Origin of the sequence: Achromobacter sp. ACM05 (assembly GCF_019218915.1) — a bacterium.
Classification (GTDB): Bacteria; Pseudomonadota; Gammaproteobacteria; order Burkholderiales; family Burkholderiaceae_B; genus Achromobacter; species Achromobacter animicus.
The window spans coordinates 1475187-1530145 of the sequence record NZ_JAHUWQ010000002.1 but is presented as its reverse complement, the minus strand read 5'-3'; the positions used below and the strand labels follow the sequence as shown (position 1 = coordinate 1530145).

Below are 54959 nucleotides of genomic sequence, written 5' to 3'. Positions count from 1 at the left end.
TCGCACGTGATGCACGGCGTGGTCAGCGCCGGCGCGCCGGGCACCGGCCGCGATGCCCAGGTCTGGACCCGGCATGGCGAGCCCTTGCCGCACCTGTGGCAAGACAACGCCACGGCCGACTGGAACGCCGCCTATGCCTCCGAGCCGCCGTATCGCCAGACCCTGGCATTCCTGAGCGCCACGCGCGATGCTTCGGCCTTCGGGCGCGCGCGCATTCCCGTCGAAAACTATCCCGGACCGGTCATGCTGGTCAGCGCGTCCGACGACGGCTTCTGGCCCAGCACCGCGTATTCCGAAATGGTGGTGCGCCAGCGTCAGGCGTTTGATCTGCCCACGAATCACTACGTCTGCGCCGGGGCGGGCCACCATGTCCACTATCCCTGCCTGCCGGCCACGCTGATCAACAAGCCACACGCGATGTCCGGACTGCTGCTGGATGCAGGCGGCACGCCGTCGGCCAACGCGGCTGGGAACGAAGGGTCGTATCGCGCGGTGCTGGACTTTCTGGTGCAGGCGCGAGGTGGGCAAGGGTAGGGCGCGAGCCTTATTGCCGGCGAATGGCCTCGACCTGGATCTTCAGCTTGACCTCGGGCTTGAAGCCCATGTCCAGGCCGAAGTTCATGCCGAAATCCTTGCGGCTGAACTCGGTGGAAGCATCGGCGCCGCAGACCTCGCGCTTGACCATCGGATGATCGATGCATTTGAAGTCGTCGATATCGAGCTTCACCTGGCGCGTGACGCCGCGCAGCGTCAGGTCGCCCGTGGCTTCCTCGGGCTTGTCGCCGTCGAACTTGGTGAACTTGCCCTTGAACGTGGCGGTGGGGTACTTGGCTGCATCAAAGATATCCGGCGCGATCGCGTGCTGGTTCATTTCGTCGTGGCCGAAGTCCACCGACTTGATGTCCACGGTGACTTCCAGGGTGCCGGTGCGCGCCGCGCGGTCCAGCACGACCACGCCGCTGGACTGGTTGAACTTGCCCCGCCAGGTCGACAGGCCGCCAAAGTGATCGGCCTCGAAGCTGGGGTACGTGTGCGAGGGATCAAGGTCATACGTGACCGGCGCGGCGGTCGCGGCGAAGGTCATCGACAGCGCACTTGCGCCCAGCAACAGGGACGGGATCAACTTCATTGCGGCTCCTTGTGGATGGCGTTCAAGCACGCCGGCGACGGGTCGCCTGCGTGCCGGAAAGACAAGACAATAACATTCAGTTCTGTGTCGGCAGTGTGGCGTAAATCAAAAATCCGGGGCGCCGCGCGGCGCACCGTCCGATGGCATCAATCCACTTTGCCCAGCCATGCCGAAAGATCCTGCAAGGTCTCACGCAGCGCGTTGAAGCGCTGTTCACCCAGGTGCGCTTTCCATTCCAGTTCAACGGCCGCCACGCAACTGCGCATCAGCACGTACATTTCCTGGCCGCGGGCGGTGAGCTGCAATTCGGTGGAATTCGATGTGGCGCCGGGCCGGCGCAGCAGATAGCCGCGCCGCTCCAGTTCGGCCAGCACGTAGTTCATCGCCTGGCGCGACATGTTGCATTGGCGGGCCAGCTCGATTGGCCGCCGGCCGTGCGGGCCGGGGTACATGAAGACGCCCAGTTCGGTCAATGACACGTCGAATCCCTGCTCGTTGACGGCAGACAACATGCGCGCGACCACGTGCTCGCGCGGCAGCCGCAGCAAGGAACCGATCATCGGCAGGCCGGTTTGCGGTTCGGATGCGGCGCTATTTTTTCTGCTGGACATGGCGTAAAAAATTTGTACACTGGAACGTAAAGTAACTTTACACGGGAGTATGCCATGAACGTAGCGCAAGCATTCGATGAAGAAGAAGTGATCCGCGTGGGCCAACTGGAAATCCGCTATCTCCAGCCAAGCGGGCGGGGCAACCGCATGGGGGCGTTTGAATTGTGTGTGCCGCCGGGCTCGAACGTGCCGCCGCCGCACAGCCACGACAACGAGGAATTGATCTACGTGCTTGAAGGCACGCTGCGCTTTACCGTCGGCGCAGAAACGCGCGACCTTCGTCCCGGCGATTCGATGACCACGCCGACCGGTGTGGCCCATGCGTTCAGCAACCCGCACGCGGTCATGGCCAAGGCGCTGGTGATCAACACGCCGGAAATCAGCGCCGATTACTTCCGCGAGATGGCGGCCCTGATCAACGGCGGCGGGCCGCCGGACAAGGCCCGGATGATGGAGACGATGAAGCGGTTCGGCCTGACGCCGATCGCGCCGGCGCCGGCATCGGCGCCTGCTGTGGCGGCGGCGGCAGGTTGACCGCGCGCGTGATCGGCGCAGCGTTCCGGGCAGCATCGCCGGCATCCGAGGCGGCCGGTGATCGCGCAAAAAGGGCGTCGCCAGGACGCCCTTATTTCGGTTGATTCGACTTCGATCGCTTCAGCTTCGATTGCTTCAGTTTCGGTCGCTATCGCCTCAGTCGATTCAGCTTCGGCTGATGAATCCTCGGCCTACTCGTCGTTCGCCCACTCGACCTGCACGCCCAGGCTGCGCAGGTTCTCGACAAAGCTCGGATGGGCGCGTCGGATCGGCGTGGCGTTGCGAATCTCCGAACGTCCCTTGATGCTGCTGGCCACCATGAACAGCGCGATCGCCACGCGGATGATGTAGGGGCTTTCGACCACGCCCGGCGTCAGCGGATTGCCGCCAAACGTCACCACGCGATGCGGGTCCGACGAGAACACGTGCGCACCAAATTTGGACAGTTCGCCCGTCCAGCCCAGCGCACCGTCGTAGACCTTGTTCCAGAACATCGCATTGCCCTCGGCGCACACGCCCAGCGCAATGAAGATCGGCAGCAGATCCACCGGAAAGTAAGGCCAGGGCGCCGCCTCGACCTTGGTCAGCACGTTGCTGGTGAACGGCGTCTGCACCTTCAAAGGCCCGTCGCGCAGCGCGCGGGACCAGCCGTCCTTGTGCTCGATTCGCACGCCGAACTTGGCGAACGTGCGGTCGATCAGCGGAAAATTGCCCGGCGTGCGATTGCGCACCACCACGTCGCCACCCGTGATCGCGCCCAGCGCGAGGAAGGTCGTGATCTCGTGGAAATCTTCTTCAAACGTGAACTCGCCGCCGCCCAGACGCTTGCCGCCGCGCACCACCAGCCGCGAGGTGCCGATGCCGTCGATATCGGCGCCCATCATTGCCATGAACCGGCAGAACTCCTGCACGTGCGGCTCGGACGCTGCATTGGTCAACGACGACTCGCCTTCTGCCGCGGCCGCGCACAACACGAAGTTCTCGGTCGTGGTCACGGACGCATAGTCCAGCCAATGATGCGTGGGCTTGAGCGGACCGCTCGCGCGCACCAGCAGTGACCCGCTGGCGCGTTCCACCTGGCCGCCGAATGATCGGAAGATGTCCACGTGGGGATCGATCTCGCGCACCCCCAGCGTGCATCCCTTGACGTTGTCCTCCAGCCGCGCCACGCCAAAGCGCGCCAGCAGCGGCGGCACCAGCATGATCGACGAACGCATCTCCTCGGGCAGCCGGTGGTTTGCCGCATCGAAGACGGTGTTCTTGTGATGCAGCGCCAGCGTGCGCGTCGCATCGTCCAGCCGGACGTCACTGCCCAGCGTGCGGAAGATGTCCAGGATCTTGCGCACATCGGTGATGTCCGGCACCCCATGCAATGTCAACGGCTGATCGGTCAGCAGCGTGGCGCACAGGATCGGCAGCACCGCGTTCTTGTTGGCCGAAGGGACGACGCGGCCGCGCAAAGGCGTGCCGCCGTGGACGATGAGGTTGGACATGGGGATGGGGACTGCCGGGAAAGAAATAGGGGAGAGCGCGGGGATTGTACTGGCGAACGTCCAGACCGCTCGGGGTCGGCTGGGCCGTGCCGGTTGAGGATACGCACCCCCCCGTGCTTCCGAGCGTCGCCCCGATACGAGGGTTTTCACATATATGGACAAATACGATAATTGAAAATATGATTCCTGCACATAAAGCGGAAGTGCGTTCGCACGGCGAATCCGCTCCGCAATAAAGGTGAATCCTCAGCATTAACAGATGAAGGCCTTCACACAGGAGGAGGGGAAATGGAAGCTACCGCAACTGCACCGCGTTCATCGTCCATGTCAAAAAGGGACAAGCGCGTCATCGTCGCTGCATCCCTGGGCACGGTGTTCGAGTTCTACGATTTCTTTTTGATCGGGCTGCTGGCGGCAGAGATCGCCCGCGTGTTCTTTTCTGGCGTGAATCCCACGGCGGGATTCATCTTCACGCTGCTGGGGTTCGCGGCGGGATTCATGCTTCGTCCGTTCGGCGCCATCGTCTTTGGCCGGTTGGGCGACTTGGTGGGACGCAAGTACACGTTTCTGGTCACCATCGTACTGATGGGTGGTTCGACGTTCCTGATCGGCGTGCTGCCCTCGTATGAGACCGCCGGCCTCATCGCTCCCATAGGCTTTGTCGTGATGCGCATGATCCAGGGTCTGGCACTGGGGGGGGAATTCGGCGGTGCGATGATTTATGTGGCCGAACATGCCCCAGCGAACAAACGCGCAACCTGGACGGCATGGGTGATCCTGACGGCGGCGGTTGGCTTCCTGCTTGCCGTGGCCGTCATCATTCCGCTTCGGCTCACGATGGGGCAGGAAGCGTTCGGCGCGTGGGGCTGGCGGATTCCGTTCATCATTTCCATCGCGCTGCTTCTGATCTCGTTGTGGATCCGCCTGAAGTTGGACGAGTCCCCCGAATTCAAGAAGATGAAGGCCGAAGGCCGGGCGTCGAAGTCTCCCCTTGCCGAAACGTTCGGCACCTGGAAAAACGTGCGCCTCATTCTGATCGGTGCATTGTGCATCCTGCCCGCGCAAGCAGTGCTTTGGTACACGGGGCAGTTTTATTCGCTGTTCTTCCTGACCAAGGTGCTCAAGGTCGAAACGCTGACGGCGAACTTCATGTTGATCGTTGCGACGCTGCTCACGGCGCCGCTCTACATCGTCTTTGCCAATCTTTCGGACCGTATTGGCAGACGCCCGGTCTACATCGGCGGCTACGTGCTCGCGGCGGTATTGACCATTCCGATCTTTCAAGGGCTGACGCACTTTGCCAACCCCGCGCTGGAACGCGCCCAACGCGCCGCGCCCATCTCTGTCGCGTCCAACCCCGCGGATTGCTCCGTCCAGTTCAACCTGCTGGGCACGAAAAAATTCACATCGTCCTGCGACGTAGCAACCAACGCCATGACGGGGCTCGGGCTGAACTACACGAGCCTTGCCAGTGCGAACACGGCCCTTGCCGAGATTCGGGTGGGCGATAAGGTGATCGTGTCGTATCAGGCGGATGCGCCGAACGCGGCGCAAGAGAAGCAGCGGTTCGATGCCGAGTTGCGCGCAGCGTTGGTCGACAAAGGTTATCCGCTTGGCACGGCCAACCCGCAGGACGTCAATGCGCCGGTCATTGTTTTGCTGCTGATGGTGCTCCTCAGCTTCGGCACCATCACCTTTGCACCGTCCACGACGTCGCTACTGGAGATGTTCCCGTCGCGCATCCGCTACACCGCCATGTCGTTTCCGTATCACCTGAGCGCAGCGTGGTTCGGCGGCTTTCTGCCGGCGACCGCATTCGCGATCGTGGCGGCCACCGGAAACATCTACGCGGGTTTGTATTACCCGGTCGGCATTGCGGTGGCCTGCACAGTGCTCAGCCTGATCTTTGCGCGCGAAACCAAAGGGACCGACATCTCACGCGGGTGATATAGGTGGCCGCGCGCGCCTGGCTTTTGGCGCACGCATGAAAAGACATACGACAGGAGACAACCATGAAGGCAGGGGAATACAGCCCGGCGATAAGACAACGGCTTGCGAGCCTTATCGACGCCTACGGAGGCGAGAACGCGTGCGCGAGTTATCTGCTTTGCGACCGCCACGATCCGAAGGCCATCGCCTATCGCATCGTCACAAGCAATGGCGAAGCAGTGATCCTCACCTATGGCCAACTGCGCGAGCGCTCCGAAAGGCTCGCGTCGGGCTTGAAAAAGCGTGGTTACGGCGTCGGCGATCGCATTGCGTCGCTGATGTCCAAGGGAGAGGATTATCTCGTCACGCTGCTTGCCATCTGGCGGCTGGGCGCGGTGTATGTGCCGCTCTTCACGGCGTTTGCCAAGCCGGCCATTGAGATGCGGCTGGCAAGCAGCGGGACAAAGCTGGTGGTTTGCGACGCGGCTCAGAAGCCTAAGCTCGATGCGTTGGTTGGCGAGCTTCCCGGGCTGTCGCTGGCCGTGGCGGGGGGCGCGACGGATAGTAAGCTGACCCTTGCCGACATCGAGATGAGCGGCGAAGCCGACTTCCCCGCCCACGTCACGTCGGGCGGTGGGGCCGTCATTGAGGTCTACACGTCCGGTACCACGGGCAAGCCCAAGGGCGTCGTGGTGCCGCTGCGGGCAGTCGCGGGCTTTCAGGCCTATGGGGAATTTGGTCTTGGACTCGTTTCGGACGATATCTTCTGGAATGCAGCCGATCCGGGCTGGGCTTATGGCCTTTATTTTGGCGTGTTGGTTTCGCTGTCGACGGGCGTGGAGTCCATCATGCACGTCGAGAAGTTCACGCCCGAGGGGACCTTGGCTGTCCTCACGCGCCAAGGCGTCACCAACTTCACCGCGGCGCCCACGGTGTACCGCAGCCTGAAGGCGCATGGCGTGCCGGATGGACATGTCGCTTTGCGCTGCGCATCCAGCGCGGGTGAGCCGCTTACGCCGGACGTGAATCTGTGGGCGCCCGCTGGTCTGGGCGCGCAGGTGCATGATCACTTCGGGCAGACCGAAGCCGGGATGCTGCTTAACAATCATCATCATCCCGACCTGGCAATGCCGATCAAGCCGGGCTCCATGGGTCGCGCGCTGCCGGGCTGGGACATGACGGTCATCGACCCGGCGACGCATGAAGAGTTGGGTCCAAACCAGTCCGGGCTGCTGGCCGCGCGGCTCTCCGACAGTCCGTTGGCGTGGTTTGACGGCTATGCCCGCACTCCTGAAAAGAACGCTGACCGGCTGACGCCCTGCGGGCGATGGTATTTGACGGGAGATTTAGCCTCGTATGACGGCGAGGGCTACTTCCGCTTTTCGTCACGGGATGATGACGTGATCATCATGGCGGGCTATCGCATCGGCCCCTTCGATGTGGAGTCTGTCATCGCCTCGCATCCGGCGGTGCGGGACGTGGCGGTCGTTGCGGTTCCCGACGCGATCAGGGGCGAGGTCCTCGAAGCCGTCGTGGTGCTGAATCACGGCTACGCCGCCACCGAAGAACTGTCCGAGGCCCTCAGGCAGAAGGTGCGCGCCGATTACGCGGCGCACGCTTATCCGCGCCGCATTCACTACCGCGACGAACTGCCCAAGACCCCGTCCGGAAAAACCCAACGATTCGTGCTGCGCAACGAGCTGCGCGGCAGTGTGGAGGTAAAGGCATGAACATTGCTGGCGCGGCTGGAATTGTGACCGGCGCGGCCTCCGGACTGGGGCGGGCGACCGCGGAGTTGTTGGCCAGGCAGGGCGCCAGGCTTGTCCTGCTCGATATGAACGACGACGGGCTGGAACGCACCCGATCGGAATTACCCGGCAAGCATGTGGCCCTTCACGCCGACGTGTGCGATGCGCAGGAGGTGAAAGCCTGCGTGGACGCCGGCGCGGCAGCTTTCGGAGACCTTCGGTTCGTTGTCAATTGCGCGGGCGTGCCATCGGCCGCCAAAACGGTCTCGCGCGGCGTGGCACACGACCTGGACGTCTGGAACCGGGTCCTGGCCATCAACCTGACGGGATCATTCAACGTTTTGCGACTGGCGGCTGAAAGGATGATCCATAACCCCCCTGACGCCGACGGGCAGCGCGGCGTGATCGTCAACACCAGTTCGATCGCCGCTTTCGACGGACTGAAAGGACAAGCCGCCTACAGCGCCAGCAAGGCCGCGATCGCCGGAATGACGCTGCCGATCGCGCGTGACCTGGCCGAGTATGGGATCCGCTGCATGGCTATCGCACCAGGCGTTTTCGGGACCGAGCTCACGATGAACGTGCCGCAAAAGGGGATGGAGGCCATGGAGAAAGGCTTTCTCTTTCCGAAGCGCTGCGGCCTGCCGGCAGAGTTTGCTGCCATGGTGCAGTCCATTCTCGCCAATCCGTACGTCAATGGGACGTGCTATCGGCTTGACGGCGGAACCCGGTTTGCGCCATGACGAGCCGACCCGAGCGCGGGGCGCAGAGCCGCCGCAATGTGAATGCCGATGAAAAACCAAGGTGATGTGATGAGCGACGCAGGATTGAATGGCACGGGGCAGAGGCTGACGCCCATTTGCATCGTGCAGGCTGGCATGGCGTGGATCACGCTGAACCGGCCCGAAAAGGCAAATGCTGTCAGTTCCGGTCTGCTGGATGAGGTGCTGGCGGCAATCGATGCGGCAGAGTCGGCGCCGGACGTAAAGGCGATCATTTTCTCCGGAGCCGGCCGCAATTTCTGCGCGGGCGCCGATCTCGGTGAGCTGCTGGAAGGCGGACGCACGGCTGTCCGTACCCTGCTGGACCGGTTTCGCGAGGTATGCCGGCGATTCGAGACCTCCCGGCTGCCTGTCGTGGGCATGGCTCACGGCGCCGTGCGGGCGGGGGGACTGGAGTTGTTGCTGTGCTGCGACGCAGTGATCGCGTCGAAAGACGCCACCATTGGCGATGCGCACGCCTTGCGCGAGTTGCTGCCGGGCGGGGGAAGCAGCGTCCGTCTGCCGAGGACCATCGGTGTGCAAAGAGCCAAGTGGATGATCCTGTCGGGCCAATCCATCACGGCAACGCAGGCGGTGGACTGGGGCATTCTGCATTCCGTCGTATCCGCAGAGGATTTGACGCATTCCGCCCTCGCGCTTGCGCAAGAGATGTCCGTCGCGCATAGGGACACCCTTGCGAGGGCCAAGTCGTTGCTCGTCGCGTCTTACACGCTTGGCAAGGCGGACGCGTTGGAAAACGAAATCAGGACACTTGAGCTGCACGCCGGTACGCCGGTCATGCAGACGGGACTGGCGCAGTTCGTCGGCCGCACGCACTCGTCATCGCCGCGAAACGCCCCGCACGCAAAAATCCGCAATGTCCCTGACGCGATCTAGGCGCAGCCGGTCATGAACGTCGTTGTTACGCGCAAGCGGACCCACCAGCGCTTCAAACAGCGATCCGACAATGCACGCCGACGAGACTTCCGGGTTCTGGTCGGCAAACTCCCCGCCACGGATGCCGCGCTCGATGATCGTTTCGAACACGCGCATCAGTTTGCTGCGGTACTTGAGCCGCTCGATCTCGATGGCCGAATCGACAGGCTCCGCGACCAAGGCATAGCCGAGCTGCTTGGCGCGGATGGCGCGGCTGCCGAAGGTGTACGCGCACTCCTTCAACAGATTTGCCGGTGTGTCGTCGCCCATCGCAACGCCGGCCACGACATTGACCTCGTGCTGCGAAACGTGCGCGACGACCTCGACCAGCAGGCTTTCGCGCGACTTGAAGTATCGGTATAGCGTTGCCGGCGACATACCCGCGCGCTCAGCGATGGCGTTGACCTGTGTTTCGCGAAACCCCACGCTTGCGACCAGATCAATGGCGGCCGCCAGAAATCGCGCACGCTTGTCGTGCTGTGGCAAGTTGTAGGTCGGCCGGTCGGCGCGGGGATTCGTGCGCGAGGCCGTGGTTTGTCCCACCGCAATGGATGCGTCGTCTGTCTTGGCCAGATACCAGTTCTCCGCAAAATGCCGGGCCTGGGTTAGATCGTCAGTCTTGGTGCTGACGCGCTGGCTCTTGCCGTCAAACGTGCCTTGGCATTGCCAGAATCTGCTGTTCGGCCGGCGATAGATACTGATCCGACCTCCAACAGCGGAATGCCGCTCATCAGCCATTGGTTACGCGCTCCCTGTGTAAATCACAAAAAAAGGATTCCAATTCTTGCACAATTTATGCGCCGATAGGGAGTCCGGGGGGCGCGTTGTAGCGCTGTTCCGAGTGTCGCGGGGCGATCCACTCATGGATCACGCCGACCAGTTGGACGTCATCGTGGCCGAGGACGCTGCGCGACCCGGGATCTGGAACGGACCGACGGGACGTGGTCGACCAAAACAGCCTGGATCGGGCTGCACTGGCAAGCATGGACGAAACGTTCGTGGATGAGTTAACGCAGGCGCAGGTGGTTGAAGCTGCCGGTGCTTTAAGCGGTGTCGGGCGCGTTCAGGCGGCCGGCTTGTCCCGATTCTTCCGAATCAGCACCGCGCCGCCGATCGTCAGCACCAGACCGCCGCCGATGTACGGCAGGCCAAAGATCAACAGGGTGAAGAACAGCGCCGTATTGGCATCCCGCGCGCCGGGGCCGCCGCCGGTGTGCATGGCGGGATCGATCTGCAGCATGGCAATCGCGGCGGTCAGCAGCAACATCACGCCCAGCGTTGCGCATCCCCAGCCGAACAGACGGCGCAGGTTGGCAATGCGCGCCAACGCCACGGCCGAGACGACGGCGACCAGGACATAAAGAACCACGCTGGCCATTGCGACCCGATCCAGCAAAGCCGAATCCAGTGGGTCAGCGCCTGCCCCCGCGCTCGGATACACGCCGAACACCGCCAACAACAGTGGATTGGTGATGCCAAAGCTGGCGCTACCGATCAACAATCCGAAGACGATGCTGACGAGCCATTTGATCGCGGCAGGAGGCATGGGGCGGGTCGCTTCTGAAAGGTCAGTAGTAGATGTCGACGTAATCGGTCAGGCCGCCGCACGCTTCCATCTGCTGCAGGCGCCAGTACTTGCGCTTGCCGGTCGCCTTGAACTCGTAGTCGCCGGTGCGTTCGCAGCGGCGGCCCTTGTCCGGCGCGTCCAGGATCAGGATCGTGCCGCGCAGCACGAAGCTGTCGCGGCCAATGGAGACGACCTCGCCTTTGACCTTCAAGGTGCCTTCATGGTTGGCCTGCGTGCCTTCCAGGCGCACCACGTCGTTGTCGTCGACCGCGTTCATCTTGCCGCGCTTGGCGGACCACAGCCATTGCAGCGTGACGCCGCTGTTGTTCAGGAGCCGTTCGTAGGCGGCCTGGTCGTTGATCTGGGTTTTTTGCACTGGCGCCAGGGCGCCGCCGGCCGGCGCCTGCTGTGCGGGCGCTTGTTGAGCGGGCGTGCGTTGCGCGGGCGCCTGCTGCATCGGGGCCTGTTGAGCCGGAGCCTGCTGCGGGGCCGGCGCCTGGTTGCCCGAATTGGCGCGCGGGGGGAGGATGGCTGCGCCAGGATCCTTCTGCGCGAAGGCGGCGGCAGAGACGAAGGCCAGGCCCAGCGCGAGAAGCAGCGTTCCGGACTTGCGTTTGATTCCCGAGGCGCGGGCAACGTGAGTTTGCATGGTCTGTATCAAGAGAGGAGAGGGATGCGCCGTCTTTCGTCTTGATGGGGCCCGGTCATCGACCCTGACCCCGATTACGGCACGGGCGCCAACTTATCACGCCCGTGCGCGCAAATAATTGCGGGGTTTACCGTAGCTGTATCCATTCGTTAGGCGGAAAACAGAATGCTTCACCCTACCGTGATCTGAAGGTGTTCACGCCCTGCGCCGCACATTCTCTTCATGCAGTGCGCGCACCTGTTCGACGAACTCCGGCACGGGCCCTTCAGCCTGGATGCCGTCGACGACTTCGGAGATGGGCAGAGGCCGCACGGCCGACGGTGGCACGCCCCAACCGCGCATCCATTCGGCGTACTGGGCCGACGACACGGCGTAGACGATCCGGCCAAGTCCCACCCAGCCGTGCGCCGCGGAACACATCGAACAGTGCTCGCCGGACGTGTACACCGTGCAGGCCGCACGCTCGGCTTGCGGCACATTGTTGGCGGCCCAGCGGGCAATCTCGAATTCCGGATGCCGCGTACGGTCGCCGCTGGAGACGTGGTTGTGGTCTTCAAACAGCACCCGCCCGTCGCCCGACACCAGCACCGATCCAAACGGCTGGTCGCCCGCATCGAGCGCCTGTCGGGCCAGCTCGACGCAGCGTGCCAGGTGCTTCTTGTCCTCTTCGGTAATCACGCGTGATCTCCTTGTCAAAATCGAGGCCGGCGCGGACCTCCCGCGCCGGCGCAGTTACTACAGCAGCAGCGGCGAAATCTTGCTGCCATCCACCGACACGCCCGCCATCAGGCCGCCGTTGTTCATCACGAAGCCGACGATGGGTTGCTGCGCGGTGTTGGAATCGATGCTGCCGTTGACGCCCACGTTGGCCACGGCAACGGTGGCGTCCGCGCCAATCGTCCAGCCGCTGCTGGCGCGGAACTTGGCCAGCGCGTCGTCCGTCATGAAAAGCAGCACCATCGCCTTGGACTGCGCGCCCGCCTGAAAGCCGATGGATCCGCCCGTAATGCTGTAGTAGCCCTTGTCCTGACCGCTGACCTGCAGCACGCCTGTCCCATGCTGGGCGCCCACGATGAAGCTGGCGCTCAGCACCGCCGGAAACACCAGGACGCCCCGGGCGCGTTCCACCAGTTGCCGTGATTGCGGCGAGGATTCATACAGCTTGGACAGCGTGGCCGCCGTGGCGGCATCCAGTTCCTGACGCTTTTCGGCGGCGGTGGCCGTAGCGCGCGAATCCGTCGTGGTGCAGCCCGCAAAAAGAAAACCTGCCATGCCCAACGTGACGGCGGCGACAGCAGTCCTGCGGAATTTCGAAGTGATATCAAGCATTTGCGCTTCCTTTTTGTGGGTGACCAACGAGGTACATCAAATCATCTCCTGGCTGGAGATTACCCCGGCTCGCGCGAGGAGGCGACGGGTGTAGGTCGTTCGGGGTGAAAAAGTGTTTGCTTCCGGGTCGGTCGCGCGCGCTTACGGTGCCCGGTTCTGCCGGCGTCGAATCCACTCAGCGCAAGACCGAATCCCCTCGGTTTAACATCGCGCCATGCTTCTCATCATCTTTCTCTGGATCGCACTTGCGATCGTGGTCGGCTTCATGGCCAAGCGTCGCGGGCGCAATGGCATTGGGTGGGCCTTGCTTGCCGGCTTGATCAGTGCGCCGGTCGCGGGCATTTTCCTCAAGCGCATTCCCAACCGGTCGCCGCTCGCCAGCCAGCCGCTTCTTTCCACGCATATCGAATGCCTGCATTGCGGCGAGCGCATTCTGCGTGAGGCGCGCGTGTGCCGGCATTGCGGCGGCGACGTGACCGACGCGGGTCTGACGGCCGTACGGCAAGCGATGCCTGTCGGGTACTGGTTCGACCTGCCCGACCCCGCATTCAAGCTGATGCGGACTGCGGACCGCGTGGCGTTGATAAAGCCTGTTCCGCCGTGGATCGTGGTGGACCAGTCGCTCGACTCCATCGTCATTGGCAGCCGCTGGCCCGGAAAGCTCTGGCGCGTGCGCGTCGAAAAGCAGGGCGATATGTCCGATCTGGTTGCGCAGCCGGGTTATTGGCGCGCCAGCGCCATCGAATTGCTGGAAGCGTTGCCGTTGTCGGTGCTGTTCGGCCCGAAGGGCGAGGCGGTGCTGGAGATCATCGCGCAGATCAATACGCTGTCGCGCAGCGAGGCGCAGGCGCTGGCCGACCACCTGCCGGAGAACGCCTGGATGGCGTACAGCCGCGCGTGGATGCGCTGGTCGCAAGAGGACGGCGAGCCGGCTGCGGATGAAGAAAGCAATTGGCGCGGCGCGTTGGCCGCCACGCGGCGGGGCGACAAAGCCCGGTCGCCGATTCACTCCGGTTTTCTGCTGATCCACAGCCAACTGCGGCAGCGCGCCGAGCAACTGGACGGCGGCAACGCGTTTACCTTGATCGAGGAAGACGGCGAGACCGAACAGGTGTTGAACCCGATGTGGCAAGCGGCTTGCGATGCGCTGCTGTTTGCCGCAATGGCGCGCGCCGCGCCGCAGTATGTGTCCGACGAGGACGCGGTCATGTTGCTGCAGGCCTGGACCCGCGTGCTCAGTCGTGAAAGCGAGCGCGCTTGAGATTCACCACATCGATTCGTTCAGGATCTTCCAGGCCCGCTTGAACGTGATGACCGCCGCGCCGGCCGCTAGAATCAGCGCGATCCACCCGTTCATGTTGAACTTCATCTTGCGCGCGTAGTTCGCGTCGTGCACCAGCTTTGCATCGACCAGCGTTTCACCGTTCTTGCGCACGCCATAAACCCGGACGGGAATGGCCATGTTGTACTGAAGCGCAATCGTGCTGTCGGCAAGCTGCGCATCGTTTTCCTGCACCGCAAACTCTACGTGCTCACCCTCGGTATAAGGAACCCTGTAGGTCGCTTCATAGAACTTGAACACCATGTAGGGATAGTTGCCTGAATACACGCAGAGCGCGCCATAGTGCTCCCACCGCCCGCGAATCTTCGCCCTGGTGTCGCAGCTTGCCACCTTGTCCACCCGCAGGCTGATCGTGTTCAGCTTCGCGGGGTCATAGGGCAGACGGACGTCTTTTGCCGCGTTGAAGCAGTAGATGGCGATACCGACGAGCACCAGCGCGGCAATTGCGGGAAGTCGGCAAGGCAGGAGGGCGCGTTTCCAGTCAGCCAGCTCACTGCTCATGCTGGCTGACTCGGGAACGCGGACGGAGGTTGTTGGGGCCTTGGTCGATTTTCATGACGCGCGCTGCAGAATTTGCGAGCGCTGATTTTAAACAGGCGCTGAAGCAAGCGTTGAATCACGCGCGCTGCTGCGACGCCTTCCTACTTCGGATCGCAGTGATTCCGGAACGCCTTCTCGCCCGCGTCGGACACCTCGACCCACTTCTGATCCGGCGGCGCATCCTGCACATAGCTGTCGTGCCAGTTCCACCACTTGTACGGCTGCGTCTGCGGATAGCCCGCGGGGGAATCTTCCCAGGTCTCCTGCCGTCCCAGCGGCGTGATGTCCAAGTAGTTCCACGTGCCGCCCATCTGCTCGTCGCCACGGTTGTTCAGGAAGTAAGTGCGATAAATGCGGTCGCCGTCGCGAAAGAACACGTTGGTGCCGTGCCATTCGTCCACGCCGAAGTCCGCATCGAAGCTGTCGGTCAGCGTGAACCACGGCATCGTCCAGCCCATGCGCGCCTTCAGCCGTTCAATGTCCGCCTGCGGCGCGCGGGACACGAAGACCAGCGTCGTGTCGCGGGCGTTCAGGTGTGCCAGATGCGCAACCTGGTCCGCGACCATCGAACAGCCTCGGCACGCGTGGTCCGGCCAGCCGAATACGCCCGGCTCGTGAAACGCGCGGTAGACGATGAGTTGCCGGCGGCCGTCGAACAGGTCGCGCAGCGTGACCTTGCCGGACGGGCCATCAAAGACGTATTCCTTGTCCACCGCCGTCCAGGGCATGCGGCGGCGCTCGGCAGCCAGCGCGTCGCGGGCGCGGGTGTGGGCCTTTTCCTTGATGAGCAGTTGTTGGCGGGCGGCTTCCCAGTCTTCAGCGGATACGACCGGGGGCGTCTGCATGGCGGCGTGGGCGCCGTTGCCTGCGGATGCTGGGGGTGTGGTCATGGGGTGATCCTCCTGGTGTCTGTAGTTCCCGTGCGCCCTGTTCGGGCGGGGGGAATGGGAACAGTGTGGCACCGGGAGGGGCGGGACAGGAGTAACAAATCTGGCGCGAAACTGCGCCAGACGCGTGGCGCCCGATGTGCGCGATCCGTTCGTTCTGCGTCAGGCGGTGATGAGCGCCGCCTCCCGCGGCATGGCCTGTGCGGTCCACCCCCGCAGGCTTTCGCGCAACAGCGACACGGCGGCCTGGCCGCTTTCGTTCAGACGATGCGCCGCGTACAGGCCAAATTGCGCGCTCAGCGGCAACGCGCCTTCATCGCCGATGGAAATCACGCGCATGGTGTCGGGCCGCAGACACTCGGTCGTCAACAAGGCCACGCCCAGGCCGTTCTCGACAGCCGCGATCGTGGCGCCCACGTTGTGACTGGTCAGCGACACCCGAAAATCCCGCCCCGACGCCGTCAGCGCATCAAACGCCAGCCGGCGCCAGGAGCACGGTTCGGCATAGACGATCACGTCCAGCGGCTGGTCCGGGTCCAGGGTTTCGTCGATGCCGCAAACCCAATGCAGATCCACGGTCCAGGACTCGATGGGTTCATCGACAAAGCCGACGCAAGCGCCCACGGCCACGTCCAGCGTGCCGTCCTGCCAACGCGCGGCAAGCCGCTCGCCGTCGTCGATGACAACGTCCAGATGCAGATTGGGACACGCGCGCCGCAGGCGGCCCAGCGCCGCCGGCAAGGCGGCCACCGCCACGTCCTCGGACAGCCCGATGCGAACGCTGCCGGCCACCGCGCGCTCGCGCAGCCGCGCTGCGGCCGCCTCGCCCAGCGCGAGAATGCGGTTGGCGTAACTGAGCAGCACCTCGCCCTCGGTGGTGGGCGCCATGCCGCGGCCGGTGCGATGCAGCAGCCGCTTGCCCACCATTTCCTCCAGACGGCGGATCTGCGTACTGAGCGCCGATTGCGCGCGGCCGGATTGGTCCGCTGCGCGGCTCAGGCTGCCGTAGCGGCAGACGGCGACAAAGGTGCGGAGCAGGGCAGGGTCGAAATCGGCTGACATTATCAATACCTGAAATCTGGTTTACGAGATATCAGTCTAGCTGTAACCCTGGCGCGTGCCTAGGATGACCCTTGTCGCGAAATGTCCGACTCAACTCAAGGAACCATCCACCATGACACACCCCCAAAACCTGCGCGTCGTCCTCGCCTCCCGGCCCGTCGGCCGCCCCAAAGCCACCGATTTCCGCGTCGAACGTGTGCCTGTTCCGGAACCGGCCGACGGTCAGGTGCTGCTGGAAGTTCAGACCCTGTCGCTGGATCCCTACATGCGCTGGCGCGTCAGCGACGAAAAATCCTACGCTACGCCCATGGAAATCGGCGATGTGATGGTCGGCGGCACGGTTGCCCGTGTTCATACGTCGCGCCATCCCGACTGGCGCGAAGGCGACATCGTCCTGTCGTCTGCCGGTTGGCAACGCTACGCGCTGTCCGACGGTACCGGCCTGCGCCGGCTCGATCCCGCGAACGCGCCGCCCTCGACCGCGCTCGGCGTGCTGGGCATGCCGGGTCTGACGGCCTATGTCGGGCTGCTGAACATCGGCCAGCCCAAGCCAGGTGAAACCGTCGTCGTCGCAGCCGCGAGCGGCGCGGTGGGTTCCGTCGTCGGCCAGATTGCACGCATCAAGGGCGCGCGCGTCGTGGGCATCGCGGGCGGGCCGGAGAAGTGCGCCTTTGTGAAGGAAGAGCTGGGCTTTGACGTGGTCGTGGACCACCATGCGCCGGACTTTGCGCAGAAGCTGGCCGAAGCCTGCCCCGACGGCATCGACGTGTACTTTGAGAACGTCAGCGGCCATGTGTGGGACGCCGTGCTGCCGCTGCTGAACGACTTTGCCCGCGTGCCGGTGTGCGGCCTGATCGCCAACTACAACGACGGCCCCGCCGACCGGAGCGGTCCCGACCGCCTGCCCGCCACCATGCGCGAGATCCTTTCACGGCGTATCACCATGAAGGGGTTCATCGTGTTCGATTTCCCGAAGGAACAGGAAGACGAGTTCCTGAACGTGGCCGGGCAGTGGATCCGCGAGGGCAAGCTGCGGTGGCGCGAGGATGTGGTCGAGGGCCTTGAGAATGCGCCCGAAGCGCTGATCGGTCTGCTCGAAGGCAAGAACTTCGGGAAGCTGGTGGTGCGGGTGGGGGACTGACGCACCGGCGGTCTGGCGTTCAGGCGGCCTATTGGCCGATCGTGCGCGCCTTGCTGCGCCGCGCCTTCGGCTTGGGCGCCACCCCCAGGCGCGGATCGCGCGCCACGGCCAATGCCGCCAGCGTTGCCGCAGTCGATTCGAAGGACTCGCTCGACTGCGGCAAGTACAGCCACTTTCCCAGCACGGGATGCGGCAAGAGGTCGGGAATGTCCGCCAGCAGCGCCGCATGACGTTCCTGCGACGTGCAGACCATAACCCCGTTCCATGGGTCGTCCCGATCGGCCACGATCAGATACAGCAAGCCGTCCAGGTACGCGGCGTCGGCGCCGAACATCTTGCGATGCGTGTAGTTTGCGTCGCGTTCCAGCGGCTCAAGTATCCACAGCAGCGAATTGGATTTTGCAGCACGCTGTTTGCGAGGTGGGGCGAAGGGATCGGGCGAGTTGCGCATGGATCAGAAGCGGTCGGACAGGGCACAGCGACTATGCCACAGCGGCTACTGCTCGAACAACGGCGCCAGTGGCAAAAGCGGCCCATACTTCTTCAGCTTTTCCCACTCCTTGGCCGCCTGGCGCAGTTCCTCGTTCTTGCGCGCCTCCTCCAGGATTTCGTCGATTCGCGGCGCCAGTGCGACGGACAGGTCGATGATGTCGTTGGCGGTGTAGCCACGCTCCCAGCGTGCGCGTAACGTCACGTCATCACCCTTGGCCCGCATGGCACGCGTCCCTTCTTTCAGTAGGGCCTTGCGCTGATCCGCATTGAGCCGCTCGGCAAACGAGATGCCCGCCACCAGGCCCTGGACCACGCCTTTTTCCCGATACCCGGTGGTAGCCGCCACCTCGCTCGCGACGCTGCGGCTGATGACCCTGGGCGCCAGGTTGTCGCGGATCCAGCTTCGGCTTAACCGCAGCAATCCAGCGCTAAGGCCGTGGCCGAAGCCCGTGCGCATCCCTTCCGCGCGCGCCGCTTCCTGCGCCTCGGCGTAGGTCATCGCAAATTGCACCATCAGCATGATCGCGTCCTGCGGGCCGGGCATCAGGAAGTCGGCCACCCAGCCGGCGGCGCTGCCGATCTTGCTCAACGCTGAGGCCGCGCGGCCTTGGACTTTCAGGACCGATCCGGCTTCTTCGGCCAGGGCGGCGGTGGTGGCGGCGGGCGCGGACGCAGCTTTCTTGCCGAAGCGTTGTTCAAATTCCTCCATCCGAGGCGGGCCGGCGGGGACCTTGGGCTGTTCGCCGGGCACCCGGGGTTTGGTGGCGGGTTGTTCGACGGGGAGTTGGGGCAGGGACCCTCTTGGCCGGGGGCGTCCCACGTTATCCGGGTGCTGAACGAACTTTTCGTCGGGTAGCCCGGCTCGCACGGCGGGGTCGCGCATGGTCGATAAGGATCGATAGTGACCCGTACCATCGTTCCAGGTCTTGACCTTGCCGCTCTCGAAATCCACTTGGCCCGCCCAGTTGACGCGTTCGCCGCGCGCCGCTTCGGTGTGACCATATCCGCCGCCGACCGTCCTCTTCGATTTGACGGCGAAGATCTCGCCGTCTTTCACTACAAAGTCATAGTTGCCGCGCGCCGTGCGGACGTACTTTGGGCCGACCTCCTTCCATGTGCCGTTGACGTTCCTGAGGCGGACGACTTCGCCTGACGATCCCGGCGCCGGCAGATCCCTGGGCAGATTGCCATAGGTCGGACCGCTTGCGTCGCGCTGAAGAAGACGGGCGTCGTGCGTGCTCATCGACGATTGCTGAACCACGTGCGCCAGCTCATGCGCCAGCAGCGCTCGGCCTGCGGTCGTGCCCGGCGCGTACTGACCCGCGTTCAGAACGATGTGATGGCCGACTGTATAGGCGCGGGCTTCAACGGCCCTTGCAGAATCAGTCGCCAGCGCATCGGAATGCAGCTGGACGTGGCTGAAGTCGCGCTGGAAACGAAACTCCATGAAGGCGCGGGTATGGGCGTCGAGGGGACGGCCTTGCATGGATAGCACGTCGCGCAGGCCGGGAACGTCATCGAGCGATGCGGCGTTGTGCGGGTCAGCCGGCCGCAAAAGCGGAGGCGGTGGAACCGGTGTGGGTTGCAAGGTGGACGGCACGGCGCCGTGCGCCTGATCGTCTTGAGACTGCGGCATGCGCATCACGTGTTCGGACATGCGATGCGCTTCCTGCTCTGACGCGTCGCCGGGATAGCTGATCGCAATGCGCGTGCCAGGGGGATGCACGGATATCGCGGAGACCGCATGAACCGGACGCCACCGCTGAAGTTTCGTATCGCGCGCAGCCTCATCTGGCGGCGTGCGCGACGCTGCACGCTTATCCGCCGCGTCCCGTTTGCGGCTCGCGGCCGGCACTTTGTGAACCGCCGCCTTGGGCTTTTGCACGAAAGCGCGCATGGATTCGCTCCGTTCGTTCCGGCGATTATTGTCCTCCTTTGCGGGGCGGCTGAATACAGGCGGGTTTGGTCCGGCACCTATTTCTGTAATACTCCGGCATCACCGTTTCAGTACGCGCTCGTCATTAACTGACATCGCCAAACCCTCACGGCTTTCGGATTCCGCCCATGTCTGAACACCATCAATTCATCTTCCCCCGCGACTTCCATCTGCCGCCGCCCAATTGGCCCGCGTTGGAAGCGCGGCTGCTGGAAGGGGGTTATGTCCTGCCGGCGCATGGCGACACCATTCCCTACCGCGCCAACAACGACGACGGTTTCGACGGAGATGACGCGTCATGGCGCAGCGTCCAATACTGCCTCGGCCCGGCGGCCAGACCCTACCTGAGCGATGCTGTCAAAGAGGATTACGACGCCGATCCCAGACACTTTCCGCTCATGTTGCTGGCCTTCGATGGGCCGAATCCCCGCGTCATGGTCGGCGAAAATCTTTTCGCGCCGAGCGTGCCGGGATCGAACGAACCCGCCATGCCGATGCCCGCCGAGTCGCACATCGACTTCATCGGCGAAGCCTACGAGAACCCGGCCGTCCAATGGCAATGCGAGGAAAGCGGACGCAGTTATCGCATCCTTGAACTCGATTGGCATTACAGCCTGGCGATGGGATTCCGGATGGTGCAATGCGAAGGACTGGATCGCGAGAGTGCGGAAGGATTGGCGGGCTTGATCGGCGAACTGACGGGTCAGGTCATGGGCTGCAGCCATCGGCATCTATGACTGCGCAGGGGCGTGGACAATCGTCAGCCTACAGCCAGAGACAATTCGAAACGCCGCAGCGCGCCTGCCGACACATCTTCGCCCCTGCACAATGGCATCCTATGTGTGACGAATGCCAGACCCATTCCCAAGGAGCGATATGTCGATTCAAACGTTAAGCCGCTACGGTGTTGTGTTGTTTCTTGCCGCCATGAGTTCGGGCTGCTCGGTCGTGGGCGAGTGCGGATTGCTTCGCAGCAGCTGCGGCTATGAAGGCCAGTACGAGTCGGGCGAGGAAGATTACGCGGAAGACGAAGCCAAACGGTTGAATAAACAGTCTTCCGATCGGTTGCGTCGAAGCTCCGGAGACTGATGCGGCCCGCGGCTTGTCTGAATTGGTGAAGGCGTCCTGATCCCGCCGCGGTGCAGCTGCGCGGGTACTTGAACGCGACGCGGCCGGGATCGTCGAATACCTGACGCCTCGCCCCGATAGAATGCCCAGCGCCCGGTCAGCGCGGTGCTGGGCAGAATTTCAAAATGCTCTCATTCCGAATTACGCGCTCGGCGTTTTAACTACCGAAGCCGATCATTCATCACGGCCAGTCAGCCAAGTTTCCCAAAAGATTCGAAGTAGTCTTATTTCCGTAATGATTGCCGCGGTGGTTTCATACGCCTGCAGCATGCGATGTGCTGCAGGTGGAAACGCTGATAAATCCATATTCCGTTCCTAGCGAGCGCTCGCTGTAGAACGGCAGCTTCAGATCTCATGATGGTCTGCGGCGAGTAATCTGGATAAAGCAGCGGCGGCTAAATGGCGTTAAAAGTTGGGGCATAGGTAGGGTGACGCAGTTAGCCGATGCCTGGGGCCGTGGCGCAAGTCACGGCCTTTCTTTTGCATCCTCTCAATCTTGAACCCGGTGGCATTCATGCAAGCGGAAACTGCTTCCGAGCTCGCGAAAGGAAGGCTGCCCGAAGTCCGAGCACCGCAGGCAGGACAACAATTGCGAGCCAGCCTGCGATCGACGCCGCCCATGCCCAACGATATTTCCAGGAGATGAATTCCGGTACGCCGTTGTCGTCAAACCACGGGTCAAGTGATATCACTATCAATCCCATGGCATAGCAAAGTACCAATGCCAAGAAAGTAACGGTAAGCGCAGGCGGCGCTCTTTTGACCGAGCGTCCCTTCACCACACAAGCCAGCCAGATCGTCAGGACGCCCACGAATACAAGGGGAAAAATAAGGATCATCAGCATTTCGCGCGCTCTGTCTCGTCGGGGCTCATAGATACTGCTTAATACTCCCCCAGAAACTCCTCCGGATCGGCTTCGATCTCGGCAATCGACCCCATCAATAGCGCCTCAAAGCTCGGCGCCACCCAGGTGATCTGGTCCGGGTCATGGGTGAAGGCGATGATCTGCCCCGGTGTGCCAGCCTCGGTGGGCGAGTGGTCGATCATCAGCAGCAGTGTTGCGCCGCCGAAACTGGCGAAGGGCAGCCAGCCCTGGTGAAACCAGCCGTCCCTGATGCGCGCATCTCGCGGCTCCGGTTCAGCGTATCCGACATATCGCGATGCTCGATCCGCCATACGCGCTCGTGCCGCAATCGCCTTTTCCAACGGCAGAAAATCATAAGCCGTCAGATAGCCCGGCTGCATGAACACCGGCTCATCGCGCTCGGCCCCGTTGGCACAAAGCCAGGCTTGCCGGGCGTCCGCAGCGATAAGGAAGTCAAGTTCCGCCTCTACCGCTTCCAGGACCGATTCCGCCGCGCCCGGGTTGAGGGTTAGCGCGTGACCGTGCGCGTCGCATACCGCTCGAACCCGATCAAGGTATTGAGAAAAATTCATCGCCGCTGGTGGTCCTTTTGCGTGTTACGCAGCTTGCGGCAAGAAAAATCGATCTTTCAGTTCCTGGAGGCCGATCCTGTCCAACATCTCGGTCAACCGCTCAGCCGGCTTACGAGTCGGCAGATTCTTGTGTTGCGCAATGATCAGCTCATTCTTCATCGAGTGTTCCCAGCCCACCAGTTCAGTCACGCTGACCTGATACCCATGGGCTTCGAGCTGCAGGCACCGCAGCACATTCGTAATCTGGCTACCGAACTCCCGCGTGTGCAGCGGATGCCGCCAGATCTCGGCCAGCGGATCGGCCAGCGCTTTTGCCTTGTTTTTCCGCAGCACCGAAGCCACTTCTGCCTGGCAGCACGGCACGACCACGATGTATTTGGCTTTCTTCTCCAACGCAAAATGAATTGCGTCGTCGGTGGCGGTATTGCAGGCGTGCAGGGCAGTGACCACGTCGATCGATGCGGGAAGCTTGTTCGAGGTGATGGATTCCGCAACCGAGAGGTTCAGAAACGACATGCCGCCAAAGCCCAGCCGCTTGGCCAGTTCCTCCGACGACTTCACCAGTTCTTCCCGCGTTTCGATGCCGAAGATGTGCGAGCCGTTCTTCAGCGCCTCGGGCTGATCCTTGAAGAACAGGTCGTACAGGATGAAACCGAGATACGACTTGCCCGCGCCGTGGTCGGCCAGTGTGACGGCGCCGCGTTGCGCTTGGACGTCCTTGAGCAGCGGCTCGATGAACTGGAACAGGTGGTAGACCTGCTTGAGCTTGCGGCGGCTGTCCTGGTTCATCTTGCCGTCGCGGGTCAGGATGTGCAGAGCCTTGAGCAGTTCGATCGACTGGCCGGGGCGGATGTCGTGGGTTTTTTCGGACATGGGGAAAGGCAAAGCGCCCCGCTGGGGCGGGGCGCGTAGAGGTGCGGAAAGAGGCATTTTACCCCTCTGCGTGTTTGACTCCGGCTCTTCCTGAGCGCCGGCGCCAGACACGCAGGTCAAAGCAGCGCCTCAGACCGTCACGAGGACAGGCTCACCCAGATTCAGCATCAACCGATTCGCCCACGCAAAGATCGCGTCCGAATGCAGCAGATCCAGGATCTCGCCTTCATTCAATCCAACGTCCTTCAGCGCCTGGATGCTGGCCGCGTTCACGTCAGCCTGCGCTTCGGTGATTTGAATCGAGAACTTGCCAACAGCCTGTTCACGCTTCGTCGTGCCAGCCGTGATCGGATCCTCGAACACCTGCCCAATCACGTCATTGCGCTTGGCCAGTTGCTCGAACCGCTGCGCATGCACCGACGCGCAGTACACGCAGCCGTTGACGCGCGACACGACGGTGGCGCCCAGTTCGCGTTCGGCGCGCGACATGCCGCCCGGGGCGTACATGATGGCGTTGAAGGCCGTGGAGCGTTGGCGCAGGATTTCCGGCTGGTGGACCAGGAACAGGTAGTAGTCCGAGACCTTGGCCTTGGGGTGGCTTTCTTCCAGGACGGCGATCTGTTCGGGCGTGGCGGTGTCGACATTCACGACGTCGAGCCAGGCCTTCCACTCCAGGACTTCGTTCGTGAAACCGTGGGCCTTGATGACGTCGCCGGGTTCGGTGTTGCCGGGGTTGATGACGGCAGTCGCTTCCGCGGCAGCAGATCCGGCGCCTTGACCTTCAGCGGCCTTCATCGCCACCAACCCCGCCACCAGACGCGTCTGATACGACAGGAAGGCGATCAGCTGCGACAAGGTGACGACAGCGGGGGTCGAAACCCCCGCCGCCGGCAGCGTCTTCAGCGCCGCCTCGTCGCCTTCGACAGGCTTTTCAATCAGCTTGCGCGTGAATTCCAGCACGGCGGCCAGTTGCGGGTTGGCGGCGTCGGCCGGCTTGCCCGATTCGGCGACGGCGATGTCCGCTGCCGCGGCGCCAGCTTCCACGGCGCGGGCGCGATAGTGCGCAGCCAGCAGCGGCGACGGCGTGATGCGCGTGGCATACAGCGCGACCAGCAGCCGGTCGGCGAGCGACAGGCCGGGCAGGGCTGGGTCGAACAGGGCGTCGTAGCTGCCTTGCGTAGCGGCGGCGACCTTGTCGCGCTTGTGGCGCACGTCAAAGGTCTGGCTGCCGGGCGTCAGGCCCACGAGCTGGTCGACGAGGTCTTTGTTGATGTCGTAGACGATGGGTTGTTGTGCCATTGACGAATTCTCCTAAAGTTTCTTTCAGCCGGCGTTGCGCTTGTCGACCGCAGTCGCAGCCGCCGCACCCTTGGCCTTCACCGCCGCATCCAGGAACGACGTCACGCCTTCCCAGGATTCCTGATCGGCGCGGGCGTTGTCCTTGGGGTTGCCGCCGCTGGTGCTGATCTTGCCCGACACCGGGTGGGCGTACACAAGCTGCGTGGTGGGCACGTAGGGGAACAGGATCGAGTGGCCGCCGTTCTCGTAATCCAGCCACTTGACCGGGTACGGGTGCTGCACCTCGACCAGCTTGTCCTGCACCATCTTCGAATACAGGCTGGACGGCCACGAGCCGTCGTCGGTGCCGGACAGCAGCATGACCGGGCCTTCGATGTCTTCCACGCGGATGCGGGCGCGGGCGACGGCGTCGGGGTCTTGCAGCGCGGTCAGGATGGCCTTTTCGTGGCGATGCGGCGCGGGGCCTTCATCGAACGGGGCCCACGTGGCGGTACGGTTGTTTTCCCAGACGTGGGGAATGGGCTTGCCGCCCAGCAGCCACGTCGGGCCTTCGCGGCCGATCTTGGGGTCGCAGGCGTTCTGGCCGCTGTGCACGACAGCGCCGGGTACGTAGGCCACGACCGCCGACACTTCCTTGGGGAAGGTGGCGCCCAACAGCAGCACCAGTTCGCCGCCGCGCGACTGGCCGCTGATGGCGACGAAGTCGTGCTTGGGCTGGACCTTTTTGCGCAGCCAGCGCAGTCCGGTCTGGAAGTATTCGAGCGGGGTGTTGGAAATGTAGTCCGACAGGCCCGGCGCCTTGAAGTACGCCAGCGCAAAGGCGGCGTAGCCGCGCGAGGCGTACAGGGCGGCGCGCGGTTCATTGATGCCGCCGCCGGACCCGTTCAGGATCATGACGGCGGGATGCGATCCCGGCGCGCTGCCGGCGGGCAGGTACAGGGTGCCGACCAGACCTTCCTCGCGGACCTCGACGCGCGTGACGCCGTCGGACGCCAGACGTTGCGTGAAGCTGGCGCGCGCTTCGGCGCCTTCCACGCGAGCCACCACGTCGGTGACCAACGCGTCGGTCACCGGGTGGTTGAAGTATTCACGGCTCTTGCCGTCCTCGGGGGACTGCGCCCAGGTCAGCCCCATCGGGGACAAGCCGGTGTAGTCGCCGGAAACGGGCGCTTCGCGGGTCAGGTCGACCACGCCGTCCTCGCCCGCCGTGTAGGCGGCCTGGGCTTGCCAGACCACGCCGTTGCGGCGGGTGAGGGCGGTGATCTCGACGGTCGCGCCGGGCGCCACGTGTTCGACGCGGATCTGGCGCGGGACGTCGATGAGGGCGTCCGCGGGGGTGATGGTCAGGGTCGGCGCCATGGCTTTACTTGTCCGAGACCTTGGTGACCATCATGGCGGCCGTGCGGTCGCTGGTCATCGGCGTGACCTTCAGGCCCTTCTTGGTTGCCCAGATGTTCTTGTAGTGGAACAGCGGGATGATGCCGACGTCATCGGACACGAGCTTGACCGAGTCGCGCAGGATGGCTTCACGCTTGGCCACGTCGAATTCCGAGGTGGATTGCTCCAGCGCGGTGTCGACCTTGGCGTTGCTGTAGTGGCCCCAGTTGGACGCGCCCAGGCCCTTCTTGGCGTCGACCGTGGCCAGGATGTTGACCAGCGCGTAGCTGGCTTCACCCGTGCCGTTGCCCCACGCCAGCATGCTGACGGCGAATTCGTTCTTGTTGGCGCGGCCCGAGTACACAGCCCACGGCACGACTTCCACTTGCGTCTTCACGCCCACGCGGGTCCAAAACTGCGCGACCGCCTGGGCCGTTTCCGGGCCTTGCGGATAGCGGTCGTTGGGGACGTGCATGGTCAGCTTGAAGCCGTCCGGGAAGCCCGCTTCAGCCAGCAGCTTCTTGGCTTGGGCGACATCGTTCGGGATGTCCTTGATTTCGGGGTTGTAGCCGAAGGTGCCCTTGGGCATCCACTGGTTGGCTTCGGTGGCGGCGCCTTGCAGGATGCGGTCGGCGATGGCCTTGCGATTGATGGCCAGGTTCAGCGCCTGGCGTACGCGCACGTCCAGGAGCGGGTTCTTGTCCAGCGGCTTGCCGTTGTTGTCGGTGATGTACTGGTTGGGCGCGGGGTTGAAGCTGGGTTGCAGCAGCATGACGCGCAGGCCGTCGTACGGGTAGACCGAGATGTTCGAGGCCTTTTGCAGCTTGGCCAGGTCGGACACCGAGACCTTGTCGATCACGTCCACGTCGCCGGCCAAGAGGGCGGCGGTGCGGGCGGCGGCGTTGTTGATGTAGCGGTAGTTGACCTTTTCCCAGATCTGCTTGTCGCCCCAGTAGGCGTCGTTGCGTTCCATCAGGACACGGTCGCCGGGGGTGTACGAGACGAACTTGTAGGGGCCGGTGCCGACCATGGCCTTGCCCGAGTTGTAGTCTTCGGTCGACGACTTTTCGCCGACGTGCTTGCTGACGACGTGGATGGACGCCAGGTTCAGGGGCAGGTCGGGGTTCGGGGCCTTGGTCTTGACGATGAGCGTCAGCGGGTCCTTGGCGGTCATCGTGTCGATGGTGCGCAGGTAGCCGGCGTAGGTGGCGACGCTGCCGGGCACGCCGCGGGCGCGGGTGTAGGAGTAGATCAGGTCGTCGGCCGTGAACGGCGTGCCGTCCTGCCACTTGACGCCTTCACGCAGCTTGAATTCCCAGGTGGTGTTGTCCAGCGGCTTCCAGCTCACGGCCAGGCCCGGCTGCAGCTTGTTCCACTTGTTCTCGATCAGGAGGTCCCAGAAGTGCAGGGCCACCGAGCGGTCGCCGGCGTGGTTGTTCAACTGCGGGTCCAGCGACGACAGCGGGTCGGCAAAACCGATCGACAGGTTGTCGGCGGAGGCCGCGGCCGAGGCGCCCAGGATGGCGGCGGTGAGGGTCGAGAGAATCAGGCGTTTCATTGTCCGGGATCCTTGGTAGAGGGGGAACGGAGTGGGTCCATTGACCGCGGCGGTCGTGCCGCAGTCATTGATCGTCAGGCCATGTCGTTCAGGTGACAGGCGCTCAGGTGGTTGATGGCGATTCCCTTCAATGTGGGAACCTCGGTCTTGCAGCGCGGCATCGCGTGCGGACATCGCGGATGGAAATGGCAGCCGGTAGGCGGGTTGAGCGGGCTGGGGATCTCGCCCTTGATCGCGGTAAAGGTCTTGTGGCGCGACTTCAGGGTGGGAATCTCGGCCAGCAGCGCCTGGGTGTACGGGTGGTTGGGACGCTGGAAGACTTCTTCCACCGTCGCCGTTTCCACGACGCGGCCCAGGTACATGATGACGACGCGGTCGGACAGGTGTTCGACCACGCCCAGGTCATGGCTGATGAAGAGATACGTCAGGTTCAGCTCTTCGCGCAGGTCCATGAACAGGTTCAGGATCTGCGCCTGGATCGACACATCCAGCGCGGCCACGGCCTCGTCGCAGACCAGCATGGACGGCTGCACGGCCAGCGCGCGGGCAATGCCGATGCGTTGGCGCTGACCGCCGCTGAACTGGTGCGGATAGCGCTGGCGCAGGGCGGGGTCCAGGCCCGCGCGCTCGAGTTGCGCGCTGACGTAGTCGTCGAAGTCGCCGTTGCCGACCAGACCATGAATGCGCGCCGCTTCGCCGACGATCTCGTCCACGCGCAGGCGCGGGTTGAGGCTGGCATAGGGGTCCTGGAAGATCATCTGCACCTTCAGGCGCGCGGCGTGGGCTTCGGCCGCGTTCATGTCGGCCGGGCGCACGCCGTTGATGCGGACCTCGCCGCCCGACGGCGTGAGCAGGCCGGCCGCGATGCGGCCCAGCGTGGACTTGCCGCAGCCGGATTCGCCGACCAGGCCGACGACTTCGCCGGGGTTCACGATGAGATCGACATGGTCCACGGCACGCGTGATGGCGGGCGGCTTGGACAGGCCCAGCGATTGCATCGCGCGGCCGGCGGCGCCGATCTTGCGTTCGCCGAAGCGCTTGCTGACCTGGCGCAGGTCGATCAGCGGGGTGGGGGCGTTGGCGGTTGCGCTCATGCCGCCACCTCGCGGTGGATCTGGATGGAAGGATGGAAGCAGCGCACGTCGTGGTCGGGTAAGGCTTGGGTGATGCCGGGTTGCTGGCCGCAGGCGGCAGTGGCGCGCGCGCAGCGCGCCGCGAACGCACAGCCGGTCGGCAGGTGCAGCAGGTTCGGCGTCATGCCGGGAATCTGGCGCAGGCGCTGCCCGCGCTGGTTGTTGCTGGGCAGACTGTCGATCAGGCCCACGGTGTACGGGTGCTGCGGACGGTCCAGCACGTCGTCGACCTTGCCGTGTTCGACGATGCGGCCGGCGTACATGACGGCCACGTCGTCGGCCAGGCCGGCCACCACGGAAAGATCGTGCGTGATCCAGATGAGGCTGGTGCCGTGCTGCTGTGCGAGCTTCTGCACTTCGGACAGGATCTGCGCCTGGATGGTGACGTCCAGCGCGGTGGTGGGTTCGTCGGCAATGATGAGATCCGGGCGGTGCAGCATGGCAATGGCAATGGCCACGCGCTGGCGCATGCCGCCGGACAGTTGATGCGGGTAGGCCAGCAGGCGTTCCTCGGGGCTGGGAATGCCCATCATGCCCAGCGTGTCGCGCGCCAGGATGCGGGCCTCGGCTTTGCTCATCTTGTTATGGGCGCGCACGGTCTCGATCATCTGCACGTCCACCCGCAGCACGGGGTTCAGCGTCATCATCGGATCCTGGAAGATCATCGCGATGCGGTTGCCCTGCAGCTTGCGCAACTCGCGCGGCGCCAGCTTGGTCAGGTCGTGGCCCTGGAACAGGACCTCGCCGCCGGCGATGCGGCCCGGCGCATCGACCAGACCCATGATGGAGAAGCCCGTCACGGACTTGCCCGAGCCGGATTCGCCGACCAGGCCCAGGATCTTGCCGCGTTCCAGCTTAAAAGAGACGCCATCCACGGCGGGCAGCACGCCCGCGCGGGTATGGAATTGCGTGCGCAGGTTACGCACTTCAAGCGTGGCCGGCGCGCCAGCCGAGGCGGTGCGGTCGGTCATTTGTGGGTCCTCGGGTTCAGCACGTCGCGCAGGCGGTCGCCCACCAGATTGATCGCCACGATGGTGATGAGCAGCGCGATGCCGGGGTAGAAGCTGATCCAGTATTCGCCGGACAGCATGTATTGAAAGCCGTTGGAAATCAGCAGGCCCAGCGACGGTTCGGTCACCGGCACGCCCAGGCCCAGAAAGCTCAGCGTGGCTTCCAGCGTGATGGCGCGCGCGATCTGCAGCGTGCCGATCACGATCAGCGGCGGCAGGCAGTTGGGCAGGATGTGCTTCAACATGATCCGGCAGTTGGGAATGTCCAGGCAGCGGGCGGCTTCGACGTATTCGCGGCGGCGTTCGACCAGGGCCTGGCCGCGCGCGGTGCGGGCGTAGTAGGCCCATTCCAGGATCACCAGCGTCAGCACCACGTTGCCCACGCCCTTGCCCAGATAGGCCAGGATCATCATCGCCACCAGGATCGACGGGAACGACAGGATCAGGTCCACGAGACGCATGATGAAGGCGTCGACCTTGCCGCCGGCGTAGGCGGCCAACAGACCCAGCAGCGTGCCGATGATGCCGGCGATCAGCGCCGAGCCCACGCCCACCATCAGGCTGATGCGCAGGCCGTACAGGATGCCGGACAACAGGTCGCGGCCCTGGCCGTCGGTGCCCAGCCAGTAATGAAAGGTCTCCAGGCCGTTCATGGTGCCGGGCGGCAGGCGCGAGTCCAGTACGTCGATCTGCAAGAGGTCATACGGGTTCTGCGGCGAGATCCAGGGCGCCAGCACGGCAGCCAGGATCAGCAGCGTGGCCACCACCAGGCCCAGCACCGCCGTCTTGGACGACAGGAACTCGGTCAGGTTGCGGCGCCACGGCGACTCGCGGCGCAGGGCAGGCGCCTGCGCGGTATTGGATACGGAACTCATGCCGTGGCCTCCAGCCGTACCCGGGGGTCCAGCACTTTGTACAGAATGTCGACGATCAGGTTCAGCGTCACGAACAGGCACACCACCACGATCAGGTAGGCCACGATCACGGGGCGGTCCAGCGCGTTCAGGCTGTCCAGGATCAGCTTGCCGGCGCCGGGCCAGGCAAAGATGCTTTCGGTGATGACGGCAAAGGCGATGGTCGAACCGAGTTCCAGGCCCAGCACGGTCACCAGCGGAATCATGGTGTTGCGCAGCACGTGCACACAGACCACGCGGAACGGCGACAGGCCCTTGGCGCGCGCGAACTTCACGAAGTCCAGCGGCATCACGTCGCGCACGCCGGCGCGGGTCAGGCGGATCACCAAAGAGATCTTGAAGAGCGACAGGTTGAACGCCGGCAGGATCAGGTGGCGCCAGCCGTCGGCCGTCAGCCACGACCACTGGAAGCCCAGGAACTCCACCGTCTGGCCGCGGCCGCTGGCCGGCAGCCAGCCGAGCGACACGCTGAACGCCATGATCAGCATCAGCGCCACCCAGAAGGTGGGCAGCGAGAAGCCGACGATGCTGCCGGCCATGATCATCTTGGACGCGCGGCTGTCGGGGTACAGGCCGGCGAACAGGCCCAGCGGCAGGCCGACGATGACGGCAAACGACAGGGCGGTGATCGCCAGTTCAAGCGTGGCCGGCAGGCGCTGGATCACCAGTTCGATCGCCGGAATGTTGTAGACGAAGCTGTTGCCCAGGTTGCCATGCAGCGCGCCGTTCAGGAAGGCCAGGTACTGCTGCCACAGGGGCTTGTCCAGACCCAGTTCAGCGATGATGCGCGCGCGGTCGACCTGGTCCACGTCCTGGCCGATCAGGATGTCCACGGGGTTGCCGATGGCGTGCAGCCCCACGAAGACGATGAGCGTCATCAGGAACACGACCACGGCGGCTTGCGCCACGCGGCGTAGCAGCCATGCGGTCATTGCGCGGTCTCCGCCTGCGAAGCGGTCGCCGGCGCCGGGGCTGGGGTCCATTCATCGCCGAACACTTCGGGCTCGGAGAACGCTTCCATGTTGGCGTAGTGCGTGGCCACGTCTTCGCGGTAGAACAGACCTGCGATGCCTTGCGCCAGGCGCTTGGCGCCTTCGCTGATGGCGGGGATGTCGCCCGAGATCGTGCCTTGCGTCAGCGCGGCGGGGTACGAGAAGCAGTGGACGCGATCCAGGCCGGGGCAGGCGCCGGGCACTTTTTCCTGCAATTCGAAGACGGCGCCCAGGTCGGGCGAATCATGCAGTTCCTGGTCTTCCTCGCCGGCGGGCGGCGTGTAGCGGTCGCCCCAGGCGCGCACGTGAGGCGCGAGCGGCGCGAATTCCGGGCGCACGGTCCAGTCGATACGAAAGCCCGTGGAGAAGATCAGGAAGTCCAGCACGAACACGCCTTTGGGCGTGGTGACGTGGATCTCATCATCGATCAGCGCCAGGTCCAGCACGCCACAGCCCAGGTTGAAGAAGGCGTTCGGGTGGCGCGACACGCGCAGCGTGCTGCCGCGCGGGGGCGGCACCTGCGCGGCGTTGATGTAGTGGCGGATCTTCCACTTCCATTCGTCGGGTAGCGTCAGGTGACCGTGGGTCAGGCCTGGGTTGCCTGCGCCCTTGCCCTTGTTGATGCGAGGGATGTCGTTGCGGCGGATCAGCAGGTCGACGCTGGCCGCGCCGGCTTCCAGCGCGGTCGCCGCGCTGTCCATGGCGGATGCGCCCGCGCCCACGACGCCGACGCGCTTGCCGGCCAGCGTGTTGTAGTCCATCACGTCGGACGAATGCGCCCAACGGTCGCGCGGCAGTTTCTTTGCAAAGTCAGGCACATAGGCGCCGCCCAGGCCGTCGCGGCCAGTGGCCAGCACGACACGGCGGGCCAGGACGGTGCTGCGCCCGGCGGGCGACTGGATGTCCAGTTCCACCAGCTTGTCGGCGCGCGGCTGCACGGACAGGATGCGGTGTTCGTTGCGCACGTCCAGGTTCAGCACGCGGCGGTACCAGCGCAGGTAGTCCATCCATTGCAGGCGCGGGATCTTGTCCAGCGCTTCCCACGCGTCCAAACCGAATTGCGCTTCGAACCAGGCGCGGAAGGTCAGCGCGGGCAGGCCGAGCGCGGGACCGGTCAGTTGCTTGGGCGAGCGCAGCGTCTCCATGCGGGCCGTCGTGGCCCACGGGCCTTCGAAGCCTTCGGGCGCCTGATCGAAAATCGGCGCGTCGATGCCCAGATGCTTCAACGACGCCGCCGCCGCAAGACCGCCCATGCCGCCGCCGATGATGGCCACGTCCAGCACCTGCTGGCCATCGACCAGCCGGGGCGTCACCCAGTTCTTGGCGGGCAGTTCCAGCCAGGACAGGTCTTGCCGAAGGCGCGCCTCCAGGGCGGGCAGGCCTTGCGGCGGGATGGCAATGGGCAGATTCATGATGCGGGTGTTTCCATAACAGGGGCGTCATCGCCGTAGATCGACTGCAACAGCGCCGAATGCTCGCAGGCGTCGTGCAGCACAAAGTCCGGCAGCAGGGCTGCGGCGGCTTCGGCCAGTGCGTCCGCCATGGCCTGGCAGGCCGGCGTCAGCGTTTGCGACTGCGGGGTGATGACCCCAAAAAAGAAGGGGATGTCCAGGTCGATGGGCCGGATCGCCACGCCCGCCACCGGCGAGCCGTAGGCAGTCACGGGCTCCAGCACCGACACGCCAAGCCCGGCGCGGACGGCGGCCAAGGCATTGACGGACGAATTGGTTTCGATGGTGCCCAGCGCCTGTACGTTGTGCGAGAGGGCCGCGTCCAGACGGCGGCGCAGGCGATAGGGATTGGCCATGGTGATGAGACGGCGGCCGGCAAGGGCCGACACCGGCACCACGGCATGCTGCGCCACAGGATCGTCTTCGGGCAGGGCGACGACGCAAGGCGCCTGGGCAATCCAGTGCACGGTCAGGCCGCGGTGTTCCAGCGGCAGGCTGGTCACGCCCAGTTGCGCGGCGCCCGACAGCACAGCGTGCACCACGCGTTCCGGCGAGGCGCTGCGCAACTGCACGCGTGCGGCGCCGAGGCGGTCTTCGATGCGTTTGAGGGCAGCGGGCACCAGACCGGCGGCGAGGGCGGACGTGGCGGTCACCAGGAGCGGCTGCGCCTGGCCGCGCGCGATTTCATCGGCCCGGCCGCGGATCTGCTGCAGGCTGGTCAGTGCGCGTTCAACGTCGTCATACAGCAGGAACCCCTGTTCGGTCGGCGTCACGCGGGGACCGCTGCGCGCGAACAGGGGATAGCCGATCTCGGCCTCCAGTTCCTGCAACAACCGGCTGATCGCCGGCTGCGAGCGTCCCAGCAGCCGTCCGGCCGCGGTGACGCTGCCGGTGGACATGACGGCCGCAAAGGCCTCGAGTTGACGGAGTTCCATTGGTCTTGATTTATGCCAAGGACGAATTCTGGCCGCTCGAGTATGCACCCTACAAATACTAAAAAGGCATAAGTAAATTCCCTAGATGCGAATGACCGCGCATTTTTAATTACCGCGAGTTATTTCAAGGACTTAGGGTAAGTCCGGGGGGGAGCGGTGTCCGGCGCGCCAGGAGAGGGCGCAGACGCTGAAGGACGATTCAGCGCAGCGCAGGCGAGATTCCAGCGATGGAAATGGGGTGGGCCGGGGAGAAACGCTAGGACCCGTCGGGTCCGGCTTGCGCACCCTGAATCGGCGCATGGGAGGCCAGAAGCGCACGGCCTTTTTCCGTCAGCACCAGGACGGCTTCGCCCTTCACGGTGCTTTGTTCCTGCGTCATGTCGATCAAGCCATTCGCCGTGGCGTCTTCCCAGGCCGACAGCCTGGGGCAGTGGGTACGCCACGCTTCCATGGTCTCTGCGTAGGTGCGAGGACGCGCCGCAATCCACAGCAGGAATTGCACGAGGTTGCCCTGTTGTGACGCGCCGGATTCCAATTCTGTTTGCGAATGGTCAGACATGGGACATCTCCGTTCTGGGCCAGGATGCGCCTTTGACGATACTCCCGCGCCCGTCTGCGCTCCAGCGCTATCTGGGAGCCATCCCCTTGCGCAACCGGTTGGAAGGTTCCAGCAGCGCGTCTTTCATGTCGTCGCGCTCCAGCACGCAGGGTTCGCGGTGCAGGTCGCGTATGAAATCGTCGTAGAGCTCGCCGGTGATGCCGGCCGGGCGCTTGAAGTCGCCGGATAGCTGATAGGCGCGCAGCAAGATCGAACGCAGCCGCTTGACCTCCCAAAGCAGGGTGATCACATCGGGGTTCCAGGGCTGACGCTCGCGGATGCACCGCAGGTCGGCGTGGGAAAGGGGGTTTTTGAACGGCATGGCGGAAAATACTGTTTATTTATCCAGTATAGTCCGCCGGGATGAAAGGCAGGCGTCGGTGTTTACAGCAATGGCGCCCGCTTCGTGGGAACGGGTAACTCCGCAATACAGAATGTGAGAATTGTTGAGCCTTTGAAGCTCCGTCGTCCGTACCATTCCGTGAAAGCAAAATGAAAGGGAGTGGAGCGATGCTGTGCGGCCAATGCGCGGCCATCACCGTGGATCAGGCGGGGGCGCCGGGGCATAAAAACCTGATCAGCCTGGGCCATGTCCGGTCGTTGCCCCTGGCGCAACGCGGCGTCACGCACGAGGCATTCACGTGCGGCGAATGCGGCGCCAATTGGGATTATCTGCACGACCGGCGCAACCCGGCATCGGGTTGGGCACTTTGTGATCGCACCTTGCCCGCCCCGCAACGGTCCATCGATCCGCCGGCGGTGGAAGCCGCCTGAAAAATGGCCTGCCGGTCAACCCGGCAGGCCGCGCAAGCCTCAGAAGTCAGCAGTTGCGCGTTACACCACGCGCGTATGCACCTGGCCTTCGCGGAACCACGAATCCAGATTTGCGCGCATCAGGTCCGCCATCGCGCGGCGTGTTTCGTGGGTGCCGCTGGCAATGTGCGGCAGCATCACCACGTTGTCCATGGCGTTCAGTTCCGGGGGCGTGGCCGGTTCGTGTTCGAACACGTCCAGGCCGGCGCCGGCAATGCGTTTGTTCTGCAGCGCCGCTACCAGTGCGGCTTCGTCGACCACCGTGCCGCGCGCAATATTGATCAGCCAGCCGTCCGGACCCAGGGCGTCCAGCACCTGTGCGTTCACCATGTGGCGCGTCGCGCCGCCGCCCGGCACGGCCAGCACCAGGAAGTCGCATTGCGCGGCGAGCTCGACGATGTCCGGGCAATAACGGTAGCCCTCGGGCGCGTCTGGGCGCGGTTTGCGGTTGGTGTACAGGATCTCCATGTCGAAGGCCTGCGCGCGGCGGGCGATCTGCAGGCCGATGTTGCCCAGGCCGACGATGCCGCAGCGTTTGCCGGTCATGCGCGAACCCAGGCCGAATCCTTCGGTGGGCCAGCGGCCGGCGCGCACAAAGCGGTCGGCTTCGGCGATGCGGCGCGAGACGGCCAGCATCAGGGCCAGCGCGGTATCGGCCACGCAGGCGTCCAGCACGCCCGGCGTGTTGGTGACCACGACGTTGCGCGCCTTTGCCGCCGCGATGTCGATGGTGTCGTACCCCACGCCAAAACTGAAGATGCCTTCCAGGGCGGGCAGGGCGTCGATCAATTCCTTTGTCGCGCCGAAGCGGCCGCTGGTGGCAATGCCGCGGATGGCGGCGCCATGTTCGCGCAGCAGCGCCGCCTTGTCCTGGGCCTCCCAGAGGCGATGAACGCGGTAGCGCGATTCCAGGTCGGCCACCAGTTCAGGCAGCAGGGGACCGACCATCAGCAGATCGGCGGCGGAGGCGGGAAGGGATGCAGTCATGGATACGGCTTATGTAGGTAAGAAGGAAAGGCCCGCCGAGGCGGGCCGGGACCGGAATCAGTTGGTCTGGATGTTGCGGGACTTGATTATCTGCCCATAGCGTTCGCGCTCGCTAGCGGCCAGATCCTGCAGCTCCTTGGGTGTCGATCCGTGGGCGATGGCGCCCTGCGATTCGAGCTTGGCCTTGACCGCGGGATCGGCCGCCACGGCGCGGATCGCCTCGGACAGCTTGTCGATCACTGCCTGCGGCGTGCCGGCCGGCGCCAGTACCGCCGTCCACGAGCCGCTCTGCGCGTTCTTGACGCCGGCTTCGTCGATGGTGGGCACGTCCGGCATCGCGGGCGAGCGAGTCGCGCCGGTCACGGCCAGCGCGCGCAGCTTGCCGGCCGTGACATACGGCATGGTCTCCAGGACTGACGCGAACAGCATGTCCACGCGCCCGGCCATCAGATCGGTCATCGCCGGGCCGCCGCCCTTGTAGGGCACGTGCACCAGATCCACGCCGGTGGCTTCCTGGAAGATCTCGCCGGACAGGTGGGGCGCGCCGCCCGTGCCCGAGCTGGCAAAGGTGTGCTTGCCGGGCTGGGACTTGGTCAGCGTCACCAGCTCCGCGACGTTCTTGGCCGGCAGACTGGCAGGCACCACCAGCACGAACGGCAGGTCCGAAAACAGCGACACGGGCGCAAACGCCTTCACCGGGTCGGAATGCAGCTTGTAGATCCAGGGGTTGATCGCCAGCATGCCCGAGTTTGCGAACAGCAGCGTGTAGCCATCGGGCTGCGAACGGGCCACCAGGTCGGCGGCGATCTGGCCGCCGGCGCCCGGGCGGTTGTCCACCACCACCGACGACGAGAATTTTTCACCCAGGGCCGCGGCCAGCAGGCGCGCCGAGATGTCGGTGCCGCCGCCGGGCGAGAAGGGGACGATCAGATTGATCGGGCGTTCCGGATACCCTGCGGCGCTGGCCGCGTGCGGCAAGGCGGCGGTAGCAGCCAGGGCCAGCGCCGCGGCGAGGAGCCGGACGCGAATCCGGGCGGTGTTCTTTGTCTCCATGGATTTTCTCTTTTATGGCGTTGATGGCGGCGAGGCCGCAAAAAAATGGTGCTGCGGGTAAGGCATCCTGATGCTTCGCGGGCCGGAATCCAGCCCTGCAGCCGAGTATAGGGATGCCTGTCCATGGATAGCCGTTCGAGCTATAAATAGCATCAATCAATTCAAGGATTGAATCGATGGAATTCCGCCAGCTCGAGTGCTTCATTGCGGTTGCCGAAGAATTGCACTTCGGCCGCGCCGCCGAGCGCCTGTGCATGACGCAACCTCCGCTCTCGCGCCAGATCCAGCTGCTGGAGCAGGACCTGGGCGTGACCCTGTTCGAGCGCAACAGCCGGCAGGTGGTGCTTAGCGCCGCCGGCCGGCGCTTTCTGCGCGATGCACGCCATTTGCTTGAGTTTTCGGCGCAGGCCGCCGCCACCGCGCGCCGCACGTCCGGCGGCGAAGCCGGCCACATCAGGCTGGGCTTCACGGCCGTGGCTTCGTATCGCCTGATGCCGTCGCTTATCGTGCAGGCGCGCAAGCTGCTGCCGGGCGTGGAGATCCAGTTGCGCGAAACCGTGACGACCGAGCTGAGCCGCCTGCTGCTGGCCCACGAGCTGGACGCCATCCTGGCGCGCAGCGTGCCGCAACAGGCAGGCATCGAGTCGCGCCTGCTTGAGCGTGAACCGCTGGTGCTGGCGCTGCCCGCCGATTCACCCTTGTGCGAGCACGCCATCGTGCCGCTGCGGTTGCTGCAAGGGCAGCCGTTCGTGCTGTATTCGCCTCGGGAAGGTAAGTACTTCTACGACCGCATCGTGGGCGCTTTCGGCCTGGCGGACGTGCAGCCGCAGTATGTGCAGCGCGCCGGGCAGACGCATACGTTGCTGGCGCTGGTGCGAGCCGGGCTGGGCGTGGGCCTCGTGCCGGATTCCGCGCGCGAGCTGCGGTTTGAAGGCGTGGTGTTCCGGCCGATCGGCCAGCGTGATCTGTATGCGGACATGTACCTGGCCTGGCACGCGCAGCACGACAATCCGGCGCTGGATGCATTTCTGCAGCGCGTGGCCAAGCGGAACAGCCCGGAAACTGTCGGAAGCCCCGGACAGGCGTGAGCCAGACTTCTATCTAGCGGCGCTTGGGGCGGTTCGGCGCGGACAACGGCGCGCCGACGTGGCTGGCCAACCAGTGTTCGATCTTGTCGTCCGGGCGGGGGGCCCAGTCCTTGCCGATTTCCACAATGAGCAGGTTGCGGGTGTCGCCGTAATCCTGGGGTTGTCCATTCCCTGCGTTGTCCATTCGCGGATATATCAAGTTGAAACATCCATAGACCATCCAAGTGGATGGTTTATGATTCGCTCCATGCCGCCTCGCACCTCTCAACTCGCCTCCACCTCCAAGCCTGCCGACGAGAAGATCACGATCAACCTGGGTTACGTCGACCTGGGCCAGATCGATCTGCTCGTCCAGGAAGGGTTCTACGCCAACCGCACGGACCTCATCCGCACGGCCATCCGCAATCAACTTGCCACCCACGGCGACGCCGTGCGGCAGGCCGTCAGCCGCAAGACGCTGGTGCTGGGTATCCAGCACTACACCGCCCAGGATTTGCTCGCGGTCCAGACCGCGGGCGAAATGCTTCAGATCCGGGTGCTGGGCCTGGCAACCATTGCCTCCGACGTCACGCCCGAGCTTGCGCTCGCCACGATCGAATCCCTGACGGTACTGGGGGCGCTACATGCCAGCCCCGCCGTCAAAGCCGCCCTGCGTCAGCGCATCCGCTGACCCTCGCGGCGCAAACAAAGGTCACGCCATGCACCCTGATTTCCAGCACCTCATGCACCGGGCTACCCAGCTCACCCAGGCCGGCGATCTGACGGCAGCAACCGCCGCCATCCAGGCCGCCCTGCGAAACGGCCTGGCTGCCGCGCCTGCCCGGCAGGACGATGCCGACGTCATCGACGTGGAGGCTTGGGAAGTTCCGGATACCGCCCAAGCTTCCAGCGCGGCGCCGCACGTTTCCGGCGACGCTGCGCAGTCCGCCCCAAAACCTGCCGCCGCGGGCGATACGTTCACGGCGGGGTCATTCCGCAATTCGTCCGGGCAGCGCGCCTACAAGCTGTATGTGCCGCCCAACCCGGATGGCACGCCGCGTCCGCTGGTGGTCATGCTGCACGGATGCACGCAGGACGCAGACGATTTCGCCGCGGGCACCGCCATGAATGCGGCTGCGCGCGAGCAGGGCTTTCATGTGCTGTACCCCGTGCAATCGCGCGACGCCAATCCGCAGAAGTGCTGGAACTGGTTCAAGCACAACCATCAGCAGCCAGGCCGGGGCGAGCCGTCCATCCTTGCGGGCATGACGCGCGAGGTGATCGCCGCCCACAACATTGATCCCACGCGCGTGTATGTCGCGGGTCTGTCGGCGGGCGGGGCGATGGCAGCGATTCTGGCGGGCGCTTATCCCGAACTGTATGCGGCGGCAGGTGTGCATTCGGGGTTGGCCGCTGGCGCGGCGACGGACCTGCCTTCGGCGCTGTCCGCCATGAAGGGCGTGGGCCTGAAACCCGCCGCACCGGCCGGCAACGGCGTGCCGGTCATCGTGTTCCATGGCGATCGCGACGCCACCGTCAATCCCGCCAATGCCGGCAACGTGATCGCGGCCAGCGTGGGGCCCAACGCGCGTGTCGAAACCGTTCGCGTGGCGGGCGCGGGCAGCATGCGCGACAGCACGCAGCATGTATACCGCGATGCGGCGGGCAACATCGTCGCCGAACGCTGGGATGTCCACGGCGCCGGCCATGCCTGGGCAGGCGGCTCGGAGCAAGGGTCCTACACGGATCGGACCGGTCCGGATGCGACGGCCGAGATGCTGCGATTCTTCTTCGCGCGCACGTCGCGCGCTCAGTGATTCGCTAGCGTTCCAGCGTGGTCAATGGCGGCTTGGATCGCGGCCAATGTAGTATCGGCCGTGATTCCCCTTGCATGTGATCCCTTGCATGCGACCACCCCTCAACGCGCCGCCAGCCGGCGAATGGAGCACCGTGAAAATCGTCAGAATCATCGAAGAAATGCGTCAAGACGACCAGGAACAGACCCGCGCCCATGAATCCCCGACCGAGGGCGACCTGCTCGCCGCCCTGGACAGACTGGATGGCGCGGTCTTCAGTTCGACCGCCTTCGTGATTGATGACGACACGGTCATGTCGATCGGCGGCGGTGATGGCGCCTATGTCGTGTTCATCTCCTCCGGCGGCGACACGCGGATCCACACGCTGATCGACCCCGCCAAATCCGAAGATCACGACCAGGACCTGGTGGCGGGTGGACAATCAGGCAGTTATCCGCAGTACCAGTGCGTGGACCGTTCCAAGGCGGCGTCCGCGCTGTTGTACTTTCATGCGCACGGCGCCGCGTCGCCGGATTTGAATTGGGCTAGCGAATAGCCACCGGCTTGCCGTAGAACACCCGCGCGCACAGCAGACCGGCCACTGCGGCGGGCAGGGCGCCCATGAACAGCGGAAATCCCAGCGCTGCCAACGATCTGTCGCGGCTGCCGAACGTCAGCAAAAAGACAAAGGCATACGCCGCGCCAATGAGCCCCATGCGCAGGACGGCCAGCCAGGACGGCGCGACGGGCTTGAGCGCGCCCGCCGTCAACCCGCAAAAGAGCGCCGGCACACCGCCAAACAGATACGCCCACGGCAGCCCATAGAGACCGAACAGGAGCAGTTCAGGATCCTGGGCGCCGATCGACATGGTCACAGCGATGGGCACTATGGCGACGGCCGGTCCCATGAATGCGAAGATCGCGGCGCCCGACAGCATGTCGCGCGACATGGCGCGGCCGGAGTCCTCGGGTCTGCGCTGCATGCGGCGGTAGACGGCAGCGGCCAGCGTAGACGCGAGAAGCAGGGCGCCAAAGAAATAGATCATCAGGTCAGTTCCGGTTGTCAGGGTGTATAGGCTTGCGGGTGGCCGGCCTGCTACTTGCGGACGAGCGTTCCGCAGGCGTGCGCCTGGCCGTCAGCATTGTGCGGAAATTGCGCCGCAAGCGTGTCAAGGCATCTTTTTCTTGCCCAGCAACGTCAGCGTCAGGCTGCGGCCGGTGCGCATGAAGGGATAGAGCGCCTTGGACAGGCACGCGTTGCTGAAGATGGTGGCGTTCAGGCGATTGAACACATCGCTGCCCGTGCTGAGCAAGGCCAGCCGGTGGATCGCGTCCGCGCCCCAGTAGTCGCGGCCATCCAGGTGCAACAGCATGCCCTGGTTCAGGTCATAGCCTTGCGCGCGATGGTGCGCGGCCAGATCGGGATGGTCGCGCATGTTCAGCATGGCGACAGGCCCAGCGGCCTTGCGCAGCCGCATCATCCGCACGTAGTTCGAGCAGAAGGGGCAATCGCCGTCATAGAGAAGGTAGTTTTCGTCGGACTGCATCGTCGGGATCCGTCGGGGGTTGCAGAAACATACCGCAAAAACCCGTTCGAGCGGTCCGCGGGGCGCGTTGCCGACGAGCGCGCTGTCGAAATGCGCGCGGCCGGCAAGCGCGGGAACCGGCGCCTTCAGCCGCCCCGATGTCCGTGATAGCGCGGCGCCGCAACGGCGCGCGTGTTCTCCTTGTGCTGGGAACCGACCAGCGCCTTGCGCCGGGCTTCTTCGTGCTGGTGATCGGACTTTGCGCGTTCTTTTTCCGCATGCGGCGGCGCGTGCGTGTCGGGCGCGGCGGCCGGGGCCGCTTGGTGGGGATCGGGGCGGGAAGTCGTGGGCGTCATGGTGCGCACCTGCAAAGGCAACGCGGCATATGCCGCGTTTTCACGTTACGCCCGCGGTCCGCGATTCTCCAGGGTTCAATTGCAACAGCTTGGCAAGTCTTGCCGTAGCGCGGCGCGGACCCGTGCCGGGATCAAGCGCTTTCGGAAGACCCTTCGTGTGCGCCCCACGCCAGTTCGGCCGCATAGCGGCGCACATCCTTCGGCCACTGTGCGACGTGCCGGGCGTACGCATCGCGGTCATCGGCATAGAGCGCACGCGTCGCATCCTCGAAACCCGGCAGGTCGCCGGCCAGGCTCGACATGAACCGGTAGGCGGCTTCCTGGCGTTGGCGCCGCGCATCCTGCGCCTCGTTGTCGCGGCGGGCTTGCTCCACCAGCTTGCGCAGCGCCACCGACGCGCCGCCGGGTTGGGCGCTTAGCCAATCCCAATGGCGAGGCAACAAGGTCACTTCGCGGGGCACTACGCCGAGCTTCGGCCGGCCTCGGCCTCGCGGGGTGTCGCCGGGTTGCGCGTCGTCAATCGCGGGGGCAACAACGTCCGTTGGCGTATGGCGGGCGACGATCTGCGCGTCGTCGCCGCGAAGGTCGAGGTCGATCTGCTTGCCGGTCGTGTCCTCGAAAACCAGCACCGCGTCGTTGCGGCGCGCGTTCAGCGCCTGCCTGACGGCCAGCGCCACGTCGGCGAGGGCGCCGGCCGCCAGCATCCGATGGCCTTCGAAGGCGGTGTGGGAATCGGGGAGGGGGGAAGGCATATTTATATCCGGGTAATTTGATGGGGAGGATTATTGCCCGGGTAAAAACAGCTGTCAATATAATCCGGATAAAACGCTAAGGCGCGTGAACCGCGTCGTTAGGCAGTGTCATAAATATCCATCCCAACCTAGGGTCAACACCTAGTCAAAACATGCCGACGGCGTATAATCTTGCTTTGCGCCCGGAGTTACCCATGCGTCTCGTTCAAAAAGCGCTCACCTTCGACGATGTGTTGTTGGTGCCTGCGTATTCCGAGGTGTTGCCGCGCGACACCTCCCTGGCCACGCGCCTGACTCGCAATATCAGCCTGAACATCCCCCTCGTGTCCGCCGCCATGGACACCGTCACCGAATCGCGTCTGGCCATCGCCATGGCGCAAGAAGGCGGCATCGGGATCATCCACAAGAATCTCTCCGCCGACGCCCAAGCGCGTGAAGTGGCTCGCGTCAAGCGCCACGAATTCGGCATCGTGATCGATCCGGTCACCGTCACCCCCCAGATGAAAGTGCGCGACGCCATTGCGTTGCAGCGCCAGCATGGCATCTCGGGCCTGCCGGTCGTTGAAGGCCGCAAGCTGGTCGGTATCGTCACCAACCGCGATCTGCGCTTCGAAGAAAACCTGGATCAGCCCCTGCGCAACATCATGACGCCGCAGGAACGCCTGGTCACCATGAAGGAAGGCGCCACGCTCGACGAAGCGCAGGCCCTGATGCACAAGCACCGTCTGGAACGCGTGCTGATCGTGAACGACGGCTTTGAACTGCGTGGCTTGGCCACCGTCAAGGACATCGTCAAGAACACCGAACACCCGATGGCCAGCAAGGACGCCCAAGGCCAATTGCGCGTTGGCGCGGCGGTGGGCGTAGGCGGCAACACCGAAGAACGCGTTGAAAAGCTGGTCGCCGCTGGCGTCGACGTTCTCATCGTCGATACCGCGCACGGCCACTCCAAGGGCGTGCTCGAAGGCGTGCGCTGGGTCAAGCAGAACTACCCCAAGGTTGAAGTCATCGGCGGCAACATCGCCACCGCAGCCGCCGCGCGCGCGCTGGTCGAGCACGGAGCCGACGGCGTCAAGGTCGGCATCGGCCCGGGCTCCATCTGCACCACGCGTATCGTGGCCGGCGTCGGCGTGCCGCAAATCCACGCTATCTCCGAAGTGGCCAAGGCGCTGGAAGGCACGGGCGTTCCGCTCATCGCCGACGGCGGCATCCGCTACTCGGGCGACGTCGCCAAGGCGCTGGCCGCCGGCGCATTCGCATGCATGATGGGCGGCATGTTCGCCGGCACCGAAGAAGCCCCCGGCGAAGTCGTGCTGTTCCAGGGCCGGTCGTACAAGTCGTACCGCGGCATGGGCAGCCTGGGCGCCATGACGGAAGGTTCGGCCGACCGTTACTTCCAGGACCCGGCCAACAACGCCGACAAGCTGGTCCCCGAAGGCATCGAAGGCCGCGTCCCCTACAAGGGCAGCGTGCTCGCCATCATTTACCAACTGGTCGGCGGCATCCGCGCCTCCATGGGCTACTGCGGCGCCGCCACCATCGACGACATGCGCACCAAGACCGAGTTCGTGGAGATCACCTCCGCGGGCGTGCGCGAGTCCCACGTGCACGACGTGCAGATCACCAAGGAAGCGCCCAACTACCGCGCCGACTGATCCGCACAGTCAACTACAATGTCATGCATCACGCACCGGCAGATCCGCAAAGAACAGCGGGTCTGCCGGTGCGGTTTTATTTCCAACGGGTAGAGTCTCCATGCACCAGCGCATTCTTATCCTCGACTACGGTTCGCAAGTCACCCAGCTGATCGCCCGCCGCGTCCGCGAAGCCGGCGTCTATTCCGAAGTCCACCCTGGCGACGTCGACGACGCCTTCGTGCGCGAACAGCAGGCGCAGGGTCTGAAGGGCATCATCCTGTCCGGCAGCCACGCTTCGGCCTACGAAGAGGGCTCCATGCGCGTGCCGCACGCCGTGTTCGAGCTGGGCGTTCCCGTACTGGGCATCTGCTACGGCATGCAGTCCATGGCGCAGCAACTGGGCGGCGTGGTCAGCTTTTCCGACCACCGCGAATTCGGCTACGCCGAAGTCCGCGCTCACGGACACACCAAGCTGCTGGAAGGCCTGGAAGACTTCAGCACGCCCGAAGGCCACGGCATGCTCAAGGTCTGGATGAGCCACGGCGACAAGGTCACCGAACTGCCCCCCGGCTTCAAGCTGATGGCCTCCACGCCGTCCTGCCCCATCGCCGGCATGGCCGACGAAGACCGCCGCTTCTACGCCGTCCAGTTCCACCCCGAAGTCACGCACACCGTTCAGGGCAAGGCCATGCTGGCCCGCTTCGTGAACGAAATCTGCGAATGCACGGGCGACTGGAACATGCCTGACTACGTCTCCGAAGCCGTCGCCCGCATCCGCGAACAGGTCGGCACCGACGAAGTCATCCTGGGCCTGTCCGGCGGCGTGGACTCCTCGGTTGCCGCTGCACTGATTCACAAGGCCATCGGCGACCAGCTCACCTGCGTTTTCGTCGACCACGGCCTGCTGCGTCTGGACGAAGGCAAGCAGGTCATGCAGACCTTCGCCGAAAACATGGGCGTGAAGATCATTCACGTCGACGCCACCGCGCAATTCATGGGCAAACTGGCCGGCGTCGCCGACCCCGAAGCCAAGCGCAAGATCATCGGCCGCGAATTCGTCGAAGTCTTCCAGGAACAAGCTGGCAAGCAGAAGAGCGCCAAGTGGCTGGCTCAGGGCACGATCTACCCCGACGTCATCGAATCCGCTGGCGCGAAGACGGGCAAGGCCACGTCGATCAAGTCGCACCACAACGTGGGCGGCCTGCCGGACACGCTGAACCTGCAACTGCTGGAGCCCCTGCGCGAACTGTTCAAGGACGAAGTCCGCGAACTGGGCGTGGCGCTGGGTCTGCCGCCGCAGATGGTGTACCGTCATCCGTTCCCGGGTCCGGGTCTGGGTGTGCGCATTCTGGGCGAAGTGAAGCATGAGTATGCCGAACTGCTGCGCCGTGCCGACGCGATCTTTATTGAAGAGTTGCGTAATACCAAGGACGAGGCCAGCGGCCTGACCTGGTACGAGCTGACCTCGCAGGCGTTTGCGGTGTTCCTGCCGGTGAAGTCGGTGGGGGTGATGGGCGACGGGCGTACGTATGAGTATGTCGTGGCGCTGCGTGCGGTGCAGACGTTTGACTTCATGACCGCTGACTGGGCGCCGCTGCCGCATCCGTTGTTGGCTCGCGTTTCGTCGCGGATCATCAATGAAGTGCGCGGGATCAATCGGGTCGTGTACGACGTGTCGAGCAAGCCGCCGGCGACGATTGAGTGGGAGTGAAATCAGGTCCTTCGGGGACTATCGTCAGCTATCGAAAATATGTTGTAACGTATTGATTTATAAGGAGATACGTCACGGCAGCTATCGGTGGCTATCGCCGGCCAGCGGAACAGGTTGGCGGTAGAAGTGGCGGTAAGAACTGGAGGCCGGATTAAGACCGTCCCGTTCACTATTCAGACCAAAGCCGTCTTTGACGGTAAAAGTCTTCTCGGGAAAGCTGGTTTTATGCGGCTTTCCGAGCATCAGCAGGTCTCCTGGCCCCTGACGGTAAAAGCCGTCCAAAACAGGAGAAGAACCTCGATGCTCACCGACACCGCACTGCGCAACCTCAAGCCTAAGTCCAAGACTTATAAGGCTTCCGACCGTGATGGGATGTACGTGACGGTATCGCCTACCGGTACCGTCACCTTCCGCTACGATTACCGTCTCAATGGCCGCCGTGAGACGCTCACCATCGGCCGTTATGGGCCTGCGGGCATTTCGCTGGCGCTGGCCCGCGAAAAGCTGATTGACGCTAAGAAGGCCGTCGCCCAAGGCAAGTCCCCGGCGCTGGAGAAGCAGCGCGAGAAGCGCCGGCTGACCGCCGCCAAGACCTTTGGCGAGGTGACCGAGAAGTGGCTGGCGGGCGCCCGGATGGCCGACAGCACGAAGGCGATGCGTAAGAGCATCGTTGATCGGGACATCCTGCCGGCCTTCGAGAACCGGCAGCTCAATGAAATCACTGCCGATGACCTGCGCGCCCTGTGCAACAAGGTGAAGGCGCGCGGTGCGCCCGCCACGGCGGTACATATCCGCGACATCGTGAAGCAGGTCTATGCCTTCGCCATCTTGCACGGCGAGAAGGTGGACAACCCCGCCGCCGACGTGGGTGCCGCGTCGATTGCGACCTTCGTGCCGAAGGATCGTGCCTTGTCGCCGTTGGAGATCCGCTTGATGGCGCGGCAGATGGAATCGGTGGCCACCTATCCGACCATTCGGCTGGCGCTGCGCATGATCCTGCTGACGCTGGTGCGCAAGAGCGAACTGATCCAGGCCACGTGGGATGAGGTCGATTTCGAGAACGCGACCTGGACGATCCCGAAGCAGCGGATGAAGGGGCGAAACCCACATGTGGTCTATCTGTCGCGCCAGGCACTCGACATCTTCGTGGCGCTGCACACCTGTGCGGCTGGTTCCAAATTCGTGCTGCCATCGCGCTATGACGCCGACCGCTGCATGTCGAACGCGACCTTGAATCGGGTCACGCAGATCGTTGCGGAGCGAGCGAAGGCCGCAGGCCTGCCGCTAGAACCATTCACCGTCCACGACCTGCGCCGTACCGGCTCGACGTTGCTGAACGAAATCGGCTTTAACCGCGACTGGATCGAGAAATGCCTGGCACACGAGGACGGGCGTTCCTCGCGCTCGATCTACAACAAGGCCGAATATGCCGAGCAGCGGCGCCACATGCTGCAGGAGTGGGCCAACATGGTCGATGCCTGGATCGACGGGCAGACCTACGTGCCGAGGCTGATGCCGGATAACGTGGTGGTACCCGCGTTGAGCGCAACTGCCTGACAGGGTGAAAGGGTGGCTGGAGGGGTTGCAGGTCAACATGGCGAAGGAAGTCCGGTGGTTGCCGCCCCTTGTCGTCCAAGCAACTACAGCCGTGGTCGGATGAGCGCCCGCCCTCGTTTTCATTCCTCGCCCGAATCCGTCCGGACAGGGCGAGTTTTTCGCAGGTGGACATCCGGCTTCGAGGTGCCGGCGCGAGGGGTTTGCTTGCGCTGCTCGATCCACGCTTCCACTTCGGCCAGGTCCCACACGACGCAGCGCGGGGTCAGGTTGAAGCGACGTGGGAACTCGCCGCGGCGCTCCATTTCGTAGATCGTCGTTTCTGCCAAGGGGACGATCTGACGCAGCTCCTTTCGGCGGATGGTGCGGCGGAAGGGAAGAGCGCTGCGTTTGGGGAACTGCGGCAGCGACTCGTAGGCTTCTGTCCCCGGCAACGGGAGGGACTGATCGGCGTCGATGCCATCCGTGTTCAATGCTTGCGGTAGCTGTTTCACCTCGGACTCCATGAGTGTGCTGCATGGAGTCATGGTGAGGTTCAGTACCTATCGGAGACAACCTGCTAGGGCGTGTTGGGGAACACTCCAGCGGACGTACAGTCCGCTCGGAGCGTTCCGCCTCCAGCTATCCGAGCAATGCTCGTAGGTTGTCGCGAACGAGGCTGGCCACGTCGCTCGCAGGTAGCCGATGCAAACGCCCCAGTTCCTCAACGACGCTTGCTACATCGGTCGGCTGTGAAGGCCTGTCGCCGGTGCGAGTGAAAGGGCCATCGGTTTCCGTCAGCATCCGATCCAAGGGGATAGCCTGCACCATCGGTGCGTGCCTCTCATTGCCCAGCATTCCCGCGTTGATGGAGAAGTAGCAGCCCAACGCCAACGCGCGCTTCGCCTCGCTCTTTGTTCCCGTGAACCAGTGGAGAACGATTTTTCCGCGCTCGGGCGGTAGATTCGCTTCGACGAGATCGAGAACCGCCTTGGCCGATCTGATGCTGTGGACCGTAATGATCTTGTCACCGGCCTGCGCGCAACGCTGCAACACGTGCTGGAAAACACGCTTCTGCGCATCGAGCGACTTGAAGAACCGGGGGCCGGCGTCCAATCCGACTTCGCCAACATAGCGCGTCTCCGCGAGGTATCGATCCCACAGCTCGATCTCGCTTTCACGCTCCGCGACCAGTTGGGGGTGCAGCCCCAGCGCTGCGCGCACATGCTTCGTGCGCTGCGCGAGTTCGTGATTGCGGGGCCACGCGCGAGGTGTCGTCGTTACGGCCAGCGTGAACACGCCGGACGCCTCCGCATCCTGGACCGCCGCTGCATGGTCCGGGTAGAGGTCAAGATGGCAGTGGAAGTCCACGAGGCCCGCAGTGGCGATCATGCGCGTACCCTCATCTTGGTTTCGCCTCTGCACCGTCGATGAGTCGTGCGACTTCGCCCAGGCCGCGACGGTAGACATCGGCAAGCTGGTCCAAGTGTGCGGCTTCATCCGCAAGCGAGCCGGGCTTGTGGATCAAGAGGTTCGCGAGCTGGGGCTTACCCTTCAAGCGCTCGATAGCGTACTGGAACGACCTGACCTGCACTCCTGTCGCCTGGCGTGTGTCCAACGGCTGCGCATGAAGATCGGGTACCGTGTACGTCGTCGGGTCGTTCCCGGTCCCCCATGCTGCTGTCAACGCTGCGCGACGGATGAGGCATGGCAGGCAATAGCCACATTGCTCGATACCATGTCCTAGCCATCTGGCCTTGGCGGGCGACGAGCACGACAACGAATCTGTCGCCAGCTTTTTCAAGAGGTCTGGGTTGCGGCAGGCTGCGGCCATCTCGCCCTTCGTCTTCTCCCAGTATGGGTTCCGGATCTCGCCGTCTATGCCGAGTGCGACGAGCAGGTCGTTCCACCTCGCCATGTAATACGGATGCGTGGTGCGGGTGCTGTTTGATCCCAACCGCAGGGGGTCCAAAGGCACATTCAGCGCGATCAGCCCATTCTCGGGGACACGCAGGATGAAACGGCGCCCAAGCCCAGTACCCGCGAACACCCCGAGAGCGAAAAACAGGAACGACCTGCCGCGTGTGCTGTTCTCGCCGCCGACGCCTTCCACAAGACCATCCACGAAGGTCATGCCGACCCGCAAACGCTCGAAAGATGACTTGACGTAGTGCTTCTTCAAACCTGCGAACAGCTTGCCTTGAGCATCGCTCGTCGCGCCCTCGCCGAAGTGGCTGACCAGTAGGGGAGTGGCGCCGTCCTCCAGCAGATCGATCGCCCCGATCAAGCTGTCCAATCCACCCGAGAACAGGCTGACGGAATCAAAGGGAGGAGCGATCAGACTCGGAGGCGCTGCTTGGGTGATCGTCGCGAACCGATCTGGACGTGCCCTGAACCCGATCGTCCAGCGATCGCCCGTCAGGAAATCCAGAGACTTCTTGAGAGTCGGTGCCGCAGCGGTCCAGCGAGATGGATCGCTTACCGGCACAACCAGTCGTATCTCGCGCGTCCATGAGTCCTGCGATTGCTCGGTGCGAGAGATGCGTGTGTCCGCCGCATGGACATGGGCGGCCAAGACCAGCAGGTCAATGCCGATCTCCGAGGGAAACACACCGATTTTTTTCAAGCTAGTCAGCGCGCCACCGATGCCATGATCCAAAGACTTCTCGCCGGCAACGAGTTGCAGGTAGGTCCTTTGTTCATCGGCGCCCGCCGTCACATCGAAGCTGTCGTCAGGACCGAAGCGGCCCGCCAGGAGTTGTCGCTTCATTGGTCCGCCTCCGCATCGCCCAGGGTTTGCAAGATTGCAAATGCAGACTCGTACAGCGCATCGACGAAACCCTGAATTCGCTCCGGCGTGAGATTCGGCGTTTCCGCACGGGCCCGCGTCAGCGCGTCGCTCACCCCGCCCCGGATGAAGTCGCGCAACTGCTGTTCGACGCGGTGCGCAGCTTGCGTGTCCGCTGGCATGGTCACGGCCTTTGTGCCAATGTCGTTGCAGATGCGGGCTTCTATCGCGTGTGTGGCATACAGCTCGAAGACTGTCTGCATCTGATCCGGCGTGAAGGTGGTCAGATCGGTAAGCCCTTCACTTGCCAGTTCAACGATGGTTTCAATGTACGCCTCGCGGGCGATGCCTTCATCGACGGTGCCCGCGCCTGGGCAGACGTAGTCGGCTAGGCCAACGAAGATTTCCGTGAGCGGTCGTCCGGCCAACGACTCCAGGTCCAGCGCCCGTAGCGCCTCGCGCACACCCCTTGCTTGTGCATCGGCCAGAAAGCCAAGCAGCCGTGCCCCGGCTCCGCGCGAGGCGCCCATGCGTTGGGCAGCCTGGCGCGCGCCGCCGGCCGATGTTGAGACGTATCTTGAGACTGCGCGGCCCAGGTTGGCACGATCGCTGCCACCAGAACCGGCAAATCGCGTGAAGCTGTTGCGAGCACCGGAGAAACGCTGCGGGTCTGCCGTCTTGGGAATGGGTGGCCGGTTCGGCGGCACCGGCGGCGCGGTGCCGTCCGCCGGCGGCTGGCCGTCCGGGACTGCGCCATCGCCCGGAGGGGCTGCTGGCGCGCCCGCGCCATCGGCGTCACCCAACCATGACGGAACAAGCGGTGTTCCGCCGCCAGGGCCGCCGTAAGCCGTCGAGGTTCCCATCAACGTCCTCCCTTCAAATCCTTGAGCGCCGCTTCGGCGCTGGCCTTAAGGCCGGGGTTATTGGTGACCTTGCTCCAGTCTCCCAGCAGCTTCGTCAGGCGAGCAGCGCATTCGCTGTCCTTGATGACGCCTTGCCAGCCGCTGACAGCCCAAGGCCCACACTTTCCACTTGGCAGTGCCTCCAGGAAATCCATCAACCGGCTCTGGAGTCCAGGCTGCGCCTTCACAAGGACGGCGAGACCATCGATGCCTGCAGGCCTGGTATCGAAGGTGCCCGTGCTCATGATCTTGCTGCGCGCTGCCTCGAACACCTTTTCGGCTTCGGGCTGCACGAGCTGCTTCAACTCGGCTTCGTAGCCCTGGACGGTCATCTTGCCGCCGAACAGTTTCTCGACCACGCCAGCTAGGTGGCCGAGTACCGACACCGGACCGAAGTAGTCTTTCTTGTCCTTTGTGACGAACAAGTAGGGGCGCAGATCGATTCCTGATAGCTTCGGGGAGAGGTGCGCCCAGTCGCGCACCGTCTCCGACGACTTCCACTCGTTCAACACCGCGTTGTCAGAGGCGGACACCGCTTCGGCGGCCTTTTGCCCCTTCGACTCGCTATCCTTGCCGTCAGCCGACACCAGGCTCTTCTCCAGCGTTTCGAGGTCTTCACACAGCCCTTGTGGATGGACCGCTGCGACGAACGCGATTTGCTCGAACAACCTTGGGATGAATCGTTCTGCGAGCATGAGCTTCGCGAGTACGGGGAGCTTGATGTCGTCGCCAAAACCGCGTGCAGTCGCAGTGCGCTCGCGCAACAAAAGCGTGTTGAGGAAGCGTTTGATTTGGCGCGGGTTGCCCTTTGCGCCGCTTGCGAGAATGGGTCCGATCTGGTCGCTGAGTGCCAGCGCATTGTTTGCCTTCTCGGCCTGTTGGCCGAGCGCTGTCTTGACCGTCGCGGCATCCAGACCGCCACTGGTCCACGGCCGTTTCAGCTTCTCTCGCGCTACAGCGATCAGCTTCCCGTAGTTCTCGTCGTTCTCGCCGACTTCTGCGCCAGCGAGCAACAACGTCACGTAGATTCGCGTCTCGGTTTCACCCAGGGCCGGGATGCGGAACGGAACTTGTATGAGTTTTTCGAGGTAATTGCGGGCGTAGTCTCGCGGCCCAGTGCTGTCGGGTAGGTCTGGAAAGTGCTTGCGCACCGCGTATTCGATCATTGCCTCATCAGCCGCGACGACGAAGGCCGTTCGCGCGGTGAACACGAACAGCCGGATGGCTTCGAGCGTTTCAATGGCGGTGTCGGGCAGGCATCGATCAAGGTCGTCGATCAGGACAACGAGCTGTTTGATGCCTGCATCTTTCAGGAGCTGGTCGAATGCCTTGCGGAAGGCCTCCACTTCCTCCGGCACATTCTTGGACTCGCCCGGTTTCAGGACGGCCTTCGCTTCATCAATGGCTGTCGAAAGGTTTTCTTTCGTGAGGAGCTTGGCGGGGTCTGCCACGAGTGCTTCGAGTGAGCCGACGATGGCTCCGATTTGCTCGGGCGTCGGGATGCCAGTGAATGCGGTCAGGGCCAGGCCCCCGGCCCGCTTGGCGACCTTCAGCCAGTCGATGCGACGGAAAACATCCTTGACGGCCACTGCCGCCTTTTTTAGTGCTGGACGTTTTTCGACCAAGCCTGTGACGATTCCCTCGATCAACGCGATTTTCGCGTCCTCGAAGCCTTGGAAGCGCCATCCATTGAACTTGAGACACAGAACATCGTCCTGATCGGCAAAGCCAGCCTCGATCATTTCGAGCACGCTGGACTTTCCCGCCCCCCAGTCGCCATGTACGCCGATCGTCACCGGATGGTCGGGCTTCGCGCGAAGCAGCCCGATGATCGTGGTGGCAATGGCCTCGTTGTTCAGCAGATCAACTTTGGTTTCGTTATCGGTCAGGATCATTCGTCTCTTCCCCGTTCATCCAGCAACGCCAGCCGCATCACTCCTCGGGCGCAATAGTGTGGCTGTGCCTGCCCCCACGCAGCGGCGAAGCCGGTCTTCGTCCAGATTTTTCAGGTCATCTTCGTTGCGAACACCGATGGACAGCAATTCCAGGCATTGGCCGCGTGTCAGCCGCACCGAAACCTTCATGAGGGGCAGGGCCGCGGAGGGCAGCCCGAATTCGAGCCGCTGAAGAATCTCGTCCAAGCCCTTGAGGAAATCAGGTTGATCAGGGAAGAGCGTTGCGAGAATCTGATGCGCGGAGCGCAAGTGAAAGCGCGTCGCATCGGCAATGCCGATGATGTTTCCGTAGCCGATGGCCCCGCCAAATGGCGTGGTGGAGTAGCGCTTCTCCAGCACGTCAACGGGCGTTCCCTCGATCCAGTCATGAAGCAGCGCCGCGCGCTTGCAGCGAGCCCAGAACTCGATCTGGTCGCGGCAATACCGCTGCAGCATTTGAGGCATCTGATGCCCGAAGCGCTGCGATGCCTCGCCGGCGCGCACGCTCTCCGATTGGCCTTTCTTCATGACTGGCGTGTAGATGGCGTCCAGTTCATCCAACACCTGCACCATCGCGAGGATGTGGCCGGGCGGCGTCAGCGCTACGTTCAGGTGTCCCATCAACTCGACCAGGCGCAAGCTCGACTCGAACGACAAGGACGAGGAGCCGCAGGCGCGCCCGAGCAGTGTCAAGTGAATGAGATCGCCTTCGCGCTCGGCCAGTCCCGCCTGCAGGAGGCGATCAACCAGCGTGGTTACGTCCCGCTCCACCATCGCGACCCATTGCGGATTCGCGCGCGACGCCGAATATCCTCCGAACGTGTTGACCAGCAACCCCGGAATCTCATTGGCGCGAACGCCGCGCACCTGGCTAAGCAAGCGCAACGTCCATGTCGGCAGGTCGCGTTGCTGAAAGGAGGACTTCACGTCCTCAGGCACGCCCAGCACGTAGCGCTGAAAAAGCTGCGCACGTTCCATTGGCGTTTCCGCCAAGATGATTGCCTTGCCAATCTCGTTGAAGCCCAGCCGTCCGGCACGACCCGCCATATTCTTGTACTCGGCCACGGTAAATTGCCGGCCGTCTTCACCGACGAACTCGTTCTCCGCGAGCACGACCGTCGATGCTGGCGTGTTGATGCCGGCCGCCAGAGTTGTTGTGGCAACCAGCGCGTGAATGCCACCCGTGGCGCTGCGATACCCTCTCTCAACGGCCTCACGCTCCGCCCGCAGCAAGTTGGTGTTGTGAAACGCGGTGCCCCCGCTTAGGCACTCCCGCAAGTCCTGTGAGGCGCCCGTCAGATCCTGGGTCGGC

Annotated in this window: 59 protein-coding genes (2 of these 59 cut by a window edge); 18 read left to right on the top strand and 41 right to left on the bottom strand. The window is 63.9% G+C overall.

Annotated elements, in window-relative coordinates; translation table 11 throughout:
• Positions 1-534, top strand: the final stretch of a protein-coding gene (locus KW836_RS17965) for an acyl-CoA thioesterase/bile acid-CoA:amino acid N-acyltransferase family protein (protein WP_218344219.1). The gene continues 762 nt to the left of window position 1, outside the view; the window shows 534 of its 1296 coding nt (coding positions 763-1296); its start codon lies beyond the left edge, outside the window; it ends in the stop codon at positions 532-534.
• Positions 535-544: 10 nt separating this feature from the next.
• On the opposite strand, the gene KW836_RS17960 is transcribed toward KW836_RS17965, so the two are convergent.
• Both KW836_RS17960 and KW836_RS17955 read right to left on the bottom strand, forming a co-directional pair.
• Entirely contained in the window at positions 545-1129 is a 585-nt protein-coding gene (locus KW836_RS17960; RefSeq protein ID WP_218344218.1) for a YceI family protein, read from the bottom strand.
• Positions 1130-1275: 146 nt separating this feature from the next.
• Positions 1276-1740, bottom strand: coding sequence for a MarR family winged helix-turn-helix transcriptional regulator (locus tag KW836_RS17955; RefSeq protein WP_218344217.1), 465 nt, complete (start codon positions 1738-1740; stop codon positions 1276-1278).
• 96 nt (positions 1741-1836) lie between these two features.
• Between KW836_RS17955 and KW836_RS17950 the strand changes: the two genes are divergently transcribed.
• Entirely contained in the window at positions 1837-2274 is a 438-nt protein-coding gene (locus KW836_RS17950) for a cupin domain-containing protein (RefSeq protein WP_286899699.1), read from the top strand.
• A gap of 191 nt (positions 2275-2465) precedes the next feature.
• On the opposite strand, the gene KW836_RS17945 is transcribed toward KW836_RS17950, so the two are convergent.
• Entirely contained in the window at positions 2466-3767 is a 1302-nt protein-coding gene (locus KW836_RS17945) for a UDP-N-acetylglucosamine 1-carboxyvinyltransferase (protein ID WP_191575502.1), read from the bottom strand.
• Positions 3768-4055: 288 nt separating this feature from the next.
• On the opposite strand from KW836_RS17945, the gene KW836_RS17940 reads away from it, so the two are divergent.
• From KW836_RS17940 to KW836_RS17925, 4 genes are all read left to right on the top strand, one after another.
• Positions 4056-5714: an MFS transporter gene (locus tag KW836_RS17940; protein WP_218344215.1), complete on the top strand. Its 1659-nt coding sequence runs from the start codon at positions 4056-4058 to the stop codon at positions 5712-5714.
• A gap of 65 nt (positions 5715-5779) precedes the next feature.
• Positions 5780-7426: an AMP-binding protein gene (locus KW836_RS17935; protein WP_218344214.1), complete on the top strand. Its 1647-nt coding sequence runs from the start codon at positions 5780-5782 to the stop codon at positions 7424-7426.
• Complete coding sequence (locus KW836_RS17930) at positions 7423-8187, top strand: SDR family NAD(P)-dependent oxidoreductase (RefSeq protein ID WP_218344213.1); 765 nt, start codon at positions 7423-7425, stop codon at positions 8185-8187. The genes KW836_RS17935 and KW836_RS17930 overlap by 4 nt, the downstream gene beginning before the upstream one ends.
• Before the next feature lie 69 nt (positions 8188-8256).
• Positions 8257-9102 (top strand): enoyl-CoA hydratase/isomerase family protein, encoded by an 846-nt coding sequence (locus KW836_RS17925; protein ID WP_218344212.1) that lies wholly within the window; start codon positions 8257-8259, stop codon positions 9100-9102.
• Here the strand turns inward: KW836_RS17925 and KW836_RS17920 are convergent.
• The 5 genes from KW836_RS17920 to KW836_RS17900 all read right to left on the bottom strand — a co-directional run bounded on the left by KW836_RS17920 (position 9046) and on the right by KW836_RS17900 (position 12686).
• Positions 9046-9879, bottom strand: a complete 834-nt coding sequence (locus KW836_RS17920; protein ID WP_175183757.1) for a TetR/AcrR family transcriptional regulator — start codon at positions 9877-9879, stop codon at positions 9046-9048. The two genes, KW836_RS17925 and KW836_RS17920, sit on opposite strands and share 57 nt — an antisense overlap.
• 325 nt (positions 9880-10204) lie before the next feature.
• Positions 10205-10687, bottom strand: a complete 483-nt coding sequence (locus tag KW836_RS17915) for a hypothetical protein (protein WP_218344211.1) — start codon at positions 10685-10687, stop codon at positions 10205-10207.
• A 22-nt stretch (positions 10688-10709) separates the two neighbouring features.
• Positions 10710-11357, bottom strand: a complete 648-nt coding sequence (locus KW836_RS17910) for a hypothetical protein (RefSeq protein ID WP_218344210.1) — start codon at positions 11355-11357, stop codon at positions 10710-10712.
• A 195-nt stretch (positions 11358-11552) separates the two neighbouring features.
• Positions 11553-12035, bottom strand: a complete 483-nt coding sequence (locus tag KW836_RS17905) for a nucleoside deaminase (RefSeq protein WP_175121158.1) — start codon at positions 12033-12035, stop codon at positions 11553-11555.
• 57 nt (positions 12036-12092) lie between these two features.
• A complete protein-coding gene (locus KW836_RS17900) occupies positions 12093-12686 on the bottom strand; it encodes a YSC84-related protein (RefSeq protein WP_218344209.1) in 594 nt (197 codons plus the stop codon).
• A gap of 214 nt (positions 12687-12900) precedes the next feature.
• On the opposite strand from KW836_RS17900, the gene KW836_RS17895 reads away from it, so the two are divergent.
• Positions 12901-13947: a hypothetical protein gene (locus tag KW836_RS17895; RefSeq protein WP_255595848.1), complete on the top strand. Its 1047-nt coding sequence runs from the start codon at positions 12901-12903 to the stop codon at positions 13945-13947.
• Positions 13948-13950: 3 nt separating this feature from the next.
• On the opposite strand, the gene KW836_RS17890 is transcribed toward KW836_RS17895, so the two are convergent.
• From KW836_RS17890 to KW836_RS17880, 3 genes are all read right to left on the bottom strand, one after another.
• Positions 13951-14529, bottom strand: coding sequence for a hypothetical protein (locus KW836_RS17890; RefSeq protein ID WP_218344208.1), 579 nt, complete (start codon positions 14527-14529; stop codon positions 13951-13953).
• A gap of 140 nt (positions 14530-14669) precedes the next feature.
• Positions 14670-15413, bottom strand: coding sequence for a DUF899 domain-containing protein (locus KW836_RS17885; protein ID WP_218344317.1), 744 nt, complete (start codon positions 15411-15413; stop codon positions 14670-14672).
• Between the two features lie 204 nt (positions 15414-15617).
• Entirely contained in the window at positions 15618-16517 is a 900-nt protein-coding gene (locus KW836_RS17880; RefSeq protein ID WP_218344207.1) for a LysR family transcriptional regulator, read from the bottom strand.
• A 112-nt stretch (positions 16518-16629) separates the two neighbouring features.
• Here KW836_RS17880 and KW836_RS17875 point away from each other — a divergent pair, with 112 nt between their 5' ends.
• Complete coding sequence (locus KW836_RS17875; RefSeq protein WP_218344206.1) at positions 16630-17658, top strand: NADP-dependent oxidoreductase; 1029 nt, start codon at positions 16630-16632, stop codon at positions 17656-17658.
• A 28-nt stretch (positions 17659-17686) separates the two neighbouring features.
• Here KW836_RS17875 and KW836_RS17870 read toward each other — a convergent pair whose 3' ends face one another.
• Together KW836_RS17870 and KW836_RS17865 are read right to left on the bottom strand one after the other, a co-directional pair.
• Positions 17687-18109 carry a hypothetical protein gene (locus KW836_RS17870; protein ID WP_218344205.1) on the bottom strand — a complete coding sequence of 141 codons (423 nt, stop codon included), beginning with the start codon at positions 18107-18109 and terminating at the stop codon, positions 17687-17689.
• A gap of 45 nt (positions 18110-18154) precedes the next feature.
• Positions 18155-20047: a DUF4157 domain-containing protein gene (locus tag KW836_RS17865; protein WP_218344204.1), complete on the bottom strand. Its 1893-nt coding sequence runs from the start codon at positions 20045-20047 to the stop codon at positions 18155-18157.
• A gap of 167 nt (positions 20048-20214) precedes the next feature.
• Here KW836_RS17865 and KW836_RS17860 point away from each other — a divergent pair, with 167 nt between their 5' ends.
• Positions 20215-20823 carry a hypothetical protein gene (locus KW836_RS17860; protein WP_218344203.1) on the top strand — a complete coding sequence of 203 codons (609 nt, stop codon included), beginning with the start codon at positions 20215-20217 and terminating at the stop codon, positions 20821-20823.
• Between the two features lie 139 nt (positions 20824-20962).
• Positions 20963-21175 carry a hypothetical protein gene (locus tag KW836_RS17855; protein WP_175121166.1) on the top strand — a complete coding sequence of 71 codons (213 nt, stop codon included), beginning with the start codon at positions 20963-20965 and terminating at the stop codon, positions 21173-21175.
• A gap of 551 nt (positions 21176-21726) precedes the next feature.
• Here KW836_RS17855 and KW836_RS17850 read toward each other — a convergent pair.
• The 14 genes from KW836_RS17850 to KW836_RS17785 form a co-directional block, all read right to left on the bottom strand.
• On the bottom strand, positions 21727-22059 hold the full coding sequence (locus KW836_RS17850; protein WP_218344202.1) for a hypothetical protein: 333 nt from the start codon (positions 22057-22059) through the stop codon (positions 21727-21729).
• Between the two features lie 38 nt (positions 22060-22097).
• On the bottom strand, positions 22098-22652 hold the full coding sequence (locus KW836_RS17845; protein ID WP_218344201.1) for an SMI1/KNR4 family protein: 555 nt from the start codon (positions 22650-22652) through the stop codon (positions 22098-22100).
• A gap of 24 nt (positions 22653-22676) precedes the next feature.
• Positions 22677-23525 (bottom strand): SAM-dependent methyltransferase, encoded by an 849-nt coding sequence (locus KW836_RS17840; RefSeq protein ID WP_175183749.1) that lies wholly within the window; start codon positions 23523-23525, stop codon positions 22677-22679.
• A 129-nt stretch (positions 23526-23654) separates the two neighbouring features.
• Positions 23655-24824 carry a CMD domain protein gene (locus tag KW836_RS17835; protein ID WP_218344200.1) on the bottom strand — a complete coding sequence of 390 codons (1170 nt, stop codon included), beginning with the start codon at positions 24822-24824 and terminating at the stop codon, positions 23655-23657.
• Positions 24825-24848: 24 nt separating this feature from the next.
• A complete protein-coding gene (locus KW836_RS17830; protein ID WP_218344199.1) occupies positions 24849-26183 on the bottom strand; it encodes an acyl-CoA thioesterase/bile acid-CoA:amino acid N-acyltransferase family protein in 1335 nt (444 codons plus the stop codon).
• Between the two features lie 4 nt (positions 26184-26187).
• Positions 26188-27759, bottom strand: a complete 1572-nt coding sequence (locus KW836_RS17825; protein ID WP_175136203.1) for an ABC transporter substrate-binding protein — start codon at positions 27757-27759, stop codon at positions 26188-26190.
• Positions 27760-27833: 74 nt separating this feature from the next.
• Positions 27834-28853, bottom strand: coding sequence for an ABC transporter ATP-binding protein (locus KW836_RS17820; RefSeq protein WP_175136204.1), 1020 nt, complete (start codon positions 28851-28853; stop codon positions 27834-27836).
• Positions 28850-29863, bottom strand: coding sequence for an ABC transporter ATP-binding protein (locus KW836_RS17815; RefSeq protein WP_218344198.1), 1014 nt, complete (start codon positions 29861-29863; stop codon positions 28850-28852). Before KW836_RS17815 ends, KW836_RS17820 begins: the two co-directional genes overlap by 4 nt.
• Complete coding sequence (locus KW836_RS17810) at positions 29860-30777, bottom strand: ABC transporter permease (RefSeq protein ID WP_218344197.1); 918 nt, start codon at positions 30775-30777, stop codon at positions 29860-29862. Before KW836_RS17810 ends, KW836_RS17815 begins: the two co-directional genes overlap by 4 nt.
• Positions 30774-31748 (bottom strand): ABC transporter permease, encoded by a 975-nt coding sequence (locus KW836_RS17805; RefSeq protein WP_056566643.1) that lies wholly within the window; start codon positions 31746-31748, stop codon positions 30774-30776. The genes KW836_RS17810 and KW836_RS17805 overlap by 4 nt, the downstream gene beginning before the upstream one ends.
• Positions 31745-33220: an NAD(P)/FAD-dependent oxidoreductase gene (locus KW836_RS17800; RefSeq protein ID WP_218344196.1), complete on the bottom strand. Its 1476-nt coding sequence runs from the start codon at positions 33218-33220 to the stop codon at positions 31745-31747. Before KW836_RS17800 ends, KW836_RS17805 begins: the two co-directional genes overlap by 4 nt.
• Positions 33217-34194: a LysR family transcriptional regulator gene (locus KW836_RS17795; protein WP_218344195.1), complete on the bottom strand. Its 978-nt coding sequence runs from the start codon at positions 34192-34194 to the stop codon at positions 33217-33219. The genes KW836_RS17800 and KW836_RS17795 overlap by 4 nt, the downstream gene beginning before the upstream one ends.
• Positions 34195-34450: 256 nt before the next feature.
• Positions 34451-34753 carry a hypothetical protein gene (locus KW836_RS17790; protein WP_218344194.1) on the bottom strand — a complete coding sequence of 101 codons (303 nt, stop codon included), beginning with the start codon at positions 34751-34753 and terminating at the stop codon, positions 34451-34453.
• 67 nt (positions 34754-34820) lie between these two features.
• Positions 34821-35114, bottom strand: coding sequence for a hypothetical protein (locus KW836_RS17785; protein ID WP_175136209.1), 294 nt, complete (start codon positions 35112-35114; stop codon positions 34821-34823).
• 170 nt (positions 35115-35284) lie between these two features.
• Here KW836_RS17785 and KW836_RS17780 point away from each other — a divergent pair, with 170 nt between their 5' ends.
• Positions 35285-35566, top strand: coding sequence for a hypothetical protein (locus KW836_RS17780; protein WP_255595845.1), 282 nt, complete (start codon positions 35285-35287; stop codon positions 35564-35566).
• 60 nt (positions 35567-35626) lie between these two features.
• On the opposite strand, the gene KW836_RS17775 is transcribed toward KW836_RS17780, so the two are convergent.
• Together KW836_RS17775 and KW836_RS17770 are read right to left on the bottom strand one after the other, a co-directional pair.
• Positions 35627-36592, bottom strand: a complete 966-nt coding sequence (locus KW836_RS17775; protein WP_218344193.1) for a 2-hydroxyacid dehydrogenase — start codon at positions 36590-36592, stop codon at positions 35627-35629.
• Positions 36593-36649: 57 nt separating this feature from the next.
• Positions 36650-37645 carry a tripartite tricarboxylate transporter substrate binding protein gene (locus KW836_RS17770; protein WP_218344192.1) on the bottom strand — a complete coding sequence of 332 codons (996 nt, stop codon included), beginning with the start codon at positions 37643-37645 and terminating at the stop codon, positions 36650-36652.
• Positions 37646-37821: 176 nt separating this feature from the next.
• On the opposite strand from KW836_RS17770, the gene KW836_RS17765 reads away from it, so the two are divergent.
• The gene (locus KW836_RS17765) at positions 37822-38733 is read left to right on the top strand and encodes a LysR family transcriptional regulator (RefSeq protein WP_175121181.1); all 912 of its coding nucleotides are present in this window, start codon (positions 37822-37824) and stop codon (positions 38731-38733) included.
• A 13-nt stretch (positions 38734-38746) separates the two neighbouring features.
• Here the strand turns inward: KW836_RS17765 and KW836_RS17760 are convergent, their stop codons facing one another.
• Positions 38747-38917, bottom strand: coding sequence for a hypothetical protein (locus tag KW836_RS17760; protein WP_218344323.1), 171 nt, complete (start codon positions 38915-38917; stop codon positions 38747-38749).
• A 63-nt stretch (positions 38918-38980) separates the two neighbouring features.
• Between KW836_RS17760 and KW836_RS17755 the strand changes: the two genes are divergently transcribed.
• The 3 genes from KW836_RS17755 (at position 38981) to KW836_RS17745 (ending at position 41064) form a co-directional block, all read left to right on the top strand.
• The gene (locus KW836_RS17755; protein ID WP_218344191.1) at positions 38981-39403 is read left to right on the top strand and encodes a CopG family transcriptional regulator; all 423 of its coding nucleotides are present in this window, start codon (positions 38981-38983) and stop codon (positions 39401-39403) included.
• A gap of 28 nt (positions 39404-39431) precedes the next feature.
• A complete protein-coding gene (locus KW836_RS17750) occupies positions 39432-40529 on the top strand; it encodes a PHB depolymerase family esterase (protein ID WP_218344190.1) in 1098 nt (365 codons plus the stop codon).
• Between the two features lie 133 nt (positions 40530-40662).
• Positions 40663-41064, top strand: a complete 402-nt coding sequence (locus KW836_RS17745) for an Imm1 family immunity protein (protein WP_218344189.1) — start codon at positions 40663-40665, stop codon at positions 41062-41064.
• Here the strand turns inward: KW836_RS17745 and KW836_RS17740 are convergent.
• From KW836_RS17740 to KW836_RS17725, 4 genes are all read right to left on the bottom strand, one after another.
• Positions 41054-41554 carry a hypothetical protein gene (locus KW836_RS17740; protein ID WP_218344188.1) on the bottom strand — a complete coding sequence of 167 codons (501 nt, stop codon included), beginning with the start codon at positions 41552-41554 and terminating at the stop codon, positions 41054-41056. The genes KW836_RS17745 and KW836_RS17740 overlap by 11 nt on opposite strands.
• A 123-nt stretch (positions 41555-41677) precedes the next feature.
• Entirely contained in the window at positions 41678-42055 is a 378-nt protein-coding gene (locus KW836_RS17735) for a DCC1-like thiol-disulfide oxidoreductase family protein (RefSeq protein ID WP_218344187.1), read from the bottom strand.
• 125 nt (positions 42056-42180) lie between these two features.
• On the bottom strand, positions 42181-42390 hold the full coding sequence (locus tag KW836_RS17730) for a hypothetical protein (protein ID WP_218344186.1): 210 nt from the start codon (positions 42388-42390) through the stop codon (positions 42181-42183).
• A gap of 131 nt (positions 42391-42521) precedes the next feature.
• Positions 42522-43142, bottom strand: coding sequence for a DUF2239 family protein (locus KW836_RS17725; RefSeq protein WP_218344185.1), 621 nt, complete (start codon positions 43140-43142; stop codon positions 42522-42524).
• A 194-nt stretch (positions 43143-43336) separates the two neighbouring features.
• Between KW836_RS17725 and guaB the strand changes: the two genes are divergently transcribed.
• Positions 43337-44797: an IMP dehydrogenase gene (guaB, locus tag KW836_RS17720; protein ID WP_175121189.1), complete on the top strand. Its 1461-nt coding sequence runs from the start codon at positions 43337-43339 to the stop codon at positions 44795-44797.
• A gap of 100 nt (positions 44798-44897) precedes the next feature.
• Complete coding sequence (guaA, locus tag KW836_RS17715; protein WP_175121190.1) at positions 44898-46490, top strand: glutamine-hydrolyzing GMP synthase; 1593 nt, start codon at positions 44898-44900, stop codon at positions 46488-46490.
• 81 nt (positions 46491-46571) lie between these two features.
• Here the strand turns inward: guaA and KW836_RS17710 are convergent, their stop codons facing one another.
• Complete coding sequence (locus KW836_RS17710; RefSeq protein ID WP_198654994.1) at positions 46572-46733, bottom strand: hypothetical protein; 162 nt, start codon at positions 46731-46733, stop codon at positions 46572-46574.
• A 57-nt stretch (positions 46734-46790) separates the two neighbouring features.
• Here KW836_RS17710 and KW836_RS17705 point away from each other — a divergent pair, with 57 nt between their 5' ends.
• On the top strand, positions 46791-48047 hold the full coding sequence (locus tag KW836_RS17705; RefSeq protein WP_110140766.1) for a tyrosine-type recombinase/integrase: 1257 nt from the start codon (positions 46791-46793) through the stop codon (positions 48045-48047).
• A 119-nt stretch (positions 48048-48166) separates the two neighbouring features.
• Here KW836_RS17705 and KW836_RS17700 read toward each other — a convergent pair whose 3' ends face one another.
• The 6 genes from KW836_RS17700 to KW836_RS17675 all read right to left on the bottom strand — a co-directional run.
• Positions 48167-48550, bottom strand: a complete 384-nt coding sequence (locus KW836_RS17700) for an AlpA family transcriptional regulator (RefSeq protein ID WP_110140764.1) — start codon at positions 48548-48550, stop codon at positions 48167-48169.
• Positions 48551-48665: 115 nt separating this feature from the next.
• Positions 48666-49415 carry a Qat anti-phage system TatD family nuclease QatD gene (gene qatD / locus KW836_RS17695; RefSeq protein WP_059529390.1) on the bottom strand — a complete coding sequence of 250 codons (750 nt, stop codon included), beginning with the start codon at positions 49413-49415 and terminating at the stop codon, positions 48666-48668.
• Positions 49416-49425: 10 nt separating this feature from the next.
• Positions 49426-50793 (bottom strand): Qat anti-phage system QueC-like protein QatC, encoded by a 1368-nt coding sequence (gene qatC, locus KW836_RS17690; protein WP_110140762.1) that lies wholly within the window; start codon positions 50791-50793, stop codon positions 49426-49428.
• Positions 50790-51674 (bottom strand): Qat anti-phage system associated protein QatB, encoded by an 885-nt coding sequence (gene qatB, locus KW836_RS17685; protein ID WP_032966680.1) that lies wholly within the window; start codon positions 51672-51674, stop codon positions 50790-50792. The genes qatC and qatB overlap by 4 nt, the downstream gene beginning before the upstream one ends.
• Positions 51674-53608 carry a Qat anti-phage system ATPase QatA gene (qatA, locus tag KW836_RS17680; protein WP_110140760.1) on the bottom strand — a complete coding sequence of 645 codons (1935 nt, stop codon included), beginning with the start codon at positions 53606-53608 and terminating at the stop codon, positions 51674-51676. The genes qatB and qatA overlap by 1 nt, the downstream gene beginning before the upstream one ends.
• Positions 53609-53623: 15 nt before the next feature.
• On the bottom strand, positions 53624-54959 hold the 3' end of the coding sequence (locus tag KW836_RS17675; RefSeq protein ID WP_110140758.1) for a DEAD/DEAH box helicase. 1685 nt of this gene lie beyond the right edge of the window; only the last 1336 of its 3021 coding nucleotides appear in the window; its start codon lies beyond the right edge, outside the window — the gene reads right to left on this strand; its stop codon occupies positions 53624-53626.

Coding starts and splice junctions, on each gene's coding strand:
- qatD (WP_059529390.1), bottom strand. CDS start 49,415: ATGATCGCCACTGCGGGCCTCGTGGACTTCCACTGCCATCTTGACCTC.
- KW836_RS17880 (WP_218344207.1), bottom strand. CDS start 16,517: ATGTCAGCCGATTTCGACCCTGCCCTGCTCCGCACCTTTGTCGCCGTC.
- KW836_RS17960 (WP_218344218.1), bottom strand. CDS start 1,129: ATGAAGTTGATCCCGTCCCTGTTGCTGGGCGCAAGTGCGCTGTCGATG.
- KW836_RS17775 (WP_218344193.1), bottom strand. CDS start 36,592: ATGACTGCATCCCTTCCCGCCTCCGCCGCCGATCTGCTGATGGTCGGT.
- KW836_RS17725 (WP_218344185.1), bottom strand. CDS start 43,142: ATGCCTTCCCCCCTCCCCGATTCCCACACCGCCTTCGAAGGCCATCGG.
- KW836_RS17890 (WP_218344208.1), bottom strand. CDS start 14,529: ATGAGCAGTGAGCTGGCTGACTGGAAACGCGCCCTCCTGCCTTGCCGA.
- qatB (WP_032966680.1), bottom strand. CDS start 51,674: ATGGGAACCTCGACGGCTTACGGCGGCCCTGGCGGCGGAACACCGCTT.
- KW836_RS17780 (WP_255595845.1), top strand. CDS start 35,285: ATGAAAGGGAGTGGAGCGATGCTGTGCGGCCAATGCGCGGCCATCACC.
- KW836_RS17955 (WP_218344217.1), bottom strand. CDS start 1,740: ATGTCCAGCAGAAAAAATAGCGCCGCATCCGAACCGCAAACCGGCCTG.
- KW836_RS17805 (WP_056566643.1), bottom strand. CDS start 31,748: ATGACCGCATGGCTGCTACGCCGCGTGGCGCAAGCCGCCGTGGTCGTG.
- KW836_RS17790 (WP_218344194.1), bottom strand. CDS start 34,753: ATGTCTGACCATTCGCAAACAGAATTGGAATCCGGCGCGTCACAACAG.
- KW836_RS17875 (WP_218344206.1), top strand. CDS start 16,630: ATGACACACCCCCAAAACCTGCGCGTCGTCCTCGCCTCCCGGCCCGTC.
- KW836_RS17860 (WP_218344203.1), top strand. CDS start 20,215: ATGTCTGAACACCATCAATTCATCTTCCCCCGCGACTTCCATCTGCCG.
- KW836_RS17815 (WP_218344198.1), bottom strand. CDS start 29,863: ATGACCGACCGCACCGCCTCGGCTGGCGCGCCGGCCACGCTTGAAGTG.
- KW836_RS17795 (WP_218344195.1), bottom strand. CDS start 34,194: ATGGAACTCCGTCAACTCGAGGCCTTTGCGGCCGTCATGTCCACCGGC.
- KW836_RS17885 (WP_218344317.1), bottom strand. CDS start 15,413: ATGCAGACGCCCCCGGTCGTATCCGCTGAAGACTGGGAAGCCGCCCGC.
- KW836_RS17710 (WP_198654994.1), bottom strand. CDS start 46,733: ATGCTCGGAAAGCCGCATAAAACCAGCTTTCCCGAGAAGACTTTTACC.
- KW836_RS17830 (WP_218344199.1), bottom strand. CDS start 26,183: ATGGCGCCGACCCTGACCATCACCCCCGCGGACGCCCTCATCGACGTC.
- KW836_RS17840 (WP_175183749.1), bottom strand. CDS start 23,525: ATGTCCGAAAAAACCCACGACATCCGCCCCGGCCAGTCGATCGAACTG.
- KW836_RS17900 (WP_218344209.1), bottom strand. CDS start 12,686: ATGCTTGATATCACTTCGAAATTCCGCAGGACTGCTGTCGCCGCCGTC.
- KW836_RS17865 (WP_218344204.1), bottom strand. CDS start 20,047: ATGCGCGCTTTCGTGCAAAAGCCCAAGGCGGCGGTTCACAAAGTGCCG.
- KW836_RS17920 (WP_175183757.1), bottom strand. CDS start 9,879: ATGGCTGATGAGCGGCATTCCGCTGTTGGAGGTCGGATCAGTATCTAT.
- qatC (WP_110140762.1), bottom strand. CDS start 50,793: ATGAAGCGACAACTCCTGGCGGGCCGCTTCGGTCCTGACGACAGCTTC.
- qatA (WP_110140760.1), bottom strand. CDS start 53,608: ATGATCCTGACCGATAACGAAACCAAAGTTGATCTGCTGAACAACGAG.
- KW836_RS17925 (WP_218344212.1), top strand. CDS start 8,257: ATGAGCGACGCAGGATTGAATGGCACGGGGCAGAGGCTGACGCCCATT.
- KW836_RS17945 (WP_191575502.1), bottom strand. CDS start 3,767: ATGTCCAACCTCATCGTCCACGGCGGCACGCCTTTGCGCGGCCGCGTC.
- KW836_RS17810 (WP_218344197.1), bottom strand. CDS start 30,777: ATGAGTTCCGTATCCAATACCGCGCAGGCGCCTGCCCTGCGCCGCGAG.
- KW836_RS17730 (WP_218344186.1), bottom strand. CDS start 42,390: ATGACGCCCACGACTTCCCGCCCCGATCCCCACCAAGCGGCCCCGGCC.
- KW836_RS17845 (WP_218344201.1), bottom strand. CDS start 22,652: ATGAATTTTTCTCAATACCTTGATCGGGTTCGAGCGGTATGCGACGCG.
- KW836_RS17835 (WP_218344200.1), bottom strand. CDS start 24,824: ATGGCACAACAACCCATCGTCTACGACATCAACAAAGACCTCGTCGAC.
- KW836_RS17825 (WP_175136203.1), bottom strand. CDS start 27,759: ATGAAACGCCTGATTCTCTCGACCCTCACCGCCGCCATCCTGGGCGCC.
- KW836_RS17770 (WP_218344192.1), bottom strand. CDS start 37,645: ATGGAGACAAAGAACACCGCCCGGATTCGCGTCCGGCTCCTCGCCGCG.
- KW836_RS17895 (WP_255595848.1), top strand. CDS start 12,901: ATGCTTCTCATCATCTTTCTCTGGATCGCACTTGCGATCGTGGTCGGC.
- KW836_RS17910 (WP_218344210.1), bottom strand. CDS start 11,357: ATGCAAACTCACGTTGCCCGCGCCTCGGGAATCAAACGCAAGTCCGGA.
- KW836_RS17850 (WP_218344202.1), bottom strand. CDS start 22,059: ATGCTGATGATCCTTATTTTTCCCCTTGTATTCGTGGGCGTCCTGACG.
- KW836_RS17765 (WP_175121181.1), top strand. CDS start 37,822: ATGGAATTCCGCCAGCTCGAGTGCTTCATTGCGGTTGCCGAAGAATTG.
- KW836_RS17935 (WP_218344214.1), top strand. CDS start 5,780: ATGAAGGCAGGGGAATACAGCCCGGCGATAAGACAACGGCTTGCGAGC.
- KW836_RS17855 (WP_175121166.1), top strand. CDS start 20,963: ATGTCGATTCAAACGTTAAGCCGCTACGGTGTTGTGTTGTTTCTTGCC.
- KW836_RS17930 (WP_218344213.1), top strand. CDS start 7,423: ATGAACATTGCTGGCGCGGCTGGAATTGTGACCGGCGCGGCCTCCGGA.
- KW836_RS17705 (WP_110140766.1), top strand. CDS start 46,791: ATGCTCACCGACACCGCACTGCGCAACCTCAAGCCTAAGTCCAAGACT.
- KW836_RS17700 (WP_110140764.1), bottom strand. CDS start 48,550: ATGGAGTCCGAGGTGAAACAGCTACCGCAAGCATTGAACACGGATGGC.
- KW836_RS17800 (WP_218344196.1), bottom strand. CDS start 33,220: ATGAATCTGCCCATTGCCATCCCGCCGCAAGGCCTGCCCGCCCTGGAG.
- KW836_RS17940 (WP_218344215.1), top strand. CDS start 4,056: ATGGAAGCTACCGCAACTGCACCGCGTTCATCGTCCATGTCAAAAAGG.
- guaA (WP_175121190.1), top strand. CDS start 44,898: ATGCACCAGCGCATTCTTATCCTCGACTACGGTTCGCAAGTCACCCAG.
- KW836_RS17760 (WP_218344323.1), bottom strand. CDS start 38,917: ATGGACAACGCAGGGAATGGACAACCCCAGGATTACGGCGACACCCGC.
- KW836_RS17785 (WP_175136209.1), bottom strand. CDS start 35,114: ATGCCGTTCAAAAACCCCCTTTCCCACGCCGACCTGCGGTGCATCCGC.
- KW836_RS17820 (WP_175136204.1), bottom strand. CDS start 28,853: ATGAGCGCAACCGCCAACGCCCCCACCCCGCTGATCGACCTGCGCCAG.
- KW836_RS17755 (WP_218344191.1), top strand. CDS start 38,981: ATGCCGCCTCGCACCTCTCAACTCGCCTCCACCTCCAAGCCTGCCGAC.
- KW836_RS17870 (WP_218344205.1), bottom strand. CDS start 18,109: ATGCGCAACTCGCCCGATCCCTTCGCCCCACCTCGCAAACAGCGTGCT.
- KW836_RS17740 (WP_218344188.1), bottom strand. CDS start 41,554: ATGATCTATTTCTTTGGCGCCCTGCTTCTCGCGTCTACGCTGGCCGCT.
- KW836_RS17735 (WP_218344187.1), bottom strand. CDS start 42,055: ATGCAGTCCGACGAAAACTACCTTCTCTATGACGGCGATTGCCCCTTC.
- guaB (WP_175121189.1), top strand. CDS start 43,337: ATGCGTCTCGTTCAAAAAGCGCTCACCTTCGACGATGTGTTGTTGGTG.
- KW836_RS17915 (WP_218344211.1), bottom strand. CDS start 10,687: ATGCCTCCTGCCGCGATCAAATGGCTCGTCAGCATCGTCTTCGGATTG.
- KW836_RS17750 (WP_218344190.1), top strand. CDS start 39,432: ATGCACCCTGATTTCCAGCACCTCATGCACCGGGCTACCCAGCTCACC.